Consider the following 56,854-nt stretch of genomic DNA (forward strand, 5'->3'; position numbering starts at 1 on the left):
AATACTTAAAGAATTTGTCGGACCCGATCTTGAACGATCCTCAGGCTCTTGCCAATATGGATATTCTCGGAACCCACCTGTACGGGACTCAGGTCAGTCAATTCCCTTATCCTCTTTTTAAACAAAAAGGAGCGGGGAAAGACCTTTGGATGACGGAAGTATACTATCCGAACAGTGATAACAACTCGGCGGATCGATGGCCCGAGGCCTTGGATGTTTCGCAACATATTCACAGTTCGATGGTAGAAGGGGATTTTCAAGCTTATGTTTGGTGGTACATCCGAAGATCATATGGTCCTATGAAAGAAGATGGCACGATCAGCAAACGAGGCTACAATATGGCTCATTTCTCAAAGTTTGTGCGCCCTGGATATGTAAGGATTGATGCAACGAAAAACCCTAATCCGAATGTTTACGTGTCAGCCTATAAAGGTGACAACAAAGTCGTGATTGTCGCCATTAACAAAACCAATACAGGGGTCAACCAAAACTTTGTGTTGCAGAACGGATCTGCTTCTGGGGTGTCCAGATGGATCACGAGCAGCAGCAGCAATCTTCAGCCTGGAACGGATCTCAAAGTAACGGACAATCACTTTTGGGCTCATCTGCCGGCTCAAAGCGTGACAACATTTGTTGTTAAGCGTTAAAAGCATCTGATAGACCATAGCAATAAGCCAATTTTCTGACTCCAAAAAGAAAATTGGCTTATTTTCTGTGGAGAGAGGGAGAAATGTTGATTTTTTTACTATTCACGAAAATCATAAGATTCAATGCCATATTGAGACTCATCACATTTAGCGTATCTACGTTGGAAATAAATTTAATTTTTCGATTCGATTGAAAAATGACGTGTAAAGTCCCGATTCCGTCCAGTTTTCTTTGTTCTATATATGTCAGGTGTATCTTATTCAATAGGGATAGAGCAAATTGACAGGCTTTTAAACCTCCCAAAAACAAGAAATTAGGTTGATAGACAATCATGAGAAAGATTTTTACAATGAGTTCGTGCTCATAAGAAGTGAGAGCCAAAATGATGTGAAGGAGGAAAAGATCAGATATGAAACGGTCAATCTCTATTTTTATTTCGTGTTTATTGATTGCGGTATTGACAATGAGCGGCATGCTGGCTTCGCCGGCATCTGCAGCAGGGACAAAAACGCCAGCAGCCAAGAATGGTCAGCTTAGCATAAAAGGGACACAGCTCGTAAACCGAGACGGCAAAGCGGTACAGCTGAAAGGGATCAGTTCACACGGATTGCAATGGTATGGCGATTTCGTCAATAAAGACAGCTTAAAATGGCTGAGAGACGATTGGGGCATCACCGTTTTCCGCGCGGCGATGTATACGGCAGATGGCGGTTATATTGACAACCCGTCTGTGAAAAATAAAGTGAAAGAAGCGGTTGAAGCGGCAAAAGAGCTTGGGATATATGTCATCATTGACTGGCATATCTTAAATGACGGCAATCCAAACCAAAATAAAGAGAAGGCGAAAGAATTTTTCAAGGAAATGTCAAGTCTTTACGGAAACACGCCAAACGTCATTTATGAAATTGCAAATGAACCAAACGGCGATGTGAACTGGAAGCGGGATATTAAACCGTATGCGGAAGAAGTGATTTCCGTTATCCGCAAAAATGACCCAGACAATCCCATCATTGTAGGTACCGGTACATGGAGCCAGGATGTGAATGATGCAGCCGATGATCAGCTAAAAGATGCAAACGTCATGTACGCGCTTCATTTTTATGCCGGCACACACGGCCAATCTTTACGGGATAAAGCAAACTATGCACTCAGTAAAGGAGCGCCTATTTTCGTGACGGAATGGGGAACAAGCGACGCGTCTGGAAATGGCGGTGTATTCCTTGACCAGTCGCGGGAATGGCTGAATTATCTCGACAGCAAGAACATCAGCTGGGTGAACTGGAATCTTTCTGATAAGCAGGAATCATCCTCAGCGTTAAAGCCGGGAGCATCTAAAACAGGCGGCTGGCCGCTTGCAGATTTAACTCCTTCAGGAACATTCGTAAGAGAAAACATTCGCGGCAACAAAGATTCAACGAAAGAACGCCCTGAAACGCCGGCACAAGATAACCCCGCACAGGAAAACGGCATTTCTGTACAATACAAAGCAGGGGATGGGGGTGTGAACAGCAACCAAATCCGCCCGCAGCTTCACATAAAAAATAACGGCAATACCAAGGTTGATTTAAAAGATGTCACTGCCCGTTACTGGTATAACGCGAAAAACAAAGGCCAAAACTTTGACTGTGACTACGCGCAGATTGGATGCGGCAATCTGACCCACAAGTTTGTGACGCTGCATAAACCTAAGCAAGGTGCAGATACCTATCTGGAACTGGGGTTTAAAAAAGGAACGCTGTCACCGGGAGCAAGCACAGGGAATATTCAGCTTCGTCTTCACAACGATGACTGGAGCAATTATGCACAAAGCGGCGATTATTCCTTTTTCCAATCAAATACGTTTAAAACAACGAAAAAAATCACATTATATCATCAAGGAAAACTGATTTGGGGAACAGAACCCAATTAGTTAGCTTTAGGCGGACATCAGCAACACGATGTCCGCTTTTATGATCTTAAAAACAGCAATACAAAGAAGTTTACGTGGCGGATGAAACTCTGAAACAGTCTATAGGCCTGTACAAATGCACATATGGAGATATGACGAAAAAGGTCGTTGCGGCTGAATTGAAAAGCCCTTGTACATGTATAAGGCCCGTGTGTAACGACACAATTATATGTTCTGAAAATCCTTATTTTATAGGGATTTTTTTATTGTTGGATATACAATTTTCCCTTACTGGCTTATTTGGCAACGTTAATGGCATTGTGACCGAACCGCCGAATGATTTGGAAATCAAACTCACTGAAACAGTTTGCATATATCTGCATGTGTGCCGAAATGAGGGCTGATGGATATCTCCGGCCTGATATTGACGCCTAGGCTATACCATAAGATTAGCAAGTACTTTGCTGACTTTATGTATCATGGGCTGCTTGAATATCATAAATATTCTGAATTTTTAGCAATCTCAAGAAAGCAAAGGAGTAGATATGACTCACTGAACATAGGATGTAGTATTCAAAGTATGTATTTCACATTCGCCACTTTTATTCATTAAGGGGGAACAAGAGAATGAAAACTTATGACACATTTCCAAAACCAATTGGCGGCTATACGGTCGGCCGAACCCAGATGGATTTTGAGTACACGGCATCAGATCACTCAAAAAGAGAACTGACGGCGTTTGTGTACTATCCGTCCGACAGCAGCGAAGGGAAGACTACATCAACGTACATGTTTCCTGAAGTCTGCGAAATGCTTGATGAGCAGCCACTTCTCACTGCGTTGAAGGATGCTTACTCTATAGATATCAAGACCCAATGTTATGACGATCTTGCTCTCTCCGGGAAAGAAAAGCGTTATCCGGTGTTATTCTATGTTTGCGGCGGAGGCGGTTCTCCGGAATGGGGCACAGTGATCTGTACAGACTTGGCCAGCATGGGATATGTGGCGGTAAGCATCGGCCATCAGAATAGCACAATGTATAAGCGTAAAGATGGGTGCCTGTTTAATGTATCAAAGGATTTTTCGGATGTCATTTTGGCGTTTTCTGAAGATCCGGAAATGCTGGCGTTGGCTGGTAAGATGGAGATGCGGCCAGACGATGAAACAGCCATTGAAATGTGCCATAACGTGCTTTCACTGCCGATACTTGACAAGTTAACAGTGTATAGTGAATTACAGGCGGAAGATGTAAGGTATGCAGCCGATTATCTTTACAAACTGGACTCTGGAGAGCTGAATTCCATCTTTAAGGACAGATTGCTGCTTGACATCGGCATGGGCATAGTCGGACATTCTTACGGAGGGCCTGCGACGGCGATTGTTTGCCGGGACGACGACCGGTTCACCTGCGGGATTGGTCTGGATAGCGGTGCGTTCGGCCTTCTCGACAGCGACCTTAAAAAACCCTTTTTGCTGCTGTTTTGTGAACCGAACTATAACATGAATGCGATAATTGGCGCTAACAATAGCATGGAAACCTATTATTTCTCAGTTGACCGTGCTGCGCATTTAGATTACTGCGACATCGTGTTTACCAGTGTGAATGCGGAACTCAGAGGCGAACGGGATGCTAAGGACGTAGAGGTTTTTTAATAGTACACTGCAAAAAGGGAGTGCTGTTAGAATGGATCGATTATATTCTCTTCATAATTTCTAGTTTACATAATATATATTCTAGGAAGTTAAATAAGGAAATGAATTATCTATCTCGTAAACTAAGTATACTTTAGTCAATGAGACGGAAAAGAAATGTATAGCAAAATAACCGCATATTCCGTTTGCGCTTATTATTATTCATCTGTCACGCACAAATTTAATTCCGGTTGATACAGCTGAATCAAACCTAACACTGCAAACGTCGCAAAAGCAATTTTTATAATGACAAAACCAAACCTTAACAAAAGATTTGCTGTTTTTCTTCATTTTATTTATTCAATGAACATACAAATGAAAAATTCATGTCTGATAATACTTTTCTTGCTCATTTCCGAAGATTTTTTGCACCGGCTCCCCACATAGTGAAAGTATAACAGTTGTCAGCCTGAGCGCTGTTGCGAAATATAATCCGGCTCTGAGCCCCAGCTCCAAATATATTGAACCCCAAAATGTTGAGTAGAACACAATTACGACAGCGCTTCCATTTCATAATTTCAGGATGTTTCTATATTTACATGATAAATAAGCCGTCTTGAACAGACGGCTTTACAGTTTGTTATTCGCTTTGCTTACCTGCGGAAGTGTGAGTGATCCGATACTGCACAGTTAAAAACTTCAGGCCGAACAGCCACATATGATGAATGGCCTTCAAGCTTGTTTCGCTCTGGGCCGCAATAAGAAATGTCTCTGCCAGAGGAAGATGGCATGCCCCCCATTTCGTCTGCAGATAAATCCCTTCATCACCCGCTCCGCTTTTTCGGCGTCTGCTCGTCAAAACAAGATTCTGCTTATGTGTATAAGGTTTTAAAATGCCCGTCATTTGGCCATACGGCAGCGGGAGAGAAATATTCATGTATCCCTCCCCTTTTGACCTGTACGCTGAATACAGCGCAGTAAAAACGGTTTCCTGCTTGTCATTTGTTCTGATCCACGCCCGGACATTTTTTCTGCCGTCTCTGTCAGAATCGACTCCTTTCATACTAGAGTGCATGGTATACCAATCCGGATTCATTGACAGGTGGATCTGCCCCGCTCTTCTGCTGAACGGCTCGTACATGCGCGCGAACGGACGAAACCATCCGCTCCACGTCACTTTTGCCTTGATGTCATAATCGATTGTCTCTTCATAAAAGGAAATAACAGCCGGAGCCAGTTTTTCAGTTGAAAAGTCTTCAGAATGCAGTTCTCTCATCTGATCCTGAAGGCCGGTATAATGGATTTCATTTGCTGCATGAATGTCAGTCAAAAAATCTTTGCCTATCGTTCCCTTCCCGTAAATTCGGCTGAACGTTCTTTCACTGTTCTCATCGAACGGTCTCGGATTTTCCAACCTCCACCCCGCCAAAGCCGGCAGAATAACACCGAATGCATTGACTGCTCCGTGAATCCAAATCATCTGACTGATCGTGAGCGTTGCCTCCCCGCGGTAGACACCGAACGAATATATTAAAGAAAAAGCAATTGTAATCATTAACACAGCCGAAGAACTCCTGATCAAGAACCTGCCTGTTTTCACAGCAAACGGCGCCTTAAAGATGAGATACGCATTAACATACAGACCCGTCAGATACAGAGCGACAGCAATCACATCAAGTGTCTTTGAAAATGTAATCCCCAGGGCGATAAGGATCGGCGAAATCAGGAGGATGACCGTGCTCAGCCTGTAAAGAACGCGGTTCTCCCGCAGGATTCTGCCGAGCAATCCGTTAAAGATCGGAATGAGAAAAGCCGAATAGTGAAAGTGCACCGCCGTCATCAGCACGATAAGCGGACCGAAATCCATGATAGGAATCTTAAGGATATATGCAAAAAACCAAAATCCGCCGCCGGCCAAATAAATGAAACCCATCATAACAGACATCTCTTCCGTTCTGTGGATATTTGTTTTCATCAGCCGCCATACAGCATACAGTGCAAGTCCAAGCGTATAAATGAGCCAGACAAAGGCAAAAAAGCTGAAGTCTGTAATCAGCGCAAGCACTGCACATAAAGCGGCAATGGGATAACACCGTAATAGCACATTCTCTAAGGTCTTTGACGGCCGAAACGCAAAGCGGAATACAGCAGGAACGAAAAATAGTACGGATAATAAAACAAACGTCTCAGCAGCTGATATATGCGGTGCTTCAGCCGCCGCAAAACCCAAAAAGCAAAATGCGCCTACCATGAGATGACGCTTCAGCATGTTTCTCCCTCTGTTTCCCGGAAAGTCCCCCGGTAAGAGAAAATTGTGCCGAGTATCCTGTTTTTCACATGAACCTTTATGCTGAAGCAATTCATTTCCTCATCATAAGCCTCATAAACGGTTGAACTGCCGCACAGCCAAGCCGGAAGCGGGATTTTCTTTCCGCCTATCAGGAGCCACTGCTTTCCGGATGTAATAACAAGCCCTCCGTCTGAAGACGCTTCTAAATGCAGTTCAGACAGCAGGATGTGAGGTTTGCCGAAGTAATCAAGAATTCTGTTTTCCCGCTCATCATATTCCATGACCGCATCAAAAAAACGTGTTTTGCCTTTAAAGAAAAAGGTGCGGTTCCACTCCACACCATTTTGCCTGTTTTTGTTCTCAATGGTAAAAGGGATATCTGTTCCCCTCTCTGAGAAAAAACATCTGAAAAAAACGCCTGTCTTTAAAAGCATTCTGACAAACAACGAGCCTCCCTTAATTTCTGACATAACCCCTTCTCCGCAAAACGTGCGTAATCCGGCAAGCTCGTACCGTTTCTGCAGCATCGGATGCAGGAATTGATAATGAATAATCGCTTTTTCATACATTGAATCCGTCATTTCACTTCTCTCTCTTTCGTTTTGTATGCGCGGCGCTCGGCAGCAGGAATGTAAGAATCATACCCGCTACCGTAAGTAATCCTAATGGAATGGCGAATCCGCCGCCGGAATACAGCATTGCCGTTATACAAAAGAAGGCTGACTGTCCGGCGTGGATCAGCCGCTTTCTCCGCATAGGCAGCAGCCATAATATCCCTAATCCTGTCTTCAGCGCTCCCTTCACGATCTCTGCATCGGCACAGCTATCATGAAAGCCTTGAAAAAACCAATACAAACTGAATACGAGACACATCAGGACATAGACAAACCCGAAACGGACGGATATCTTCGGATGTCGGTTTTGTTCTATCCAAAGCCGCAACGCATCAAAGCTCCATGCGGTAGCCCAGCCGAGCAGCGGACGAAATAAAAACCGGTCTATCCATCTTCCCGGCAGACCCCAGGCCGTTTCATATTGATATTGAGTCAAAAATGTGATGTCCCCGTTATCCCGCTCTATATACCTCCAGTAGCCCCGGCCGTCTTTTATCAGAGACAGCGGATGATCAGATGCAAAAGCAAGCGCCGACACCCTTTCTGACGATTGAGGCCTTATGTCACCCATTGATTCACCCGTGCCGGACACCTTCAGCCCAAAACCGATTCGCGTTTCATATAGGAATCTCTGCGGTTCATCCGGTAACTTATGAAGATATGTAATGTGAGAAAAGCGCAGGTCCCATTCCTTATGAAGAACCGGGTTTTGCGTATATTCCCAAAGCGTTTCTATATCAGACGCCATATTGATTTCGACATATATCGGCTTCTGTTTCATGCTCCCTCCTATCCCCTTCTTTTGTAAACAATTCCTATATTATCATAGGGATGTAAGAAATTCCGCAATAAGATTTCAGGAATATGAAGCCGGTTTTTGACATAAAAAAACCCTTCACATTAAACGTGAAGGGTTTCGTAAATGATATGCATATTCCTCAGTTGGCAGCCTTGTGTTCAGGGCTTGTACTTTCTTCTTCCGCCCATGTTTCAATATGCTTGAGTTCCGGAGTATTCTCAGCTTTAAATACGGGATCAAGTCCTTTTTTGCGCTGAGCGGCATAATCTTTATAGATCTTATAGGCTACATTACTCAGCAGCAAGATTGCCACTAAGTTAATGAGAGCTAAGAGACCCATGAACAAGTTTGCCATGTCCCAGACAATCTTGAAGTCAGCCAAACATCCGTATACCACCATCACTACGACGAATACGCGGTAAATATTAAGCCATGTTTTGCTTGTTTTAATAAATTCGATATTCGTTTCACCATAGTAGTAGTTGCCGACGACTGAGCTGAATGCGAATAAGAACATCGCAATTGCAATAAACGTCGGGGCCCAGCCTCCGAGATGGTGCTGCAGTGCGGCTTGTGTCACTTGGATGCCGTCGCCTTTAGGCGTAAAGCTGTACAATAAAATGATAAAAGCAGTCGATGTACAAACGATAAATGTATCAAAAAACACGCCTAACGTCTGGATTAATCCCTGCTTAGCCGGATGCGATACGTGTGCAGCTGCTGCGGCATTCGGCGCGCTCCCCATACCCGCTTCGTTTGAAAACAGGCCGCGCTGCGCACCGATAATAATGATGCTTCCTAAGCTTCCGCCGACGATCTGCTCAAGACCAAACGCATTTTTCACAATCGTCATAAGCAATTCAGGTACCGCGGTAATATTCACAATTACAACATACAACGCGATCAGAATATACATACCCGCCATGACCGGAACGATAAATTGCGAAACGGATACAACACGTTTCAGCCCGCCGAATATAATGAAAGCCGTTAATACAGCTAAGATGATGGCGATAACTGTTTTATTCACATGGAAAGCCTCATCAAACGCGACAGAAATCGTATTTGACTGCACGGCATTAAAGATAAGTCCGAAAGAAACGGTAATCAATACGGCAAATAAAATACCGAGCCACCGGGCGCCGAGACCCTTCGCCATGTAATATGCCGGACCGCCGCGGAATTCATCGCCGGAGCGCACTTTATACAGCTGCGCCAAGGTACTTTCCACAAAGCTTGAAGCCATACCGACAATCGCTACGATCCACATCCAAAATACTGCGCCGGGACCGCCTGTTGCAATCGCCAGCGCGACACCGGTCAAGTTTCCGGTACCGACACGCGAAGCGGCCGAGATAAAGAATGCCTGCATTGAAGACACTCCTTTATTTCCTTGCGGCTTCTCCCCGACGATTCTAAACATTTCAATAAAGTATTCGAATTGAATGAAGCGAAAACGGAATGTGAAATACAATCCGATTCCTACTAAAATATAAACAAGATACTTCCAAATAAAATCATTTGGAACATTTATGATTTCACTGATGAAAGCCTCCATGTTTAACCTCCCTTTTACATATCTTTTACTGTCATTTTTGCTGCATATGTTAGATCTTTTAACACAACGGGTATTATTATATCACAACAACAGATGTTGAGAAGTTTTTTTAAGAAAATGTTTCGGTTTCTTCATCATGCTTATTGCTGGTATGCCCCGTTTCTTTATCCTGTAACCAGAAAAATGTTGTCACATCAGAAGGGTTTCGTGCATATCATAACAAATAGGCCTTTAAGAAAAAAAGAGATGAAAAGACAGACGGAATGGTATATACTTAACCAGCATAATAATTTTTTAAATTTAATAAATATGTTTACTTTCAATTTGAATTAGGGTATTATAATAAAAATATTCAGACTTATGAAGGGGGGGAGAACATTTGAAAAAAATCTTGTTTTTAAAAGCTTCTATTTTATTTTTAGCGATTGCAAGCTTTCATTTGCTCTCCATTCCCCATGCGTTTGATACTGCTCACCATTTTAAAGCCGTAGCCGATCAGCAGGAAATGCACGAAATGAAGGCCGGCCAAAATGCTGACGATGAGAAAAAATCGCTGACGGGCTCATTTATTTTGACGGCGCTTTTTGCCGCTTCTGTCTCATTGATCGTGATATCAGACAGAAAACGCCCCGCTTCCCGGAGAAGACAGCGAAAGAAAAGCTTTCTAATCGCTAAATTTTATCAGTCCTCGTATTTCGATGAGCTTCATGTTCAACATCGCCTATCTATGTAACATAAAATGAGGAGGTTGTTCAACATGTTGTTTATCTTACGAATGGTGATTTTAGGCTTATTTTCATTCACTGCATTAAATTTATTTGTGTGGCAGGGAATTGAAGTCGTTCACGCTATCACGGACTTATTCGGCAGCCACGAGAGCTAATAAATAGCAAAACCTCCGCTTTAGGACCAATTGAGCGGAGGTTTTTTTTTCACTTATTTTATTTTTACTCTTAAACATCAGATGCGGGGATACGCCATACATCTGTGACCGGTCCTGTCTCATCTTCATCTGTAAAGAAGGAGCCGTTGCTGTATCGGTCATTAGCCCGCAAGGATTTCACGGAGGCTTCAATTCTCTCGCCTTTTTCGGTTTCCGCAGCGATCATGTCGGCTAAAGCGCACGCGAATACTCCGACAACACGATGCGGGTTCTTTTTAAGCTCACGCAGCATGATGACGCCGCGCTTAGCCCTTGATGTTCTTTCGAATTCAGAGAGATTCATCCGTTTGATGGCTCCCCGCTGTGTGACGAGAACAAGCGAATCTGTTTCATGCAGGATTTGTCCTGATACGACGGTATCGCCGTCTTTTAAATTAATGCCCTTTACGCCGGCCGCACGGGCTCCGACTACATTTACTTCATCTTCACCGAACCATAAGCCGTACCCGAGACGGGTGGCGATAAACAGCTGGCAGCCGCCGTCTGTGACATGAACATCAATCAGCTCATCGTCCCCTTTAAGGTTAAGAGCAACAAGCGCTTTTGAGTAACGCTGCGCTTTGTAATGCGTCATTTCAGTTCTTTTCACCATACCGTTTTTCGTCATAAACAATAAATATGAAGATGGATCAAATTCTTTTACCGGTATAGCTTTCACGATGGTTTCGTCACGGTCCATCGTGGTGATGTTCGTGACGTGCTGCCCCATGTCTTTCCACCTGATATCAGGAAGCTGGTGAACCGGACAATATATATAGCTTCCCTTATTGGTAAAGAGCAGGAGCACATCCGTTGTATTCATTTCAAATTGGTGAATCAGCCTGTCCGTGTCCTTCATCCCGAAATCCTGGCCGTTGGAAGCGGCAAATGACCGCTGGCTTGTTCGTTTTACATAGCCGTCTTTCGTGACTGTCACATAGACGTCCTCCGAGGCAACCATAACTTCGAGATTGATTTTAATTTCTTCAATCTTCTCTTCAATGACCGACCGTCTGCTGTCAGCATAAGTCTTTTTTACTTTTTTCAGGCTGCTGGTAATGACTTTTAACAGCTTTTTATCATGACTTAAAATGGCTTCAAGCTCCTCAATTTTCTTGCTGAGCTCTTCCGCTTCCTCTTTTAATGCCGTAATATCCGTATTTGTCAGACGATACAGCTGCAAAGATACGATCGCTTCCGCCTGAGGCTCCGTAAATGCGAATTTAGACATTAAGTTTTGTTTCGCATCTTTCTTGTCGCTGCTTGCCCGGATGACGGCAATGACCTCATCCAGCACAGACAGTGCCTTCATCAGTCCTTCAACGATATGGTGCCGCTCTTTTGCTTTTTGTAATTCAAAGACGGAGCGGTTTGTCACAACTTCCTTCTGGTGGGAAATATACGCATCCAGAATGCCCGTAAGACTCATCAGCATCGGCCGGCGGTTATGTATGGCGACCATATTAAAGTTATACGTTGTCTGCAGGTCAGTGTTTTTATATAAGAAATTCAAGATACCTTTTGCATCGGCTTCTTTCTTTAACTCAACGACCACCCGCAGTCCCGTGCGGTCCGTTTCATCCCGGACTTCAGAAATACCTTCAACTTTTTTGTCAATGCGGTATTCATCCATTTTCTTCACGAGATTGGCTTTGTTTACTTCAAACGGGATTTCTGTAATGACGATCTGCTCCCGTCCGCCTCTTACGGCTTCCACTTCAGCCTTGCCGCGGATAATAATTTTGCCTTTACCGGTTTCATAGGCCTTCCGAATGCCGTCGACACCTTGGATGATGCCTCCTGTCGGAAAGTCAGGCCCTTTAATCACCTGCATCAAGTCATCGACGGTGCAATCGGGCGATTCAATCCGCTTAATGACAGCATCAATGACCTCACCCAGATGATGAGGGGGAATATCAGTCGCATAGCCCGCGGAAATCCCGGTAGATCCATTGACCAGCAAGTTAGGAAACATAGCGGGCAAAACAACCGGTTCTTTACTTGTGTCATCAAAGTTCGGAACGAATTCAACCGTATTTTTATCGATGTCCCGTAAAAGCTCTGATGCGATAGAAGATAATCTCGCTTCCGTATAACGCATAGCAGCAGGCGGATCACCGTCAATGCTTCCGTTGTTGCCGTGCATCTCAATCAGCACATTCCGCACTTTCCAATTCTGGCTCATCCGCACCATCGCTTCATAAACGGAGCTGTCTCCGTGCGGATGATAATTACCGATAACGTTCCCGACCGTTTTTGCCGCTTTCCGGAAATTTTTATCGAATGTATTTCCGTCTGCGTGCATGGCGTATAAAATTCTCCGCTGCACCGGCTTTAACCCGTCACGTGCATCGGGCAGCGCCCTGTCCTGGATAATATATTTACTGTAGCGTCCGAAACGGTCGCCGATTACTTCTTCTAACGGTAAATCATGAAATAACTCTGGCTGTGCCACTATTAAACCTCCTCAGCGACCGACAAGTTTTCATTTTCCAAAATATTGCTCTCCTCGTCTAATCCGAAGGCAACATTCTTTTCAATCCATTTTCTTCTCGGTTCTACTTTGTCTCCCATTAATGTCGTTACGCGGCGCTCTACGCGTGCCGCATCGTCAATCTTGACTCTGACGAGCGTTCGCGACTCGGGATTCATCGTCGTTTCCCAGAGCTGGTCTGCGTTCATCTCTCCCAGACCTTTATAACGCTGAATGGTATAGCCTTTGCCGACTTTCTTTAAAACGCCGTCCATTTCTTCGTCGGACCAAGCATATTCAATAATCTCTTTCTTGCCGCTTCCTTTGCTGACTTTGTAAAGAGGCGGAAGCGCGATGAAGACTTTTCCGTGCTCAATTAAAGGTTTCATATAGCGGTAGAAAAATGTTAACAGCAAGACTTGAATATGCGCGCCGTCGGTATCCGCATCGGTCATGATGACGATCTTGTCATAGTTAATGTCGTCGATCTCAAAATCTGCGCCGACTCCCCCGCCGATCGCATGAATAATTGTATTGATCTCTTCATTTTTGAAAATGTCTGCAAGCTTTGCTTTCTCTGTGTTGATGACCTTTCCGCGAAGGGGCAGCACGGCTTGGAATTTCCGGTCTCTTCCCTGTTTTGCAGAACCTCCGGCAGAGTCACCCTCCACGAGATACAATTCATTCTTCGCCGGATTTCTGGAACCGGCCGGTGTGAGTTTTCCGCTCAGCGTCGCTTCTGATTTTTTTCGTTTTTTACCGCTTCTCGCTTCTTCTCTCGCTTTACGGGCAGCTTCACGGGCCTGGCTTGCTTTAATCGCTTTTTTGACGAGCAAGGTCGCTGTATCGCGGTTTTCTTCCAAGAAATAAGCAAGATTCTCAGAAATGACTGCGTCCGTGGCGGATCTCGCCTCACTTGTGCCAAGTTTCCCTTTTGTCTGGCCTTCAAATTGCAGCAGTTCCTCCGGGATACGCACGGAAATGATTGCGGACAGCCCTTCTCTGATATCGGCGCCTTCAAGGTTTTTGTCTTTCTCTTTTAAAAGCGCGACCTTTCGCGCATATTCATTAAACGCTCTTGTCATTGCCGTTTTGGCTCCTGATTCGTGGGTGCCGCCGTCCTTTGTTCTGACGTTATTAACGAATGACAACATATTTTCTGAGTATCCGTCATTAAATTGGAAAGCAAAATCGACTTCAATGTCGTGGTGCTCGCCTTCAAAGGAAACCACTTCGCATAAAGCGTCTTTTTCTTCGTTTAAATAGGCGACAAATGCTTCAATTCCGTTCTCATAATAAAATACTTCTTTTACGTTGTTCCGCTCATCAATTAATTCTATTTTTAAGCCTTTTAATAAGAAGGCGGATTCGCGCAGACGTTCCGACAGCGTGTCAAAATTATAAACGGTTGCGCTGAACATTGACGGATCAGGTTTAAAATGGGTAAGCGTTCCCGTTTTCTTGGTCGTACCGATTTTTTCAAGTGAAGTCACAGGCTTGCCGCCGTTTTCAAACCGCTGTTTATAAACATAGCCGTCACGCTCAATGGTAACTGTCAGCCACTCTGATAAAGCGTTTACGACAGATGCGCCGACACCGTGCAGACCGCCGCTTGTTTTATAGCCGCCCTGGCCGAATTTCCCTCCCGCATGCAGCACGGTGAAAATAACTTCCGGTGTCGGCTTTCCGAGCTTATGCATTCCGGTCGGCATTCCGCGCCCTCTGTCCTGCACGGAGATGCTGTTGTCCTTATGTATCGTTACGATAATATGATCTCCGTAGCCGGCAAGTACTTCATCGACGGAATTGTCGACGATCTCATATACCAGATGGTGCAGGCCGCGTGCGTCCGTCGAACCGATATACATTCCCGGTCTTTTTCTGACGGCTTCCAGGCCTTCAAGCACCTGTATGGCATCTTCGTTGTAATCAAATTGCTGTTTTCTAGCCAAACGTACAAACCCCTTTCAAAAAACCTGCTCTTAATCATTCTCTTTTTAAATGTTTTCATGTCTTTGTTTTTCAGTATGCGCAAGCTTCGGTCCAATTCTCCTCGGACTCACAATTATAACCAATATGCTTGATTTCGCAACATATTTAAGCGAATGGCTCGTTTTTTAGGCCGCAAGACATACATTCGAACGGCTTTTCATCTTTTTGGTGCTCTTTTCTGGAGACGAGAACTTATGTTCGCTTTCTATTATATAGATTTATGCCGTCCATCGCAAACAGACTGCAGCCCCCTTTCATGCAGGGGTTTCTAAAAAAGCTGTTCATGCTTTATTGTATCTGTTTCAACATCATACGCAAAGAGTATTCTTTCAATAAAAAAACAAAAACCCCTGATTTGCCAAGGATTTTTGCCTTTTTTGTTCCTATTTTATAACAGCGCGGGCGACTTTTATACATAAATCCATAATGGCCGTCCGCCCTTTCTCTGTAATCATGCGGTACGCTTCTTCATTTGCCAGGCCCTGCTGCGCCCAAAAAACGGGAGCATCCGTCTGTAAAAACTCTTCAGCGACGCCGGGAAGCTGCTCAGAGCGTCTGAACACATTGACGATATCAATCGGTCCCTCAACGTCTTTTAATGAAGCGACGGCTTTAACGCCAAGCGCTTCATCAATCGTCGGATTAACAGGAATAATCTCGTACCCTTCATCCTGCATCGCTTTGGAAACCATGTAAGAAGTCCGGTCGGGACGGTCTGACAGCCCGACGACGGCGATCCGTTTGCTTCGGTCAAGAATGTCTTTAATCTCTGACTTTGAAGGATTTTGCATCTTTACCATCTCCTTTTGTATTATTGTACACGACAGCTTCACCGGATTCAAAAAAAGCGGTTTGTCAGCTTAATTCTCAAAAAACTTGTCATCAGACGATAACAACTCGTGTTAAAATAAAGTGAAGGGACATTGAAAAGGAGAAATGTAGATGTTGATTGCTTTATTGATTATTTTGGCCTATGTAATAGGCAGCATCCCGTCAGGTTTAGTCGTAGGCAAACTTGCGAAAGGGATTGATATTAGAGAACATGGAAGCGGTAATTTGGGTGCCACAAATGCTTTTCGCACGCTTGGCGTGAAAGCGGGATCTGTCGTCGTTGCAGCCGATATTTTAAAAGGCACCTTGGCCGCGGCGCTGCCGTATTTATTGCACGTTCCCATTCATCCTCTTCTCGCAGGAGTGGCAGCAGTGATCGGTCATGTATTCCCTGTGTTCGCAAAATTCAAGGGCGGAAAAGCCGTAGCCACTTCAGGAGGCGTCCTGCTGTTTTATGCTCCGCTGTTATTCGTAACGATGGTTGCAGTGTTTTTCGTATTTTTATTCCTTACGAAATTTGTTTCTCTGTCTTCAATGTTAACAGGGATTTATACGATTATTTACTGTCTGTTTGTAAAAGATCCTTATTTATTAATCGTAGTGACGCTCTTGACCGCGTTTGTTATCTACAGACACAGGGCAAACATCAAACGGATTATGAACAAAACAGAACCGAAAATCAAATGGTTTTGATGAAACTTCAATTTTGACATCAAAATGCCATATGCGTTTATAATAGAGATAATTTCTTTATGAGAAACAAAAAGGGAGTGTTCCGGATGAACATGAAAGTAACGAAAGGCGCGCTGGATTGGTACAAAGAAGAGCTTGAACTGGAAACAGGCGATCAGGTCCGTTTCTTTGTCCGTTACGGAGGATGCAGCAGCGTCCAGAAAGGCTTTTCTCTCGGTATTTCAAAAGACCAGCCGATGAACGTCGGAATCAGCACGGAAGTTGAAGGCATTACCTTTTTTATTGAAGAAAGCGACTTATGGTACTTTGATAATCATGATCTGTCCGTCACATATTCAGATCAGTCAGAAGAGCCGGTATTTGATTACGTGTAAGAAAAAAGAACGCAGCAGATGCGTTCTTTTTTTACAGTTTGAACCTTCTGATATGATCAGTCAGATGTTCTTTTTCTAAAATGCGTTTCTGCGTTTCACCGAGCAGGTCAAAGTGGGGAAATTGATTTTTATGATGAATCCACTCAGGCTTCAGCCCGTATTCCGATCCCCATCGAATCAGCTTATTGAGATCACTTGAACCGGCCTTCGTCACGGTCTTAGCCTCCGGAAAGCGGTCGTCCAGCCAAAAATGCGTTAAAAAAGCGATTTTTCCTTCCGATACATCCCGCTTCCATCTTTCCAGTTCTCTGCGTGTAATTCCAAATGCCATAACTTGAGCCGCTCCTTATTTTTTTGCCTTTTCGTAAGCGGCATGCCAATCAGGAAAGGCCTTGCGGAACTGAATCGGTTTGAAGCTCTGTTTATCGACGCATATGTGAGTGGATGACGCTTCGATCGCAAGTTCTTGATCCGGATTATAGATGCGGTAGCCGTAAATGGTTTTAAATCCGTTATATTCTTCAATCCACGTATGTACTTCGGCTGTTTCTCCGTAGCGGAGCGGCTTTTTATAAGAAATGCTGATATCCACTACAGGTGACAGCACCCCTCTTTCTTCCATGTCCTTGTACAGAAATCCGAGGTCCTTAATGAGCGCCGTTCTCCCGACCTCCATCCAGACTAAGTAATTGGCATGGTAGACGATACCCATTTGATCTGTTTCCGCATAACGCACTTCTATTTCTTTTTTTGACACATGCAACGTTCTCTGCTCCCTTATTATCAGATTAGCCCTATTTTATCACAACGTGGCGGAAAGAGAAAAAACCAGGTTTCCCTGGTTTTTATTACGATTGATAGCCGTTTTCTCTCGCAGCCGATTCATCCTGAATTTCACTTCGGAATGATTCAATGCTTTCATTGCGTCTGGCATTCTTCTCTTGAATGTGCTGTTTTTCCTCATCTGTGGCAAACTCCATTGATTCTTTCGCTTCTTCTATATTTTCGATTGTATTCTGCACCATATCCTGAAGCTTTTCAACGTTATCAGAACGGTCGTCCGGATTCGGTTTTTGATAATTGTTTGTCATCATGTCAGCTCTCCTTTAATGATATTATTCGCCTTTCGTCTGCATGACAATCGGATGTCCGTTTGACTTGTCATGAAACTTTTCCCCTTTGTTTCGTTTATATTTAACGGGTTTTGTCCCTAAGTGGCTCGGAGCGTACTGCGGCTGGCCGTCTTTCTTGTTTGTGCCCATGTTCATCCCTCCTTAAGAGTATATTTCGCAAAAGGAGGCGCAAACATGACTGCAAATTAAAGGTTATTTTTGTTTAAACCGCTGCTCCAGCTTTTCTTCAAGCTGATTCAAATATTCCGTATTGGTCATCAGCTCACGTTTATTCTCCATAACCAATTCATGAAAAGAACGTTTTCTCATTTTTTTCAATCTTCTCACCTCCATGTTTTCATTCATTTTTTCCAATTTTTTAAAAGATAAGCCTTTCGCATAAAAAAAACTGAACCTCTACTTGAGATCCAGTTTTTCTTTCATTTCTTTTTTTGTCATCGTGCCTACTCGGATGTACTGAATGGTTCCTTTTTCGTCTAATATGTATGATGTCGGATAAGAAAGCACGTTGAAATCTCCGTTAATCCCGCTTTTGTCAATCAAAATTGGAAATGTCAGCTGATAAGTATCAGCGAATGATTTCACAGCCTGTATATTTTTTTCAGAGGACGTAAAATTAACGGCTACTACCGCAATATCCGGATATTCCTTCTGCAGCTCCTGCATATCGGGCATTTCCATCCGGCATGGCTTGCACCACGTCGCCCAAAAATTAAGGAGTACTTTTTTACCTTTATAATCAGAAAGGGAGCTGCTTTTTCCTGACAGTGTGTCGAGTGTAAAGTCAGGAGCCTTCATCCCTTCTTCTGTCCCTTCTTTCGGACTTGTTTGTGAAGAATAAATGTTCCAGCCCGCATACACTAACAACCCGATAAGTAACAATACGCCCAGCCATTTAGCAAGCATCTCAAGGCCTCCCGTATAAAAAGAGAGAAAGCAGTCCGCTTTCTCTCTTTTGTCTTTCTGCTACTGTTTCATTTTATCGCGAAGCACCATTTGTAAAATGCCGCCGTGACGATAGTAATCAATTTCCACTTCACTGTCGAAACGGACAACGACTTCAAATGTTTTTACCGTACCGTCTTCACTGATGGCTCTGACAGTCAGCAAGTCGCGTGGACGTACAGTTTCATCAACATCCACCTCGATAACTTCCTTACCGGTTAAACCGAGTGTATCCGCGTTTTCACCCTGTTTGAACTGGAGCGGCAGCACACCCATGAAGACGAGGTTACTTCTGTGAATTCTTTCAAAGCTTTCCGCAATAACTGTTCTGATGCCTAGCAGGTTTGTTCCTTTTGCAGCCCAGTCACGTGAAGAGCCCATTCCGTAATCTTTGCCCGCCAGGACGACAAGACCCGTTTTATCTTCTTTATACCGCATGCATGCATCATAAATAGATGTCACGTCACCGGTAGGCCAGTGTGTAGTGTATCCGCCTTCTGTGCCAGGCGCGATTTGGTTTTTAATGCGGATATTGGCGAATGTTCCTCTCATCATGACTTCATGGTTTCCGCGGCGTGAGCCGTAAGAGTTAAAGTCCCGAGGAGAAACGCCTTTTTCCTGCAGGTATTTGCCCGCCGGCGTGTCTTTTCCGATCGCTCCGGCCGGAGAAATATGGTCAGTCGTCACGGAATCTCCGAATTTGCCGACAACGCGAAGCCCTCTTAGTGGCTCAACTTTTCCCGGTTCTACAGACATTTCTTCAAAGAACGGCGGGTTTTGGATGTAAGTAGAATCCTTATCCCACTTGTACAGTGCTTCATCCGTCGTTTCGATTGCATTCCAGCGCTGGTTGTCGTCAAATACCGTTTCATATTCTTTACGGAATAATTCCGGCGTCACAGTCTGTTTGACGAGGGAGTTGATTTCATCCATTGACGGCCAGATGTCATCGAAGTAAACGTTTTGTCCGTCTTTTCCGACACCGATCGGGTCAGATTTCAAGTTAATATTCACAGTGCCTGCCAATGCGTACGCGACGACAAGCGGCGGCGAAGCAAGGTAGTTTCCTTTGACAAGCGGATGGATCCGGCCTTCAAAGTTTCTGTTGCCTGACAGGACAGAAGTGATCAGGAGATCATTTTTAGCAACCGCTTCTTCAATCTCTGGAGAAAGCGGTCCGGAGTTTCCGATACATGTCGTACAGCCGTAACCGACAAGATTAAAGCCGAGCTCCTTCATATATGGAAGAAGGCCTGAATTGACTAAGTATCCAGTAACAACCTTAGATCCCGGTGCAAGTGATGTTTTCACATAATTCGGCACTTTCAATCCTAATTCTACCGCTTTTTTAGCTACCAATCCGGCACCGATTAATACATAAGGATTAGATGTGTTTGTGCAGCTTGTAATGGCGGCAATTGCAATTGCCCCTGTTTTCATGACCGCATCTTCGCCGCTGTTAAGTTTAAATGAGATTTCTTTGTTCTCTTCAGCAGCATCCATTCCGAATCCTTGGTTGCCGGCCGGGCTGACGAGATGTTTTTTAAACGTTTCCTGCATGACAGAAAGCGGGATTAAATCCTGCGGACGTTTCGGGCCTGAAAGGTTCGCTTCAATTTTTGACAGGTCAATTTCTACAATGTCTGTAAAAATCGGCTCTTCTGCGTCAGGCGTATAGAATAAACCGTTGTTGCGGCAGTATGCTTCCACGACATCGATCTGCTCTTCTTCACGGCCGGTCAGACGCATGTAAGAAAGTGCTTCCTCGTCAACCGGGAAGAATCCGCAAGTCGCTCCGTATTCCGGCGCCATATTGGCAATAGTCGCCCGATCCGCAAGCGGAAGCTCAGCAACACCAGGGCCGAAGAATTCAACAAATTTATTGACTACGCCTTTTTCTCGCAGCACTTGAGTGACTTTCAGCGCTAAGTCAGTTGCCGTCGTTCCGTTAGGCAATTTTCCGACAAGTTTCGCGCCGATGACCTCAGGAACAGGGAAATATGAAGGCTGGCCGAGCATTCCCGCTTCCGCCTCAATACCGCCGACACCCCAGCCGAGAACGCCGATTCCGTTAATCATCGTGGTATGGGAATCTGTTCCCACCAAAGTATCAGGATATGTCACAAGCTCTCCGTCTTCATCTTTCGTATGAACGACACTTGCCAAAAACTCAAGGTTTACCTGATGGACGATACCTGTTGCAGGCGGAACGGCCTGATAGTTGTTAAACGCTTTCTTTGCCCAACTTAAAAATTTATAACGTTCTGCATTTCTTTTGAATTCTAAGTCCATATTAATGGCTAACGCGTCTTCCGTACCCGCTTTGTCGACTTGTACGGAGTGGTCAATGACCAGGTCAACCGGAATTTCAGGATTGATTTTATCAGGGTCTCCGCCGACAGAAGCCATGGCTTTTCTTAAAGATGCCAGGTCAACTACGGCCGGAACGCCGGTAAAGTCCTGAAGGATAACCCGTGACGGTTTAAACGGCACATCGATATCTTTTAATTCAGCAGTACCCCATCTTGCTAAATTTTCAACATGTTCTTTCGTAATGACGCGTCCGTCTACCTGACGCAAAACAGATTCCAAAAGAACCTTAATAGAATAAGGAAGTTTTGAAACATTGCCGACCCCTGCGTCTTCCAATGCTTTTAATGAATAGTAGTGGTATGTTTTCCCGTTTGAAGAAAATGTTTTTCTTGCTTGGAAAACGTCTTGTGTTGCGACTTTTTGCTGATTTGTCATTCTCCAAAATCCCCCTTCAAAGATCAAGATCGTTCTTTAGATGAATGTTCACATTCCATCACAATTTTCTCACAATTCCATCTTAGTATAAAATCATACATAAGTAAATATCAATGTTTTTATTAAATACAATAAGATCGTCTTATCAGCATAATTTCCGGTAAATTTTGTCCTGTTTTATGTCTCATACAACGGGCTGTAAAGAGCCATATTAAAGGTGAGGTGATGATCATGGTAAAACGAAAAGCCAATCATGTTATAAACGGCATGAATGATGCGAAAAGCCAAGGCAAAGGCGCGGGTTATATTGAAAATGACCAGCTTGTCCTGACCGAAGCAGAACGGCAGAACAATAAAAAAAGAAAAACAAACCAATAGCCGTCACCCCTTAAAAAAGGAGGCTTTAACATGACAAATAAAAATACGAGCAAAGATATGCATAAAAATGCTCCGAAGGGCCATAATCCCGGCCAGCCGGAACCGTTAAGCGGAAGCAAAAAAGTGAAAAACCGCAACCATACAAGACAAAAACATAATACAAGCCACGATATGTAAAACAGACCTCGGTGTCTGTTTTTTTGTGCCTTTCACCCATTTAAAGCTTCTGCATACGTTATAGCAAGGCTTTTTTAATATGGAGGGATGCTTCCATGAATCATTCAAATCACGCTGAAGAATTTGATGATATCGAAGAATGGCTGCGGCAGTTTTACGAGGACCCGTATGCTTGGTATGACGAGGCGCTTCCGATCGATCTATATGAAACAAGCCGTCAATACATCATTGAAGCTGACCTGACGGCGCTGAAGCCGGTGCAGGCGATGACCGTCACTCTTTCGGGAAATGAGTTCATGCTCTCTGTTAAAACGCTTGAACAGACGTTAAACAAACAAATGATGCTGCCTTTTTATCTGAACGACAAACATATTTTCACTGATTTCACAAACCATATTCTGACCGTCTCCATGAACAAGGAGCCAAATGAGACCCCTGCCTCTTTTTCCTTTCAATTTCCTCTATAACATAAAAAAGCCGTTTTCATCCCTCAATGAAAGCGGCTTTTTTGTCCGGTCATATCAGTCATATACCCTCGAAGTGAATCTCCCATGGCCAAATAGCAGAATCACTATACGATAGAATATGTTCTAGCAATCGGATTGACTGGACATCTATCATTTTTTCTATTCTTTTTTCATGTGTTCTTCTATTCTGTCTTCGTTTACAATATGGTTAAAGTAAGGAGGAGATAAAACAATGCTTGAAGGCTGGTTTATGTGGTTTATTTTATTTTGGGTCATCGTAATGATCGGATTGCTGTCCATCGGGGGGTTTTTTATGTTCCGAAAATTTTTAAAACGCTTACCGAAAGAAGACGGCCGGTCAGAACTGGATTGGCAGGATTATTATATTGAAAAAAGCAGACACCTATGGAATGAAGTCGACAAGGCGTTTTTGGATGAACTGGTCGCCCCCGTGCCAGAGCTCTTTCGGGATGTAGCCAAAGCTAAAATCGCCGGAAAAATCGGTGAAATCTCTTTACAAGAGGAAGCAGAACAAATAAACCGGGATTTAATCATCAGGGGTTACATACTGGCCACCCCTAAGCGGGATCACCAGTTTTTGAAAAAACATCTCCGCGAAAAACAGATTGACCTTACTCCTTATCAAACCCTGCTCAAATAAAAAACCTTTCCGGCGGACGGAAAGGTTTTAATTCATCTGAATATCAGCGGTCTTCAGTTCATTGGCAAGTTTGCGGTACGACATAAACATCGCGATGCGCCACGGGACAATCATTCCGAAAGCCAGAATCCAAAACATTCCGCTTAAAGCTCCGTAATCAATCGTCGTGCTCAAAATGGATTTCATAGCGATTCTGATAACCAGCAAACCAATTAGGATAAACACAAATGCTTTTGACCGTTTTAAATAGATTTCATTATTTTTAATCTCAAATTTAGATGTTTTTATCAGAAAAATAGAGAAGATCACGCCCAGCGTAATGGCCTCCAAAAATTCTTCGCCCGTCACTCTGAAAATCGGAAAAAGAAACATCAGCGCTCCCGTACTCATGAAAATCGGCGGGAGAATTATTTTTTTTGGTGAAGCGGGCTTATCGGAGGATTTAATCCTCACGATCATTACAGAGATTGCCATGGCCGCTGCAATAACGGATGAAATTATAATCATCATCTTTATCATTCCTTTGCTTGCACGGAGTTTGATACTATATACTATACTCCAAAAACATAAAAAAACCAATGTGAAAAGAAAATACGTTTATGTTCCCGTTACCCTGCCTACGGCCTCCAGCACTTTAGACCCTTCAAACGGTTTAACGATAAAATCTTTAGCGCCCAGTTCAATCGCTTCCAGAACGATCCGCTGCTGCCGCATGGCGGTGCACATAATGACATGGGCTTTCGGGTCAAAAGCTAAAATCTCCTGCAGCGCCTGTATTCCGTTTTTAACCGGCATGGTAATATCCATTGTCACCAGATCGGGACGGATTTTTTGATAAACGGCCAGAGCTTCCTCGCCGTCAGCCGCTTCTCCGGCCACTGTATAGTTCGCCGATTCCAGAATCTCTCTGATTTTCACTCTCATGAACTTGGCGTCATCTACAACTAAAACTCGTGTCATATTCCCCTCCACATATTTAACATTAACTAGTCTTATTGTACCAAAAAAGAAAGGGTATATAATAGTTCAAAAGTTATCAATCTCTTACAGCCCCTTGAACCCTCCGAAAAGATTTGACAGAACGATCAGAATATAACTCATCCAGTTAAAAAACAGCATAATTCCGATGACAATCATAACAATGCCGCCGGTTCTCATGATAAGCAGCTGGTGCTTTCGAATCCAACTCATTCTGGTAATAAAAAATGAAAGAACTAAAAAAGGAATGGCGAATCCCAAAACATATAAAAACATATACGGCACCGCTGAAGAAGGATTTGTACCGGCCAGTGAAAACACGGCGCCTAAAATAGGCCCGCTGCACGGCGACCAGCCGGCTGCAAACGCCAGACCGATCAGAACGGAGCCGATAAACCCCTCAGGCCGGTGCTTAAAATGAATGCGCCGCTCTTTCATCATGATTTTCGGCTGAAACACACCCGCCGTAATGAGCCCGAAAAGCACCAGCATGATAGCGCCAAACTGGCGGATCGCTTCATGATAACGGGTAAAAAAACTGCCGATGAACGAGGTTCCGTATCCAAGTGCAATAAAAATCACGGAGAAACCAAGCAAAAAACAAAGTGTATGCACGAGCCCCCGTTTTTGCAGCATCACCTTTTCCGTTTTCACCTCGTCCATGCTGACACCGGTTATGTATGACAAAAAAGCGGGGTACAGCGGCAGACAGCAGGGAGAAATGAAAGACAGAAACCCGGCCCCGAACGTCAGAAAGTAATTAAAACTCACCATGACACACTCCTTTCGAGTTATGACAAAATCATTTCATTTTTTTAACACTTTCCCATGAAGGATTACTTTTTATAGAAAAAGCTTATATAATTTAATTTGACATCAAGATATTATACTCCTTCTTATTTGAAAAACAGTATAAATGTGGATATAATAATAGCGATTCAGTGAAAGATTTATGTATGAAAGGATATATCCCTGTGATTAGAGAGCATCTATTAAATGAAATTGAAAAAAAACGGGCAGAGCTGCTTAAAATCGTCATGACAAACGGAATGACATCAAACATTACGATAGAACTCAGCCAGGAGCTTGACCACCTTCTCATACAATATCAAAAGGAACTGCACACCGGCAGTTGGGGTGAAACATGACGCAAAAATAAAAAACCCTCACCGGGTTTTTTATTTTTATAACCATGTATCTCTATATCATAATCTTTACGTATTATTTCGCTTGATTATTCATGGCTTTCATCATTTGATTAATTTTCTTTTGAGAAGGTTTCATTCCCATTTGCATCATCATCATGCGTAACATTTGTTCATTAATAGGCGGATTCTTTTTCAAATAGCTCATCATATATTTACGAGCAATAAAAAACCCGAGTGCAACACCTATGAGCAATGCGACAACGCCCACTAGGATGCCAACCCATAAAGTCATTTTATTTCCTCCTTCATGTTGTCTAGTTTAAAGTGTACTAAACCAAAGGCTATTATACAACATTTACATCTCTTTTTGCTCGTTTTTAGACAAAATTTCTTTCTCTGACCGGATTTAACCACCCATAACGCCTTGTCTTAAAATCCATCGCAAGAAAACAGGGGCTGATTTTACGGAGAATCTCAAAGAAAATCGTTTCCGCCTCATAATCTCCCGAAGCTGCAATCTCAATCAAGCTGTCTTTCATCATGAAGGTGGCGCGGCCCTTTTCTCCGGGCAGTGTAAGCTGATAAATTGAATCTAAACGGCTGTAACTCATTCGGTTTAAATGAAGCTGGAGACGCTGATGCATATGTATTACCGGAATCGGTTCTGTTATATAGTGAACTTGCTTTTTTGTCAGTTGATATTCTTGGGGTGTCAGATTTGTCCAATGATAGTCTCGAAACAATTCAAACATAGCGGTTTCCCGCCCGAAGTAGTGGTTCGCAAACTCATCCTTAATCAGGTGCGTATAGTAATGACGTTCCATTTCCTCATCCCCTTTTACAGCGCTGCGTATTGCTTTCTATTATACAAAAGGAGAAAAGAAAGAATTGTCTATTACTGTTACGGCGCCCCTTCTATTTTTGTCGTATATACAGGAAAAAGAGGATGATTTGACTCATCCTCTTTTGTTTCTTTATTTGTTTAGCAGTTTCTTCACGCGGTCAGCCACGTTTTCTGCAGTAAACCCGTATTCTTTCATAATTGTTTCTCCCGGAGCTGAAGCACCGAAACGGTCAATTGCGAGAACGTCTCCTTCAAGACCGGTAAATTTGCCCCATCCGAAGCTTGATCCCATTTCAATCGCAAGACGTTTCGTCACATTCGGAGGAAGTACGCTGTTTTTGTACTCGGCCGATTGTTTTTCGAAACGGTCCCAGCTCGGCATGCTGACTACAGATACATGAATGTTTTCGTCAGCCAGCTTCGCCTGTGCTTCAATCGCAAGTCCGACTTCAGAACCTGTCGCTAAAAGAAGGGCGTCCGGTGAATCGGTTTTTGCTTTGGAAACGGTATAAGCCCCTTTTTCTACTCCGGCATACGCTTCTTCAGCCTGCTGATCAATTGTCGGCAGGTTTTGGCGTGTCAACACAAGAGCTGTCGGATGATCCTGGCTTTGAACGGCTAGCTTCCACGCAGCTGCGGTTTCATTGCCGTCAGCAGGTCTGATCACAGAAAGGTTAGGAAGCGCGCGTAAAGATGCAAGCTGCTCAATCGGTTCGTGAGTCGGTCCGTCTTCTCCTACGGCAATACTGTCATGCGTAAATACATAAGTGACAGGAAGCCCCATTAATGACGCCAGACGAATAGCAGGTCTTAAATAATCTGAGAACACAAAGAATGTGCCGCCGAATACGCGGAGGCCGCCGTGAAGCGCCATTCCGTTTAAAGCAGCGCCCATAGCAAATTCACGGACACCGAACCAGAAGTTTTTCCCGGCGTAGTCTTTGGCCGTGAAGTCCCCTGCGTTTTTGATTGTCGTTTTGTTTGAACCCGCAAGGTCAGCAGATCCCCCGACAAAGAAAGGAATTTTCTTGGCGATGCCGTTCAGCACCTCACCTGAAGATGCGCGGGAAGCAAGGCTGCTGCCTTTTTCATAGACAGGAACTTCCTGATCCCAGTCTTTCGGCAGTTCGCCTTTCATTCCGAGTGACAGCTGTTCAGCAAGCTCAGGATATTTTTCCTTATAAGCCGCGAACTGTTCATTCCATTCCTGTTCTTTTTTCGCGCCGGCTTCTTTTACAGCTTCGTTGAAATGCGCGTATACTTCTTCTGGAACATAAAAATCTTCTTCAAACGTCCAAGCGTACGCTTCTTTAGTCAGCTTGCTCTCTTCTAGTCCTAGCGGAGCGCCGTGAACACCGGATGTGCCCGCGCGGTTTGGAGAACCGAAACCGATTGTCGTTTTCACTTCAATTAATGTCGGTTTTTTATCATTCTGGCGCGCTTTTTCAATTGCAGCCGTCAATTCAGCGATGTTATTTCCGTCCTCAACATAAAGGACTTCCCAGTTCATGGCTTCAAAACGCTGTTTTACATTTTCAGAGAAAGAGCGATTTAAATCGCCGTCTAAAGAAATATCATTAGAATCGTATAATACGATCAGGCGGCCTAATTCCAGATGGCCTGCTAGAGAAGCGGCTTCAGAAGAAATGCCTTCCATCAAATCGCCGTCTCCGCAAATACTATATGTATAATGATCAACTACGTTGAATGAATCACGGTTATATGTTTCAGCCAGATGGCGTTCTGCAATTGCCATTCCCACTGCCATAGCGATACCCTGTCCCAAAGGCCCGGTCGTTGCGTCGACTCCGGCTGTATGCCCGAACTCCGGATGTCCCGGTGTTTTGCTTCCCCATTGACGGAACTGTTTCAGATCTTCAATGCTGAGGTCATACCCGCTTAAATGCAGCATGCTGTACAAAAGCATTGAACCGTGTCCTGCTGATAAAACAAAGCGGTCTCGGTTAAACCATCCCGGATTCTGCGGATTTACATTCATAAACTTCGTCCACAGCGTGTAAGCCATCGGAGCAGCTCCCATCGGCATGCCCGGGTGTCCGGAATTAGCTTTTTCAATTGCGTCTATAGATAGTGTACGTATGGTGGCAACTGATTTCTTTTCAATTGTATCCATTATAATCCCCTTCCTTATTGTTGTACCTTTTCATCATAAAGCGATGCTGACTTTTTCTCAACTCTTTCAGCTTAAATTTGAGATAAACTTGTTGAAAATTGTCGCAAATCACAGCCTGATATTAGTATATACAAAAAAGAATACGTATTGCCGTATTCTTTCTGTTTAATGAAGATTATTTTTCTGTTGTTCCCTTTTTAATTTTTCAGGAGTGACATCATTACCCTCTGGATCAATAACTTTTACGCTCTTTAACGTATTTTTCATTGAGGAGCGGAACCCTTTCAAATACTCCTGGCGAAGCTTTTGCTGTTCGGCTTTTTCCTCATCTGTTATCGTGTTTGATTTAGCTTTTTGAGCCAATTCGTTAATTCTTGCGATTTTTTCTTTAGAAATCATAATAAGCTCCTTTGGTGCGTGTTGATTATATACTACTAAAACATCATCTTTTTTACAACTGAAGCATGTCAGCTGCCTTCGCTGTCTGCGATATATTCCTGAAAACGCCGGTGAACCGTGGCTTTGGATACATCATAGCCGAATCCTCTTAAGGTGGCGGCGATTTCTGCAAAGGTAAGCTTGTTAGCTCTCAGCCTGATAATTTCCGAAACAGGAACCTCTTTTTTTTCTTTTCCGCTGTTTTCATGTCTGTTTTTCAGATTCCGTTCAGGCTTATAGCCATTTTTTACGGCTCTTTTCATTCCCCGCCGGATTTTCATATTGTGAATTTTCCTTTGATATTCCTCCACAATACTGACGATTTCGAGTACCATCGTATCAGCTTCGGAAAGCTCCAGCTCGCCTTTATGAGCCGTCGTATATATTTTTACGTTCTCCCTGTAAATACAATGCAAAAGCGCGATCTTGGCGTTTCCTCTTCCCAGTCTTGTTTCATCCTGCACCAATATCGCGTCAATATGTGACTTTTTAATTTCATCAAGCATTTCAAATACTCCGTCGCGGTCCATTTCGTAACCGCTGGCTTTCTCTGAAATGACTTTTACGACTTCCATGCCGTTTGCCGCAGCGATCTCACTGAGCTCCTCTTCCTGTCTTTTTAAAGACGTCTGCTGCTGTTCTTTGTTTGTGCTTACCCGGGCATAAATGAGCGCCTTCATTTCTCTCTTTCCTCTCTAATTGACAATGGCCAGCTGATATACGGCCGGATTCTCCTTCTTAACCGGAAGAATAAGTTCGTCTCCGGGCTTTATATCAGCAGTTTGGAGATGATTATTCTCCGTCACCCACTCAATGAAATCTTCTTTGTTAATATTTTTCTTCTCTGCTACTTGATCCGCAAGTGACCACAGAGTATCTCCGTCCTGAACCTTTATTTTAACATATTGGCTGAGCGCCTGATCATTTCCCGCACATGAAACAAGTAAAATAACGGCACTTAAAATCGCAGTAAACAGTCCGACAAATATGATAGATTCCTTCGCCATTTAAACAACCTCCAGAATGTTTGTTCGCTTTTTATACCTTTCAGTATATACGAACAAATGTTTCTGTCAATCGTTTTTTTCGAACCTATGTTTGTACTGTCAGGAAAATCATGCTATAATCTACTTAAAATCGACGTTTTGAGGTGCGAAATATGACGAAGCTATCAAAAAGGCAGCTTGATATCCTGCGTTTTATTAAAGAAGAGGTAAAAACGAAAGGATATCCGCCTTCTGTAAGAGAGATAGGAGAAGCAGTAGGACTGGCTTCCAGTTCAACCGTGCACGGACATTTGGCGCGGCTGGAGACAAAAGGCCTGATCAGACGGGACCCTACTAAACCGAGAGCGATTGAGGTATTGGATGAAGAAGAAGTCCAAATTCCGAAAAGCCAGGTTGTCAATGTTCCGGTCATCGGAAAAGTGACGGCAGGTATCCCGATTACAGCTGTTGAAAATATCGACGAGTATTTTCCGCTTCCTGACCGGATGGTTCCTCCGGGAGAACACGTATTCATGTTAGAAATCATGGGAGAGAGTATGATTGACGCCGGCATTTTTGACAAAGATTACGTCATTGTCAAACAGCAGAACACGGCCAATAACGGGGAAATCGTGGTGGCTATGACCGAAGATGATGAAGCCACGGTCAAGCGCTTCTATAAAGAAGACAATTATGTGCGGCTGCAGCCGGAAAATCCGACGATGGAACCGATTATCCTGCAAAACGTAAGTATTTTAGGGAAAGTGATCGGCGTATTCAGAGCCGTTCATTAATTCTATTAAACTTTATTTATCGTAAAACCCCTCTGAAAGGGGTTTTTCTTTTGCAAAAAAAGAGCAGATTCGCCCTGGCTTAAGAAACGAACCTGCTAAGGAGGAAAAACTTACATCTTTATTATCAGGCATCTCACTTTTGAAGTCAATAAATAATGTTTCTCTAAGGAAACTTTTTATCCGTTTTTCAACTTTTGTATTTGTGCGGGCTGATTTTGATATATAACTATCTTTACTTGGAGCGGACGGATTACATTTTATTCATGAATATTTAGTGCATAGTACAATAAGTTTTGACGAGATGTAAAAAAACCCGCTTCCTTTGCGGGTATCTATTTTCAATCAAAATGATAATATTCCACGCCGTATAACCCTTTAATATGAACAGGTGCACAGACGTTTGAAGAGCTTTCAATCAGAATCCTGTATTTGTGATGCGGATCAATTGATTTTTTGTCCTGGGCACTTAGGTTTAACCAGCTGCCGCTGTAGCTTTTAGAACTTAATGTATAAAAATTTCCGTTCAGCGCCATCCGCTGGAGTTTCACGTTTAAATTGCATGAAGAATTGTTCACAATGGTGAACTTGTATCCTAATAGGTAATCATCAGCTGATACAGCCCCCGGATTTTCAATAAAAAACTCTTTGACATCTCCCTCCATAATGAAGCTTGTTTTTGATCCGAATTCAGTGGTAGCCGCTTCAGCTGAGTGTACTCCGCAAAAACATAATAAAAAAACAGCAATACATATCCACCATTTTTTCAATTTTGCATCCCCCTTTTTTTACATATTTTAACTTTTGAATATGGTGATGTCTATTTACATTTTATTAAAACGCACACTTTATAACCACTATATACCAGTTTAAAAATTTGCTGATTGCCTACAATGAAGACTAAACGAAATAACGAAGGTGGTTCAAATGAAACATGTAATTGCTTTCGCTTCTAAAACGGCGCTCACACTTGCTTTGCTGTACATTGTTCTGGATCTGATGTACCAAGTAACTTTTTTAAACGTTCTGTTTATTACCTTGATCTTAAGTTTGATCACTTACTTTTTGGGTGATTGCATGATTCTGCCGAGAACAAGCAATTTTACAGCCGTTGCAGCTGATTTCGGAATTTCATTCATTATATTATGGATATTTCTAATGAACATTGGCGGGTTTAATGTCTCTCCTGCCGCGGCATCGGTTATCTCTGCACTTTGCATTTCTGTTTTTGAGGCATTTTTTCACCGATATTTGCAGCAATATGTGCTTCCCGAAGATTATCAGGACACAACAGAGACAGATAGCACGCTATGGAGCTATCAAACCGAGGCGTCTGAAGAATTGGTGCCGGAAAAAGATTCTGAAGAAAAAACATAAAAAGGAGGCATCCGCCTCCTCAGGCTGTCGAGAAAATCTCGACAGCCTTTATTTTTCCTTAAAATATCCATTCTCCTGTATTAAAATAAAAGAAAGACTAAAAAGGACGGTGTCTTTCTCATGTTCCACACAAGAAACTCTTCTCAAAACACAGCCGAATTTGTTTTGCTTGACCAACTCGTCGAAGAAGATCATCTGCTTCGAAAAATTGATAAACACATAGACTTCTCTTTTATCATTGAAAAGGTTAAGCCTTACTACAGCGAAAACAAAGGCCGCCCTTCACTCGATCCGCTGATTTTATTCAAAATGATGTTTATCGGCTACCTCTACGGTATCCGTTCAGAAAGACAGCTCGAAAAAGAAATTTACTACAATATGGCATACAGATGGTTTCTCGGATTGAACATAAATGATCCAGTTCCGCATCACTCCACCATCAGCTGGAACAGACGCACACGCTTTAAAGATACAACCATCTTCCAAGACATCTTTGATGAGATCGTTCTTCAGGCCATCAATCATGACATGGTGGGCGGACGTGTCCTATTCACTGATTCAACTCATCTGAAAGCCAATGCCAACAAGCATAAATACACAAGAAAAACAATTGCGCAGGATACCCAAAACTATATCAAGGATTTAAATGAAGCCATACAAGAGGATCGGGAGGAACACGGAAAAAAGCCGTTAAAAGTCAAAGAGGAGGTGAAAGCTGAAAAAGAGATCCGCCACAGTACAACTGATCCGGAAAGTGGATATATGTATCGTGAAAATAAACCGGAGGGTTTCTTTTATTTAGATCACCGAACAACGGATATGAAACATAACATTATCACCGACGCCTATGTCACGCCCGGAAATGTCCATGATTCTGTACCTTATCTTGACCGATTGGATCACCAAATCGCACGATTTGATTTTGATGTAGAAGCCGTCGCTCTTGATTCTGGTTATTTAACGACCCCGATCTGTAAAGGATTAGCTGACCGCCATATTTTTGGCGTTATTGCCTATAGACGATATCACCCTGCCAGAGGCTTGTTTCCAAAATGGAAATTTCATTATGACAGTGAACAAGATAGATACATTTGTCCAAATCACCAAACACTTACATACTCAACAACTGACCGAAAAGGCTACCGGTCATATAAATCAAATCCTGAAATCTGTTCCGCATGCCCATTGCTTGCACAATGCACAAAATCAAAGAACCGCCAAAAGGTCATCACCCGGCATGTATGGGAGGACCATAAAGAAAGGGTCAGACAAAATCGCTTGTCTGTTTCAGGAAAAAACCTCTACAAAAAAAGAAAAGAAAAAATAGAGCGAAGCTTTGCAGATTCAAAACAGCTGCATGGGCTTCGCTATTGCAGGTTGAGGGGAAAGCGGAATGTGAGCGAGCAAGTCCTCCTCACAGCCGCATGCCAGAATATGAAGAAGATTGCCACATACCTAGCCAAACAAGGCTAGGCATGTGGGAGCTCTTTTTCTGCATCTGAAACCTGATGAATATCTAAAGAAACTGTATAAAACAAAAAAGCTTGTAGAAAAAACATCGTTTTCTCTACAAGCTGAGGAGGCATCCGCCTCCTTTCTTTTTATTTTTGCTTCTGATCGTCCAGCGGCAGCTGGAGCAGTGAGTCTGTGCCTGTCGCTTTCGGTGTTTTTCCGTCCCATTTTTCAATCCATTTATATTTGATCATTTCATCAGACATTGATTTTTTTATGATTTGGTTATAATCAGCGATCCCTTCCGCTTCAATTTTTTTCTTTTTCGCTTCAGCTTCAGCTATTTTAATTTCAGTCTGCGTCCGTTCAAGCTCCTGTGAAGACTTCACTCTTGCATCAATAGCTTCCTGTGTGGCTTTATCCGGCTTCGGGACGCCAAGCGTCAGATCATCAATTAAAAATCCAAGGTTCTTCATATCCTCAGCAAACCTTTTTTGAACATCGGCAGCGGCTTCTGCAGATTTTTGCCCGTATGTGTCAATAACCGAGTATTTGCTGATTGATTTTCGCGCCGCGTCCCACAGTCTTGTTTTTAAATATGTATTTTCAATCGTTTCAACGTCTACCGCCCCGAATTTGTTAAACAGATCGACTACTTTATCAGGCTGAACAACATAGTTGTAAGCGATATCCATTTCAATATTTTTACCGTCTGAGGTTGCCACTTTTATATTTTCATTATTTACGGTCTGCATACGCACCGGATATTCCGTTACTTTATTAAACAAACCGACTAAGTGCCAGCCTTGATCCAAAGTTTCGGATTTTACCCCGCCGTTCGGTGAGTATACGACTCCGACATAACCATTCGGTATTTTTTCAATAAATAATGACGCCGTAACGCCCGCAATTAAAAGGGCTGCGCCTATAATCACACCGCCGAGTATTTTTTTTGTGTTTCTCCGCTTATTTTCGCTCATGCTGATCTTTTTCCTCCCATGACTTTTTAAATTTTTTGGCTCCGCTTCCCACTTGTTTAAAGATTGGACTAAGCATCAGCCATAAACCGAATCCGATGATGACAAGAAGAATGATAGACCCGATCATCACTTTCATTTGCCCACCTCTTTTCTTTCATCCTGTCAGTTATGTATACGATCTTAAGAACTTAAAGTTTCATAAATTTCAAAAGAAAAAGCTCCGCCGGCAAAAAGCGGCGTGCTTATTTATAATTGTCATTGATAAAATCAGAAATCGTTTTTGTGAATCGGAGAAAGGTATCGTTTTGTGTGGACGCTCTGCTTTTAAGCGTAAAAGTATCAAACAGTGATTTTCTAAAACCGGTGCTCATTTCGATTTGAATACTTAATCCGGATGAAGATTGATTGGCAAGATTGTTCGGACTGACACCTGCGTATTTATCATTTATGCCAAGAAGAACGGCAGGATACCCGTTCCGTTTCAGCACATCTGTCAAAAGTTCGGCCCGTTCTCTGTCTGTACCGCCGATTTTTATCTTTTTATCGTCGCTGCCGTAACCGTGCAATGAAATGACATTTGAGTGCTCTTTCACCATTTGAACGGCTTTAGGTTCGTCGAAATGCGAACTGGTCAAATGCAGCTCAGCATTGCCGGCTGATTTTAACCCTTCAAATAAATACAGGCTCCGGTTTTCGGCAATTTTTCTGGCCAACTCACTGGTCCCCGGCTCTATGCCTCCGCCGTGTATAGCTAATATGAGAACAGAAGGGTCATGTTCTTTCGATGAAATAGAAAAAACGGAGGGGGCCTCATGCAGTTTTAATTCCTCGAAACTGCCGTAAGTATCTGAAGCGGCATCAGCCCGTAAAAACGGCAGAAGCAAAAACGATAAAATCAAAACTAAAATTCCTTTTTTGGTTATTGATGGCAATTGTATGTTTATGTTACAATACAAATGCTTCAGCCTTTGAAGCGAACGGCAGAACAGGGTGACTTTGGACGGTTTCTTCTGCTCTGCCTCTTTGCCAGCAGCTTTACGGTCTTCTCTTCTAACCCTTTTTTTCATAACATCATCCTTTCTTTTGTTTACACTTTTGTCACAATATTATATACGTTGGACAAGACCTCCGTTCATCTTAAAGAATAAAAACATCAGAGCATCTTCTAGAAAAACGGAATGCTGAAGAAGGAATATCGGGAAATCCTTCATCAATATGCTAGCGCGGCTGGCGCTTCGAAATCAATAAAAAGACTGCTTAACAGCAGTCTTTAATCGTTTTATTTTGTGCCTGTTGATCCCAGACCGCCGCGGTCATTGTTTCCGAGCTTGTCCACTTCGATCAATTCCACTTGAGGCATTTTCTTCATGATTCTGAATTGGCAGATCCGCTCCCCCTTGGAAATATCGGTATCCCCGAAGTGCATATGCCGGGAAAAACCAGAAATCATTGTCACCTTTATAAGATTCATCGATGACACCCATTGAATTTGTCTGAATAATACCGAAATGCTTATATGTACTTGAACGCGGAACGACATGGGCCTCATATCCTTCCGGCAGTTCCATCGCAACTCCGAGCGGGATAAGTTTGAATTCACCTTTTTTGATTGTTATATCCTCTGCAGCCCGCAGATCGATCCAATCGCCCTGTTCAATTTTACTGATTCTCGTTTGTGTATCATCTGAATATTTAATTTTAATTTGTAAAGTCATGTTCGCCGCTCCTTTTGATTCCCTATTTTAGTCGTATTAATGACCAATCCGTGCACCATTATACCATTTTAACTGAGCAGCTGAGGAAAGGATTTAATGCGAAGAAAAGAAAATGCTGAATTGAGAAGAAACTGATAAGCGGGATATCCCACTCAGGCTTTTAATTACTGTTGGTCGTAATAATCATTATACTTTTGATCAAATGCTTCTTCGCTTCAGCAGAGATAAATATGAGGGAATTGAAGTTCAGCAAAACAAAAGATAGAGAACCCCTTGTACGACTCTTCCTCAATAAAACTTATGAATGCAGAAACCGCCTAGAAAAAATGCTAATATTGCAGCCTTATCATAACGTCCTCCCAACAATCTTTTTCTATCGTTTTCACAGGACAGCTCCGCTTATAATACACACTCTTATAAAGGTGAATTTTATACTCGTTTTCAAAAACTTTCTTAGTTTTGATCTTTCACCTGAAATATTGGCGTTTTTTTGAAATTCAATCTGATTTTAAAAGGGATTTCGTTCTCAACAAAGAATTTGATGAATAAGCGCATAAGGCGCGCGGCTTTTTTGTTCTCCCCTGCGTCAAGCGCTCATATCAAAAGAAAGAGGTGTCTTTAGAATGGTTCAATTTAAAAACTTTCCTGATCCGTCTTTAAACGCCGCATTGCAGTCTCACCCTTCGCATTCCTCTGAATTGGAACATCTCAAAGCAAGGATGCAGAATTTTATTAAGCATTCCGCAACAGATGATAATCTTGAGATCGCAGATGCCCGGGTGACGGCGGAAGGAATGGTCACCTCACTTTTAAAAGAACGGCTTGATACAGAATACGAAATGCTTATGAATAAAATCACCCGGGAAGTGAATGTGGAGGATTACGGAGCGGTCCCTGACGGCCGGGACAATACGGAAGCCTTTCGGAAAGCGATCGGGAACGGCCGCGTCAAAGTAAATGTTCCCGCAGGAGAATTTTTGGTTCAAGGAATAAAACTTCCGTCGTGGACTACCATCTCCGGTGAGGGACAAGGGATTACCGTGATTAAACTCCATGAGGACACTCCCGCATATGAATGGGTTATTACCAATGATGATTACGAAAATGGAAACCGTAATATTTTTGTCCAGGGCATGACTCTAGACTGGAATCCGGATCGTCAATGCGGAGTCCGAAACCCCGGGGGACAATTTTCCAGCTGTTTAACGTTTGCCAATGTGCAATACGGCTGGATCAAGAATGTTGAAGCGGTTAACGCAGGTCTGCATGGTATCGATATCACATCCCCGGCTTATGATCATTTGCCTGAAACAGAATGGACGAAAGACGGCTGCCGTTATATATGGATAGATAACTGTGTGGCGTACGGCGCCGGAGACGACGGCATTACCACCCATTACAGCGAATATATTTTCATTTCCAACTGTCATTCAGGGAACCCGCGCGGAACAGAGCATGCCGAGGGCAGCGCAAATTCGAATGGCATTGAAATTGATGACGGCTCTAAACATGTGTGGCTTTTGAATAACTATACGAGTGGAAATATCCGCGGAATTGAAGTAAAGGCGCACAGCCTGTGGCCGGCTTCCCAAAATGTTCATATTATCGGCCATGTTTCGTATCGTGATGTACGTTCGTTTGATATTCGTCATATCGGACACCATCAGGCCTCAGACCCCGAAAGCACGACGGCTTATGATGTTACTTTAACCGACTGCACCGCGATTGAACCGGTCTTCAACGCTCTCTATGACAGCGTGACTCCAAGGGCGCTGGTTATCTCTGCCTATAAAAACGTAAATGTAAACGGATTCACAGCTATTGGTGATCCTTCATATGACTATGGCGGGAATCCTGTCGTAGCCCTTCAATACCGCAGTCAAAATATTACGATCAGCGGCATTAAAATACGCGGTTTTACACAAGCCGGTGTTGACATCAATATATCCGGCGGATCAAATAAAACCGATTATGTTAAAATTTCAAATTTTGATATTTACAAGTCTTCTCCCAAAGGCATCTCAATTGGCGGAGGCCAATATAACGTAAATATTATGAATGGAACGATGATCGGAGATGGCGGTGCTGTCGGCATTACGTCCCCTAACAGCCAGGCTGTCATTCTCGGCGTACAGGCGGAAGGCTACAGCGCTGCCGCTTCTATAAAAGGACAGACTTACGAGCAGATCCCCGTCAATTTAAAAGGCGGCGCACAGCTTGCGACAAGCTCGGGTTTTGCATTTAACCCGACAAGCGCCGTTATTGCGGGCACAGGCGATATTACGGCAAGAGGTGACAGAAATGCGATCATCAGCTCTTCCGGAGGTTCAAGTTCTGAAGGTTCAAGGGCATTTATCGCTGCTTCAAACAATGTCCATGTTACGGGCAGCAAAGTCTCCAGAACCATTCTGTCATCAGAAAGCATTACATTGGAAGAACCGTACACCGTTGCCGGAGGGCATCAGTCCATTAAGTGGAAACTGGACTCAGCGGGCGGCCACGGAACTTTCGCCGGAGCCGTCACCTCTTCCCTGTCAGGGTACGGAGAATATTTTGAAAGTGTAAACGGCCAGACGATTCCCGCCGGGACAATCGTCACAGTGAGGGGAGAAAAAATCGAGCCGGCTCACGTTGGTGATTATATGCTCGGCGTCATTTCAGAAACAGCCGCTTTTATATCAGGAGCCGCAAGCTTCGGATGGCAAAGCAGTTTTTTGACAAACGAGTTCGGCGGTTTCATATATGAAAATGTGACTGACGAAGAAACAGGAGAAACGATACGCGTGCCGAAACAAAACCCAGACTGCAGTCCGGCTCTTGAAGCTGACTATGAAGCGCGCGCCGCCAGAGACGAATGGCATATTGTCGGACTCAGCGGCCGGCACTACGTACGGGTCGACAGTACGGTAAACCCGGGAGATTATATCACGGCCCATAACGGAATCGGTACAAAAGCCGCAGAAGGCTGGAAGGTATTGAAACTGACGGCCTTATACAATCCGGAAAAAGGGTACGGCATTGCAATAGCGGTTATCAAATAGTGTTTTCATATCAGGATCATTTCCTCTCCTATCTATCGGACGGGTATGATCCTGTTTTTTTATAGCAGATGAGACGCCTCTTTTGCAGCATATCGTTTCATTTGTCCAAGCCATCTGTTCCTTCTGTCATAGAATACTACCGTCAGATGAAAAAAGGAGGAAGATGAGTATGGATATGGATATGGACATGGATATGAATATGGAAATGAATATGGAAATGGACATGGACATGGACGGACATTATGATCACGGTGAAAAGGAAGAAAAGCAGCCTAAACAAAAAAAGAAAAAGAAACAAGACAAAAAGCATCTTGATTATGATTACATCGTTGTCTATAAAAGAAAATGCAAAAAACATTGCTGACATGATATATTAAAGCTTTTTACACCCGGTGAACTCCGGGTGTTTTTGTTAATTTGTATTTCTAAATAAGATTTTGATCGTAATAATCAGCATATTGAATGCCACAGACCTTAATGCGAAAAAACTTGCGGCAGCGCACCGCAAGTTTTTTTATTTTTGCACCGAGATACTGCTCATTTTTCTCCTTTATAAGGAATATACTTGAAATGGTCTTCGATCACAGATCCGGTAAAGTCTTTCAAAGTGAGGGTATGTCATGTCAAAATGTTTAAAAATAACTCTGTGGAGCATATTTGTGTTGATTATCTTGTTAGTGATTATTGGAATCGTTTCTTACAATCAAACTCCTTCTGCAGGAGACGCAGCTGAAAGATTGCTTTATAGCGTCTCATCAATGTCCTCATTCAGTATAGAATATACACGTGTATCATGGGGCTGTCCGTTTTGATACATATACCCTCTCAAAATTCCTTCTGATTGAAACGCTGCATTCTCAATGAAAACAACAGCGCCTACCTGTTCCATTGAATCAAAAGGTTCCAAACCATAATAGCGTGTTACGATTGCATCCTGAAAAACAAGAAAATATTTGCTTTGCATCTTTCTTTTCAACTTCTCTAAGAATAAGTCTGTCCGTTTCTATTACAGGAAGCATTTATGATTCCCCCTTTAGAAGATGGAAATGTGAGAAGAAAATATATGCAGACGAACTTTTTTTCAAAAATAAACTAGCATCCCTATCAAACTTTTACATTCAGCATAATATGTATTAATCCTCTTAAGGGAGGTGAGATCATATGGGCGATTATGGTAGCTCCTTTGCGTTAATCGTGGTGCTATTCATTTTATTAGTCATCGTCGGTGCTTCTTTCCTCGGCGGTTATTAAGAGTCCCCCTTACCTCCGCATCCATGTCAGCATTACCTCTATGATCGTAAGGCGCCATAATGAATTCATTATGGCGCTTTGCTGTTTCCTCATTTAACTAACTCTTTCAAACGAAAAAGATCGGCGATGCATGAATGCAGCCGATCAGTCATTTCATAGATTACTGTGTAAGGTTTACGTCAATAACGTTATAGAAGGCATTGGAAGTATCCGCGACATCCCATACCCCTAAAATGATATGATAACCGCTTCGATCAGTCGGCACAAAAATCCTATGAGTCAGATTCGTATCTGCCTTGGAGCCATCGTGGTTTACCGTTCCGATTAATTCGAATTCATCCCTCGACAATGGTTTATTCGGATTCCAATTTTTCTTGGTGATATAATAGTGCCACTTTGATGTCGCATGGGGTGCAGTGTAGTGCCAAGTAAAAGAATTAAAGCCGCCGCGTATATTCTGTTTTACCCAATAATCTGCAGTCTGCTTGTCCAGACCGAAATCAATTTGTCCCGATCCTCCGTTTGCAGATGCAATTCTTCCATCCGGCGGACCTGCAGCCGGAAATCCTTTCGGCCCTTCAACAGACTGAGGATTATCAATGACGGAGCCATATTTCTGAGCAGCCGCCGTCCAGCCCATTGTTTGTTTCTCTAATGCTCCCATGTACGCTCTGCTGACGGGATCTTTTATATACCCGTGTGCAGATGCATCACTTGAATAGAAAGCGCCTCCAATACCGAGAGTAACAGTTAAAACTGCAGCTTTGACCAAACCCTTCATCTCTACATCATCCTCCCTCTTTTGTAAATAAAAACCTTTCAGTATATACACTTCACGATGGAGGATGAAATGACCTTCCTTTTCTTGATAGGAAAAAGCAATGAGGTTCTCGCTCTTCCCTTTGTTTTTTATAATCATAAAAAAAGCCGGACCGTTTCTGATGTCGAGTCCGCGATGTTCAAAAACCGGCCCGCTCCGCCTGACTCCATTTAATCTTTGCCGGTTTCTCTTCGGATCACCGGTGCTACTTCTGATGCTAATCGTTCGATGTTTTCCGCAGCTTTTTTAAACGGCATACCGCCTATATCGATTTGCGCGAGAAACCGCTGATGGCCAAAGAGCTCATATTGGCGCATGATTTTTTCAATGATCTGCTGTGAGCTTCCGACAAATAAGGCTGTTTCTTTACCGGACGCCCGCTCAAAATCTTCCCTCGTTAAAGGTTCATGAATCCCGTGGTATGAATGAACATGAGACCAATAATTAGAATGATACGGGTAAAATTCTTGTATTGCCTGTTCATTCGTTTTTGAAATGAACGTATGCCCGGTTACGGCAACTTTCACATGTTCCGGCGGATGACCGGCTTTAGAAGCCGCTTCTCGGTATTTGTCAACAAGCGGTTTAGATGATTTCGGATCACCGCTCAATACAGCTAATGCCAGACCGGCACCTGCTCTTCCGGCCCGCTCCGCACTTTCCGGAGTTCCTGAAACACCTAACCACAGCGGAATGCTTCCGTGAAAAGGCTGAGGGGAAATTTCTGCGTCATTCAGCGGCGGCCGGTAACGTCCTTTCCAGGTGACCGATTCTTCCCCCGAATTTAATTTCAAAAAAAGCTCAACGTGTTCTTCAAACAGTTCTTTATAATAACCCACATCATAACCGAAAAGAGGAAACGAGTCTAAAAATGCACCGCGTCCCGCAATGATCTCCGCCCTTCCGTTTGATATCAGATCAAGCGTTGCAAAATCCTCAAATAAACGGACGGGATCTGCGGTGGATAATACAGTCGTGGCACTCGTAAGCTTAATGTTTTCGGTGAGCTGTGAAATCGCTGATAAGATGACCGGCGGCGACGACACTGCATAATCAAGACGATGATGCTCGCCTACGCCGAATACATCAAGCCCTGCGTCGTCAGCCAATTTCGCCAGCTTTATCAATTCCTCTACCCGCTGCTTTGCGCTGACTGTTTTCCCTGTCAGAGGATCGGGGTATAATTCTGCAAATGAATAAATTCCAATTTCCATACCATCATGATGTTCAGCCCTCACGTTTCTCTCCTCCTGCACTGTGTAAAAAAACTTTTATGCTGTTATTCTATTCAGCCGTTTTACAAAATGGAATTCATCCAAATAAATACAGCATCTTAGCATCCAGAAGTTCCGTTACATTCCTCACGTACAAATGCAAAACCGCATAAGTAAGAACCCACCTCGAAAAAGCTAATTCGAATGCATGCGTTCACTTTCAATCCAATCGTGATATTGGTCATAAAGCGCACGTATTCTTTCGGCATCAAGGGCGATAACTTCACACCCTCTGTCATCATATATAAAGAAAATAATGTCTTTTGCAATATTCACAAAGAAAACATCGGGATCATCAACGGTGCAACCCCCGAATCTTGGCTTCAGCGGAAAATCTTCGTGAGCAGCTGCCTTAAGTAATGGGGTAATACGCAAATCCTTCCGTTTACATAATAAAGAAAACTGCTGCATCTCGTATTCTTCTGCATCATCTTCTTCGAACGGATACGGACAGGTCTCCACCTGAATCCGATATAAATCATCCTTGCACTTCAGAAACGGCTGATAAATTTTTAATTTTCTGGCGTTATTACCTTGAGTTTTGTGCTTATATATGTTTGCAACAAGGAATAAGTCATCGTTTTGTTCAAACAGCTCATTAAAAATTTCGGTCATTTGATGATGGACACACTGAAAATACTCAAGATTCAGCTCACCGTTTTCATTAAGTTGATATATATGACGGCCAAGAGAAAAGTGAATTCCAACGTCCCATTGATGATAAATGCTCGGCATTAATTTTAAAGCCGGAAACCTTTCCTTCAGATAATCCTTTATTTTCATTCAAAACATTCTCACTTTCTGTTAATGATCGACCCACTTTTTATTTTTCTGTCTTGTAATATTATTCCGATTGGAATACAATGAAATAGAACACTGTGAACCCCATTGATCAGGGTGGATGCTGGTCACATCCATCCTGATCCTTTTTTCACAAGCTCACCTCCACTGATCGTTCCATTTCCAAAGCTGTTCATTGATTTTACACACCATGGTATTACTTTCTTATACATAAGCAGCAAGAAGCTCTTTTATCGATCCAGATCAATTTAGAAAATCGAGAAAAAGCTGATTCGAACGACTTCCTGCACCTTAAAACGCTAAAAACTGCTGAATCTCATTTGATCGTTACTAAACTAAGCATTTTTTTCAAATCCGTAATCCATTGGTAATATCGGTAATTTGATTGAAGGATTTAACTTAAACACAAAAAAACCTGCCCCCGGCAAGGTTTTTTCCGTTAACTATGTTTTTGTTTTAACCATTCTTTCTTTAGCAGTGCGTATTGGAAAGTGTTTTCATATTTAGGTGTTCCATCCTCATATTTTGTAAACGAAATAAATTCAAGAAAATAACCTTCTTTACGCATGCCTAATCTTTCACATAATTTTTGTGACTTGCCGTTATCATCTTCAACGTATGCATAAAGCCTTCTTGCGTCTTTTTGCATAAAGAGATACTCAAAGAAAGCCTTTGCACTTTCACTGGCGTATCCCATCCCTTCAAATCGAGCATTGAAATTCCAACAAATGGAATATGTATCAGACTCTTCTTTTAAATAAAATAGTTCTCCGATCAGATCATTACTGTCTTTTAAACAAACTGCAATATAAGAATCATCTCTGCTTCTTTTTTGAACGTTTAAGACGGCTTCTTCTATCGTAGAAATTTTGTCATCAAGAAAGCAGTTCACTCTCGGATGTGCCGAATACTCCAAAAGGCCGTGCGAATCTTCCTCGGTAAAATTTCTTAAAACTAAGCGAGGGGTTTCAATTTTTTTCATTTGTTAGTCTCCTATTTTTGAAATGATTCTTCAACAGGCCTCGCCCGTTTGTTAAAGAACGATCTCAATCTATTTGTACTATATATGTTATCTTTTTTGTCCGAATCAATAATGTTTAATGCTGACGTTTTTTTAAATGATCTTCATTAAAGCTTATTGATTAACTTTTCAAACTTATTCACGCTCATAATTTCATGAGTGAGAAATTCTCCATTATAAAACACGCTGAAAGTTGTCCAGATGGCCGGTGATGTTTGGGCCTTATCTTTGGAGGATAATCGATGAGCCTGAAAATGAAGCCCTTTCTTTTCAGTCAGTTCCTTCAAATCCCCTAACACTCCGACTGCGAATGGACATTGAGCTGTATAAAATATTGTGATCCCCTCATCATTAACGGAATAACGTTTAACCTGTTTTTTAAATACAGGAGGAGCCGCATGTTCATTCCAGGTCAATGACATTAACTGAAAATAGGGTTTTGCTTCATCTTGCAAAGTAAATCCCATATGCTCGAAGAAATGCTTATCACTTAAATAGGGAAGTTTTTTCTTACCAACTATATGAACAATTCCATCCATACCGCGGGATTTGGCATCTTCCGCACATTTATCTAACAAGTGTTTCGCATGTCCGCTGTTCTTATATCTCCCCGAGACCCAAAGACAATTAATATACATAAAATTAGGAGCGCTTATCGGAACCCACGCTTTTTCTGCAGGTAAATATTCAATAAAAACTTTTGCCCGCTCGTTTAATCGATAGAACACCAAACCATCAGCCATTCGATCTTTAAGCCAGCTTTTCTTTTCCGCTACGGCCTTCTCATATTGTTTCGCACCTAGTGCGCAGCAAATATGATTGTTATCAATATTGTCCTTATTCAATTCAATGTATTCCATTATGATCTCCCCATTCCAAGATCAGCGTTTAACCCGAAATTGTTAAGCTCATGATTTTTCTATAAAAAACTGCTTTCTCAGAAATATAGAGTCCCAAAACCAATAGATTAACGCAGCAGTAATGCTCATCATGTAATAAATGAAATTCTCGAAAACTCTAACATTAATGGACTGACTCCCCATGCACCAGAACAAGAACACAGCTAAAAAAGCGACTGCTGTATAAATGAAAAGATGAATCAAACTACACTTTTTCGGCTTCTTTCTTAACCAAAATTGCACAGGAATAGCAAATAAAAAGTAAGTGACGAAAGCGTAACAAGCAATGATAACCACAGTGACTAATGCGAGTGGCACAAAGCCTGAGTATACAAACATATACAATCCAAAAACCAGACCAAATGATAAACTTGAAAACGCCAATGTGAAAGCATAACATTTTAAGCTGCTCCGCGCCGCTCCTTCCATTTATTTCACCTGCTTTTTTCTAATTTTTCATTTTCTTCCTGTTATTTAAATCAGTATATATTGATCACTTTAAAAGATCTATATTTTTTGAAATCTTTTTTTTGCCCATAAAAAAGGTCAAGGAGATACCTTGACTATAATCTTCACCCGGTTCATCATGTTCAAATCCAAAGGCCGGTAAGTATCAATATAACGGAACTGACTTCTGCAAGAAAGTTCCGTTACATGACTAATCCAAATTTTGATCAATCGTTCCTTCAAAATAGTCATCGCTGACCTGTTCATGTGTTTCAGCCAATCCTTTTTCCAGTTGTGTATTTCCCTCATAATCTGATGTGTCAAAATATTTCCCTGCCGTATTTGTTGTTTCAGTTTCTTTATGATGAGTTTGTGTTTCCGTGTCTGCCTCGTTTGTTTTGGTATCGCCGGCTAAAGATTGCTGCTGAGAATCATAGTCCTTGTCCAAAGAAGAAAATCTTTTGTAATCGTCCGGTCTGTCTGCGCCATGTTGTTCAGCCATGTTATTCACTCCATCTTGATCAATTTTGTTTGACGGGTGTAACTAAGTGTTTTCATTTGTTTTTGTTTTGAACTTTTTTGGGATCATCTGCTTTAAAAGCGGTTTCGGTCTCATGGTCTTTTTTTAATTGTTCAATGCTTGAATTTTGGATTCCTTTTTTGCTCACTGGTTCTCACTCCCTTTCCAATAGAATATAGACTGTTCTTATTGTGTCTATGGGAATCATATTCATACGCTATTCGGTGGATTTTCTTAAAAAGAAGCTTCAGACAATCGCTTTGTATTAAGGCTTTCAAGGATAACCTTTGACTGTAAATTCTCCTTATCAATCAGCCCATCACACCCAATGACCGCACTTCATAAAAAAAATCCCCTCCTTCTGAGATGGGGAGTTATCTGTTTTTCTCCTAATGTAAGGGTTTTCAAAAGAAGGGTATTGTGCTAAATTGTAAGATAAGTACCAATTTTCTGCAAACATTCGAAAGGGGTGTATGTTGTGAAAGCAGTAGTAGCAACCAAGGACAAAAATATAGCGATCGTACAAAAAGAATTGCGTCCTTTGCGACACGGTGAAGCCAAAGTTAAGATGGAATACTGCGGTGTATGTCATACTGACTTGCATGTTAAAAATGCTGATTTCGGGGATGTGACAGGCGTCACTTTAGGTCATGAAGGAGTAGGCATTGTAACCGAGATTGGTGAAGGCGTAACAAACCTGAAAAAAGGAGACCGCGTCTCCATTGCGTGGATGTTTGAAAGCTGCGGCCGCTGTGAATATTGCTTAACAGGCCGTGAAACCTTGTGCCGAGATGTGAAAAATGCCGGCTATACAGTTGATGGCGCAATGGCTGAAGAAGCAATCGTGGCGGTTGATTATGCAGTGAAAGTGCCTGAACATTTAGATCCGGCAGCCGCAAGCAGCATTACCTGCGCAGGTGTCACAACTTATAAAGCAGTAAAAGTCAGTGAAATTAAACCTGGTCAGTGGATCGGTGTATTTGGAGTCGGCGGTTTGGGCAACTTGGCTGTTCAATATGCAAAAAATGTCTTTAACGCTAAAGTAATTGCTTTCGACATTAGCGATGAAAAATTGAACTTTGCTAAGAGCTTAGGAGCTGACGCGGTTGTAAACAGTTTAAACGAAGACCCCGTCAAGGTGGCTAAAGAAGTGACCAGCGATTTAGGTCTGGATGCCGCGGTCATTACTGCTGTCTCAAAAATCCCTTTCAATCAAGCGATTGATGTTGTAAAAGCCGGTGCGCGTGTAGTGGCTGTCGGTTTACCGGTCGACAAGATGGAATTAGATATTCCCCGTCTTGTGTTAGATGGTATTCAAGTAGTAGGTTCATTAGTAGGAACCAGAGAAGACCTGAGGGAAGCTTTTCAATTTGCTGCAGACGGTAAAGTTGTACCTAAAGTGACAAAACGCCCGATTGAAGACGTGAATGATATATTTGAAGAAATGGAGCAAGGGAAAGTGACCGGCCGTATGGTTATCGATTTTACTTCCTAATGATTTAGGCTGCCGAATGATACGGCAGCCTTTGATCTCTATTCTTGCGCAGCGCCCTGGCCTTTGTCATTTTAGTTCTGACCAATCGGCGGGCATTTTGCAAGTACTGAACTAACCCTGATACCAATATAATACAAGGTCACTCATTGCTGAAGCGTAACCCTGCTGTCTTAACATAGTTGTTATGCTGCCTCGATGATAAGTGCCATGATTGGCAACATGGAATAAAATTTCTGAGTAAGCCGTTTCTCTGGAACCTAACCAAGGATTATTTATGTTCATTTTTTGTTCTAAATCTGTTTGGTTATTCATCCATTCTTCAAACTGTGAAGCCAGTTCATCATAGGACGCCGCAAATTCATCTGCTGAATATAAATGAGTCCTTTCTGCATAAGCCGCAGAACCTTCCACTGCTTCCTGCATGTCTATTCCTTTAAGTACTTGCAGCCACATAGCATCCACCGCGCAGATGTGACTGAACGTTTGAGCAATTGTAGGATATGAACTGCGAACTTCTTCATAAAGAACATTACTTGGTAATTCCTTTATTCTTTCTAATAACGCTATATTCGCCCAAACATGGTACTGATACATATTTTTCGCATGGTTCATTTAACATCTTCTCCTTTAAAGTTGATACTTATGATTATAAAAAAAGATATATGACAGCAGATTGTCATACATCTTGATAAACTTTCATTATTTTTTTGGCTTCAGCGATTAATTTTGATTGCAGCTGCATCGGTTTTATTATTTTAGCTCCGCTGCCAAAGCTTAAGAGAATTGATATAAGCCATCCGGCATGCAGAGGCTGATAAACAGAAATGGTAAACGTCATACTTCCATCACTGTGCATAACTTTAGACGCGTTCTGAAATTGATCTAAAGCTTTCGCCAAAGAATTGGGATCAACCCAAATGACAACATCCTCAAACCCTTCCGCATTGGAGTCTGAATAAGATGAATCATCTTTCACTTTGTGACTGTGCATAAACTCTTCTTGAGTCAGCGTTATATTCATCATACGTGACACTTTAAATTCTCTGACATCTTGACGTTCTCTGCAATAACCATATACATACCAATTACGGAACTTATAATGGAGATGGATTGGTTCTGCTTCACGTGAGGTCAATTCATTTTTATTGCTGACATAATCAAAGCGTACTACCTTTTTTTCATGTATAGCTTTTCGCAGCTGCCTTAAGGAATTCGGATCTGTTCTAAGGCTTTCCAAGTCAACATACAACGTCCTGTTGTTGCCGCTTGTATCCAGAGGTTTTAATCTATCTATCGTATGTTCAACTTCCTTATCTTCAAAAAGACTCGATAAACTGCTTAATACAGTGATTAGATTTAATACATCGTGAGATCCGATTAAACTTTTATCAAATTTGTATCCTTTCATCATCCCGAAACCGCCGTTAGCACCTTGATATGAAACGATCGGTATTCCAGCAGCACAAATCGCTTCGATATCTCTATAAATTGTCCGCGATGATACTTGAAATTCATCAGCTAAACTGGAAGCAGATAAAATTTCATTATGTAAGAGCTTGAATATGATTGATAATAAACGTTCTAATTTCAACTCTCAATTCCTTTCCTCATCATTGATTAAGATCAGCGGTAATCGTTGTTAAGATCTTGTTTTGTTCATTTCATCGACATTTCCGCCTTATAGATGGTAAAATTTCTTAAAACAAGCAAAGGAGCACTGTTATATATGAGTCTTATCATTCTAGCATCCATGCTTTTATGGGGTGCAGTGATCCACGAACTAAGCAAACCTTCCAAAAAGCAAAGTAAACGAAAAATGATCTCTTTGGTATCCTTGGGTTCTTTGTCTACTATAGTCATTACAATTTCGCTTTTTTCCAATTTGAATTGACCGTCATATATCATGAGGAAACCCGCCAGAGTTTCCTCATGACACTGACGATCTACTCACTACACTTTTTACAGTAAACCTTATCAGCGAATTTACTTATCACTCTGTCCATTCTCCCCACAGGCATCATCTTCTCACTTGGAAGGGTAATATGAGCTGTCAGCCCATCACCAGATTTTAATGTTTTCCCGCAGATGGAGCATTTTAACTCTATATTAAAGAAATGTTTTAATCCCATTCAGTAGCCCCCTTATTTATTTATAAAAGTAATACGTTACTGCTTTATAAAAGTTTCAGGATAAAGCTCTACTCATGACCGGGGAAGTTACTTCGCTCCGGTTGATCTGTGCCCGCCCCACAGGCATCACCTTCCCCTGTGTCCAATCTTGTTCGTTCACTTTAATGCGTCCCCTTCCAAAACGAAAAAAGGAGAATACTTGTTATTTGTCGTATACTGCGCTTGCCCGGGAAATGATGAATGATTCTTTCTTGGATTATTGCTCATTATCTAATTCATTTCGTGCGAGGATAACTCTGCTTCCATCGTGAAGTAAAACGGCATATCCTAAAGGTTCTTACTCTCAACTAAACATGCCATAGCCTAAGGAGAACCGAAAATGAAACCTCATTCATCAGCCCTTCATTTTAGACAAAAACTTCATTTTTTCTCCTTTAGACTAAAATCCATGTCGAAATTTAACGTTCGGCATAGTATATACTATCCTAACAAGAGGAGGTGGCAATATGGGATACTACGGTGGAAATTATGGCGGAAGCACTTTCGTCTTGATCGTTGTGCTTTTCATTTTGTTAATCATTGTAGGTGCTGCTTTCCTTTAATAGCACATTGACGAACCATATTCGTCTCCCAAGAAAATTGCATCTCACAGTTCGGACAGACGCCATAAGATCTTTTTATGGCGTTTTCACTTTTGGAAAGAAGACCATAAAGTAAATATTTCATTTTTTTATAGAATGCGGATTTCACATAATAATTCATTTTTACATAAAAAAGCCGGACTCCTCCTTTAGAGGTTCCGGCTTTTCTTATTGTTTGACCTTTGTTATTGTCATTGGTACAAAAGCGGGAAATACTTGATGTCCCGCTGCACACACCCGCTATGATAATATTTCAATACAGCCTTCTGTTCCATGAACGCGGATTCGTTGCCCATCTTTTATCAATTGGGTTGCATTTTCAACTCCAACAACTGCAGGTAAACCGTATTCACGCGCTATAACCGCTCCATGGGTCATCAGTCCGCCAACTTCCGTAACCAGGCCTTTTATGGATACAAACAATGGTGTCCAGCTGGGATCGGTAAAGGAGGTAACTAGTATATCTCCCTCTTCCAAATTGGCATCTTCCATGTTTAAAATAACACGTGCCCGCCCCTCTGTGACTCCCGATGAAACAGGAAGCCCTGCAATCGCGCCGGCCGGGAGATTGTCTCGTTTGTACTCGCCTGTAACGATTTCGCCGTCAGACGTGATAACACGCGGCGGAGATAGTTTTTCATATACTTTGTACTCATCTTTTCGTGTGCTGATGATTTGGTAATCCAATATATTTGTGCGTACGACTTCTTGAAGTTCTTCAAAAGTAAGATAGTATATGTCTTCTTTTTCTTGAATAATACCCGCTTCGGCGAGTTGTTCGGCTTCTTTCAGTAAAGCCTGCTTATAAACAAAATAGCGACTGACCATGCCGTATTTTGGATATTCCCTGAACCCGCTGAAGTTCCGGATGATGCGGATCATTCGTTCGGTTTCTTTGGCTTTTTGTTCACCATCCGGTAATTGCTTCAAACGATCTAATAACTCTTGTTCTTTCTTCAACGCCTCCTGCCGCCCTTGCTCAAATTTCCGCTTGCTGGCATTTGGCTCAAAGTTTTTGAGATTATTAAGAATCATAGGGACAAGTGCAGTTGGTTTTTCGCTCCATCGAGTTCTTGTCATATCAATTTCTCCAGTACATCGCATTCCGTACTTGTTGAGGAAAGCATAGATGGCGTCATGGATTTCCTGTCCGCCTTCAAACTTCACCAGCTCATCCAAAAAGGAATCATCTTTTACATCCTCTAAATAAGCAATTACTTCTGGATAAGGACGGATCACATCGGCGACGTCTAATAGCGCAAGCCCCATTTCTGAAGTAATATTATGGGGTACAGATTGAGAAAGCGTGTCTGCTGCGTTTTTTTCACCTAACCACTCGTTCATTTTTTCGTTAATCCATGATGAAGCATCCATTGCAGTTCGAATCAATACCGAACTTTTTGGGTTAAATAAAATCTTCTTTAATTCCTGGATATCATCCAAAATAAAACGAAATAAATCAGATCCTGATTTCGTCTGGATGTTTTGTTTTAAAGCTTCTATCGATGTTTCACTGCTCTTAATCAAATCAGAAACAATTGCCGGATCGTTTTCAGTTTGATCCGGCATATCGGCATTGCCTTTTCCGGGAATCGGTGCCGTTTTATCAGGTATCGGCTTAATAAAATCACGTCGCTCTATTATGGTCATAAGTGCGTCTTTTAAGAGCGGATCGTGCTGCCCCATGCCTTTTAAGAAAACTTCTCTGACTTTAGGGGATGCCAGATGATGTGTGACATCAACAAATAGCCTACCGCCGGCTTTACGCATGGGTGCAGAAGTCGTCAATAGAAAAAAAGATAATCCAAGGGGTTTTATGGGATCCGTCATCATTTGTTGATGACCAACAGAGATATAGACGTGATTTTCTTGATCGTTCGCTTCAGGAACGGGGTATAACGTTGTGATCGGACGACTTTGGACAATATAAAAAGTATCGCGATCCAAACACCATTCGATATCTTGCGGCTGGCCGAAATGAGCTTCGATCTGTCTCCCGATACGTGCCAGCTGTAAAATTTGTTCATCAGTCAGTGTTTGAATCTTTTGCTGATCAAGATTGATCTCTTGTGTTTCCGTTCCGCCTTCTTTTCGTCGATAGACAGCCTTTTTTTTAGTTTCTATTCTCTTATCGACGATTTTCCCGTCCTGTACTTTATAACAATCGGCGGATACTAAGCCGGAGACCAGTGCTTCACCAAGTCCAAAACCGGCATCGATGGACAGCAGCTTTCGGTTTCCGGTCATCGGATCAGCGGTAAATAAAATCCCCGAAGCCTGAGGGAAGACCATCCTTTGGATGATAACGGATAAATAAACTTGGCTGTGATCAAATCCATTTTGCATACGGTAAATGACTGCGCGATCAGTAAATAGGGACGCCCAACATTTACTGATATGCTGCAAGATTGCATCGACACCGGTAATATTTAAATAGGTGTCTTGCTGACCGGCAAAAGAGGCATGCGGTAAATCTTCAGCAGTTGCACTAGAACGCACGGCATAGGCATGTTCTTCGCCATACCGGGAGAGATAGCAAGCAACTGCTTTAACTACATCGGAAGGAATTTCTGCTTCCATAATGGTTTGCCGAATTTCCCTGCTGATTTTACCGATTTGATCCCGATTCTCCACTTTCAGCATGGTCAGTTGATCAAACAGCGCTTGTAACGCTTCATTTTGTTCAATGGCTTTTTGATATCCTGCTGTTGTGACACAAAATCCTTCTGGTACTTGTATTCCTTGAATTTTTGATAATTCCCCTAAATGCAACCCTTTTCCTCCAACGAGCAAAGGCTGTGTTTTTTCAATTTCGTGGATACCGAGAACCAAAGAACTCATTCTATATCTCCCCTTCAAAAAAAAATTGACAAGAGCTTTCCAGCATGATATAATCATAATATAAGATGGATAACTATGACCTTTCACACAGAAAGCACGCGTGATCTGATTATATCACCGTGTCTGTTTTTGTGCAATATAAAAAGAACCTGGCCAAATTGGCGGGGTTCTTTTTTAATTTTCTAAGGAACTCCTGAAGTTGAATGATATCTGTGAATCCATTGCAGAAAGGTATCCCCACGGAGTCAGAATGATTATCTGTTTCCTCCGACAAATGACATTATTTATAAGCAGCTTTGCCATCAAAGCTTTTTAGCATTTAATTGTTCTGTCATTGATCTCCCGACAAAAAACACTCTCTTGACGAACCGCACTCATCATTCATTTTCCCGAAAACTCTTCAAAGCTGTACTGAGATCCTTTGTGTGAGTGTAAATGTTCTTATACAAATCGAATAGTGTTTTATATTTTTGAACATTTTGTTCTTTCGGATAGAATACAGCAGTCTCACGTATAAATTGCTCTGCACACTCTTCAAGAGATTCAAACCACCCGCTCCCGAAAGCAGCTAACATAGCAGCTCCCATGGCCGGACCTTGTTCATTTTCTAACTTAATCACCCGCGTATTGAAAATATCAGCTTGCATTTGAAGCCACGTTTCATTTTTAGCTCCCCCGCCAATAGAGACAACAGAATCAACTGATTTTCCCGCTTCGCGGAATAGCTCAATTGATTCATTCAAAGAGAATGTGATGCCTTCCATTACCGCCCTCATAAAATGCTCTCTTTTATGGGCCGCATCCATTCCGATCAAGCTTCCCCGAATAGATGAATCAGCATGCGGCGTTCTTTCACCAACCAAATAAGGAGTATACAGCAGTCCATTTGCTCCTACCGGAATAGCTTCCACCCCATCCAATAATTGTTCAAACGATTCGTTTGGCGCAAACGTTCTTTTGAACCAGTCTAAGCTGTATCCAGCAGCGAGCGTGACTCCCATCGTATAAAAAGAATCCTTTTTTCCATGATTAAAAAAGTGCACTTTCCCTTTAAAGTCTCTTTCTTTGTCTTCTTCACAGGAAAGTATGACCCCTGACGTCCCAATACTGCATAATGTTTTTCCGGATGAAAGAATACCGGCTCCAATTGCACCGCAAGCATTATCCGCTCCCCCGGCGTACACTTTTGTTTTTTCCATCAGCCCTGTCTCCGCCGCGACGTTCGGAAGCAGCGATCCTACACAATCATGTGATTCAACAAGCGGAGGACAAATATCTGCAGAAATACCAAATTGATTGCAAATCTCATCGCTCCACTCCTTGCGGATAATATGCAAAAGTAACGTTCCCGCCGCATCGGAGTATTCAGTGTGAATGGCACCGGTCATACGGAATCTCACATAGTCTTTCGGAAGCAAAAAAACAGCAGTTTTTTTAAAAAGTTCAGGCTCATGTTCCTTCACCCATAACATTTTAGGCAATGTAAACCCTTCCAGGACACGGTTTTTTGTGATATCAAGCAGATGATCGCCAAATGTCTCGGTCATTCTCATACATTGAGGAGTCGTTCGGGTATCATTCCAAAGAATCGCATGACGCAGCACCTGTTGATCTTGGTCAAGCAGGACTAACCCATGCATTTGTCCTGAATAGCTTATCCCGTCTATATCTTCGGCTTGAACGCCGGATTCAGAAACCAAATCAGCCAATGCATCAATTGTTTGTTGCACCCAGTCTTCGGGATTTTGCTCACTATACCCCGCCTTCTCTTGAATAAGCGGATATCTTTTAGACGTTTCTGCACAAACCTTGCCGTTTTGATTGACTAAAATGGTTTTAACGGCGCTCGTTCCAAGATCTATTCCAATGACATACTTCATTTTTTCACTCCTTTCCCTCTCAATAGATCCCCATTGAAACTTCCCGCCAGAACGGGAAGTTCCGGGGCAACTCGGATTTCCCTGCTAAAACTTTTTAGCGGATCAAGCTTCTTTGTTATACCTCTAAAATGTATTGGTTCAATATCGCTCTTAACCGCTCCTGTCTCCCTGATTCATTTTTAATTGGCTGATTGTTTAGCGCATATTGCTCAAGTGTCTTAAAATCAGCTCTTCCTTCTGCAATGTCAAGACCGATCCCTTCGGTAAAGCTGCGATAACGATGCTGAATCACATCTTCAAACACACGGTCTTCGATTAATTTGTGAGCGACTTTCAATCCCCTTGCAAATGCATCCATCCCTGCAACATGGGCATAAAGTAAATCATCAGGCTCAAAAGAAGATCTTCTGACCTTTGCGTCAAAGTTTAATCCGCCGCTTCCAAGGCCGCCATTTTGCAGGATTTCGTACATGGCTAATGTCGCAGAATATAAATCTGTCGGAAATTCATCTGTGTCCCAGCCTAAAAGCGGATCACCTTGGTTCGCATCAACAGATCCAAGAAGGCCATGCACTCTCGCCATACGTAATTCATGTTCGAATGTATGCCCGGCTAATGTGGCATGATTGGCTTCGAGATTTAATTTAAAATGGCTGTCTAAGCCATATTGCTTCAAAAAGGCAATGGTTGTTGCCGCATCTGTATCGTATTGATGAGTGGTCGGCTCTTTCGGTTTTGGTTCAATCAAAAATTGCCCCGTATACCCGATTTCCTTCGCATAATCCACTGCCATATGCATGAATCTGGCCAAATTATCAAGCTCAAATTTTAAATCCGTATTTAACAATGTTTCGTATCCTTCACGTCCGCCCCAAAACACATAGTTTTCGGCGCCAAGCTCTTTTGCTGTCTCCAGCCCTTTTTTTACTTGTGCTGCTGCATACGCAAACACATCTGCATTGCAAGAAGTCGCGGCACCATGGACGAAACGGGGATTCGTGAACATGTTTGCAGTATTCCATAATAGCTTCACGCCGCTCGTTCTCATGTACTCTTTCATCATGCTCACGATAATATCTAAATTTTGATTTGTCTCTTTTAACGTACTTCCTTCCGGTGCGATATCCCGGTCATGGAAAGCAAAAAATGGCGCATCCAGTTTTTCAAACATCTCAAATGCTGCTTCTACCCTCGCTCTCGCCAGATCCATGCCTTTATAACGATCCCACGGTCTTTGCATCGTAGCTGCTCCAAACATGTCTGTACCGTCAGCGGTAAATGTATGCCAATAAGCAATAGAAAACCGCAGATGCTCTTTCATTGTCTTTCCGCCGATTACTTCTTGAGGATTATAATATTTAAATGCTAAAGGATTCGTGGAATCTTTCCCTTCATAAATCACTTTGTTTACGCTTTCAAAATAGCCGGCTGTACCGGAATGAGACTGAGCCATGACATTTCCCCCTTAAAAATAAATTCAAGCGCATTTTAAGTCACATTGCATATTAGTTTGTTGCCTAAACAAACTAACTTATTTTCATCTTATATAACCTCATCAGTATTTTCAATATTTTTTTAGTTTTTAACGAATACATTAGATATAATAAGGTTGGATTCGCTATGTGTGACGCTTCGCATGATAACACAGAAAACTCAACTTAATTTAAAGATTATACAAATGGAGTGGATGAAGTGGATATCGCTGATCAAGCCTTTGTCAAAAAAGTA

General features: G+C 42.4%; 61 protein-coding genes and 3 pseudogenes (2 of these 64 running past the window's edge). 21 read left to right on the forward strand and 43 right to left on the reverse strand.

Annotation, left to right across the window (positions count from 1 at the left end; genetic code table 11):
• The 3 genes and pseudogenes from xynC to ACXN9U_RS05470 form a co-directional block, all read left to right on the forward strand.
• Positions 1–647: the 3' portion of a glucuronoarabinoxylan endo-1,4-beta-xylanase XynC gene (xynC, locus tag ACXN9U_RS05460; protein ID WP_060962668.1), read on the forward strand. 625 nt of this gene lie to the left of the window's left edge; the window shows 647 of its 1,272 coding nt (coding positions 626–1,272); the start codon falls outside the window, past its left edge; the stop codon is at positions 645–647.
• 410 nt (positions 648–1,057) lie between these two features.
• Positions 1,058–2,557, forward strand: a complete 1,500-nt coding sequence (locus ACXN9U_RS05465; RefSeq protein WP_060962670.1) for a cellulase family glycosylhydrolase — start codon at positions 1,058–1,060, stop codon at positions 2,555–2,557.
• 606 nt (positions 2,558–3,163) lie between these two features.
• Positions 3,164–4,177, forward strand: a pseudogene (locus tag ACXN9U_RS05470) (alpha/beta hydrolase); the annotation flags it as partial.
• A gap of 631 nt (positions 4,178–4,808) precedes the next feature.
• Here ACXN9U_RS05470 and ACXN9U_RS05475 read toward each other — a convergent pair.
• From ACXN9U_RS05475 to ACXN9U_RS05490, 4 genes are all read right to left on the reverse strand, one after another.
• Positions 4,809–6,437, reverse strand: a complete 1,629-nt coding sequence (locus ACXN9U_RS05475; RefSeq protein WP_489202280.1) for a YndJ family protein — start codon at positions 6,435–6,437, stop codon at positions 4,809–4,811.
• The gene (locus ACXN9U_RS05480) at positions 6,431–7,039 is read right to left on the reverse strand and encodes a DUF4166 domain-containing protein (RefSeq protein ID WP_489202281.1); all 609 of its coding nucleotides are present in this window, start codon (positions 7,037–7,039) and stop codon (positions 6,431–6,433) included. The genes ACXN9U_RS05475 and ACXN9U_RS05480 overlap by 7 nt, the downstream gene beginning before the upstream one ends.
• Position 7,040: 1 nt before the next feature.
• Positions 7,041–7,853, reverse strand: a complete 813-nt coding sequence (locus tag ACXN9U_RS05485; RefSeq protein WP_489202282.1) for a hypothetical protein — start codon at positions 7,851–7,853, stop codon at positions 7,041–7,043.
• A 157-nt stretch (positions 7,854–8,010) separates the two neighbouring features.
• Positions 8,011–9,429 (reverse strand): alanine/glycine:cation symporter family protein, encoded by a 1,419-nt coding sequence (locus ACXN9U_RS05490; RefSeq protein ID WP_060962674.1) that lies wholly within the window; start codon positions 9,427–9,429, stop codon positions 8,011–8,013.
• 379 nt (positions 9,430–9,808) lie between these two features.
• On the opposite strand from ACXN9U_RS05490, the gene ACXN9U_RS05495 reads away from it, so the two are divergent.
• Positions 9,809–10,162 carry a hypothetical protein gene (locus ACXN9U_RS05495; RefSeq protein ID WP_016935961.1) on the forward strand — a complete coding sequence of 118 codons (354 nt, stop codon included), beginning with the start codon at positions 9,809–9,811 and terminating at the stop codon, positions 10,160–10,162.
• A 24-nt stretch (positions 10,163–10,186) separates the two neighbouring features.
• Complete coding sequence (locus ACXN9U_RS05500; RefSeq protein ID WP_013352436.1) at positions 10,187–10,312, forward strand: hypothetical protein; 126 nt, start codon at positions 10,187–10,189, stop codon at positions 10,310–10,312.
• A gap of 70 nt (positions 10,313–10,382) precedes the next feature.
• On the opposite strand, the gene parC is transcribed toward ACXN9U_RS05500, so the two are convergent.
• From parC to ACXN9U_RS05515, 3 genes are all read right to left on the reverse strand, one after another.
• Positions 10,383–12,806, reverse strand: coding sequence for a DNA topoisomerase IV subunit A (gene parC / locus ACXN9U_RS05505; protein ID WP_489202283.1), 2,424 nt, complete (start codon positions 12,804–12,806; stop codon positions 10,383–10,385).
• A 2-nt stretch (positions 12,807–12,808) separates the two neighbouring features.
• Complete coding sequence (parE, locus tag ACXN9U_RS05510) at positions 12,809–14,776, reverse strand: DNA topoisomerase IV subunit B (protein ID WP_060962677.1); 1,968 nt, start codon at positions 14,774–14,776, stop codon at positions 12,809–12,811.
• Between the two features lie 423 nt (positions 14,777–15,199).
• Positions 15,200–15,607, reverse strand: a complete 408-nt coding sequence (locus ACXN9U_RS05515) for a CoA-binding protein (protein ID WP_060962678.1) — start codon at positions 15,605–15,607, stop codon at positions 15,200–15,202.
• A 151-nt stretch (positions 15,608–15,758) separates the two neighbouring features.
• Here ACXN9U_RS05515 and plsY point away from each other — a divergent pair, with 151 nt between their 5' ends.
• Together plsY and ACXN9U_RS05525 are read left to right on the forward strand one after the other, a co-directional pair.
• Positions 15,759–16,340 carry a glycerol-3-phosphate 1-O-acyltransferase PlsY gene (gene plsY / locus ACXN9U_RS05520; protein WP_016935965.1) on the forward strand — a complete coding sequence of 194 codons (582 nt, stop codon included), beginning with the start codon at positions 15,759–15,761 and terminating at the stop codon, positions 16,338–16,340.
• Between the two features lie 86 nt (positions 16,341–16,426).
• A complete protein-coding gene (locus ACXN9U_RS05525) occupies positions 16,427–16,714 on the forward strand; it encodes a HesB/YadR/YfhF family protein (RefSeq protein ID WP_060962679.1) in 288 nt (95 codons plus the stop codon).
• A 31-nt stretch (positions 16,715–16,745) separates the two neighbouring features.
• On the opposite strand, the gene ACXN9U_RS05530 is transcribed toward ACXN9U_RS05525, so the two are convergent.
• The 7 genes from ACXN9U_RS05530 to acnA form a co-directional block, all read right to left on the reverse strand.
• The gene (locus tag ACXN9U_RS05530; protein WP_060962680.1) at positions 16,746–17,045 is read right to left on the reverse strand and encodes a hypothetical protein; all 300 of its coding nucleotides are present in this window, start codon (positions 17,043–17,045) and stop codon (positions 16,746–16,748) included.
• Between the two features lie 15 nt (positions 17,046–17,060).
• A complete protein-coding gene (locus ACXN9U_RS05535) occupies positions 17,061–17,477 on the reverse strand; it encodes a YbgC/FadM family acyl-CoA thioesterase (protein WP_060962681.1) in 417 nt (138 codons plus the stop codon).
• A gap of 85 nt (positions 17,478–17,562) precedes the next feature.
• Positions 17,563–17,805, reverse strand: coding sequence for a small acid-soluble spore protein Tlp (gene tlp, locus ACXN9U_RS05540; RefSeq protein ID WP_060965037.1), 243 nt, complete (start codon positions 17,803–17,805; stop codon positions 17,563–17,565).
• Between the two features lie 24 nt (positions 17,806–17,829).
• On the reverse strand, positions 17,830–17,976 hold the full coding sequence (locus ACXN9U_RS05545) for an acid-soluble spore protein N (RefSeq protein WP_013352427.1): 147 nt from the start codon (positions 17,974–17,976) through the stop codon (positions 17,830–17,832).
• A gap of 63 nt (positions 17,977–18,039) precedes the next feature.
• Positions 18,040–18,165: an FbpB family small basic protein gene (locus tag ACXN9U_RS05550; protein WP_012117651.1), complete on the reverse strand. Its 126-nt coding sequence runs from the start codon at positions 18,163–18,165 to the stop codon at positions 18,040–18,042.
• Between the two features lie 78 nt (positions 18,166–18,243).
• The gene (locus ACXN9U_RS05555; protein WP_060962682.1) at positions 18,244–18,753 is read right to left on the reverse strand and encodes a TlpA family protein disulfide reductase; all 510 of its coding nucleotides are present in this window, start codon (positions 18,751–18,753) and stop codon (positions 18,244–18,246) included.
• A 60-nt stretch (positions 18,754–18,813) separates the two neighbouring features.
• A complete protein-coding gene (gene acnA, locus ACXN9U_RS05560; protein WP_060962683.1) occupies positions 18,814–21,540 on the reverse strand; it encodes an aconitate hydratase AcnA in 2,727 nt (908 codons plus the stop codon).
• 231 nt (positions 21,541–21,771) lie between these two features.
• On the opposite strand from acnA, the gene sspO reads away from it, so the two are divergent.
• From sspO to ACXN9U_RS05580, 4 genes are all read left to right on the forward strand, one after another.
• Complete coding sequence (gene sspO, locus ACXN9U_RS05565) at positions 21,772–21,918, forward strand: small acid-soluble spore protein SspO (protein ID WP_003244839.1); 147 nt, start codon at positions 21,772–21,774, stop codon at positions 21,916–21,918.
• A gap of 30 nt (positions 21,919–21,948) precedes the next feature.
• The gene (locus ACXN9U_RS05570; RefSeq protein WP_003153984.1) at positions 21,949–22,095 is read left to right on the forward strand and encodes a small acid-soluble spore protein P; all 147 of its coding nucleotides are present in this window, start codon (positions 21,949–21,951) and stop codon (positions 22,093–22,095) included.
• 95 nt (positions 22,096–22,190) lie between these two features.
• Complete coding sequence (locus ACXN9U_RS05575; RefSeq protein ID WP_060962684.1) at positions 22,191–22,562, forward strand: Hsp20/alpha crystallin family protein; 372 nt, start codon at positions 22,191–22,193, stop codon at positions 22,560–22,562.
• Between the two features lie 232 nt (positions 22,563–22,794).
• Positions 22,795–23,223 (forward strand): DUF2621 domain-containing protein, encoded by a 429-nt coding sequence (locus ACXN9U_RS05580; protein WP_060962685.1) that lies wholly within the window; start codon positions 22,795–22,797, stop codon positions 23,221–23,223.
• A gap of 27 nt (positions 23,224–23,250) precedes the next feature.
• On the opposite strand, the gene ACXN9U_RS05585 is transcribed toward ACXN9U_RS05580, so the two are convergent.
• From ACXN9U_RS05585 to ACXN9U_RS05595, 3 genes are all read right to left on the reverse strand, one after another.
• Positions 23,251–23,742, reverse strand: a complete 492-nt coding sequence (locus ACXN9U_RS05585) for a CcdC family protein (protein WP_095240656.1) — start codon at positions 23,740–23,742, stop codon at positions 23,251–23,253.
• A 78-nt stretch (positions 23,743–23,820) separates the two neighbouring features.
• Positions 23,821–24,183, reverse strand: coding sequence for a response regulator (locus ACXN9U_RS05590; protein WP_016935975.1), 363 nt, complete (start codon positions 24,181–24,183; stop codon positions 23,821–23,823).
• 84 nt (positions 24,184–24,267) lie between these two features.
• On the reverse strand, positions 24,268–24,975 hold the full coding sequence (locus ACXN9U_RS05595) for a cytochrome c biogenesis protein CcdA (protein WP_060962686.1): 708 nt from the start codon (positions 24,973–24,975) through the stop codon (positions 24,268–24,270).
• Between the two features lie 200 nt (positions 24,976–25,175).
• Here ACXN9U_RS05595 and ACXN9U_RS05600 point away from each other — a divergent pair, with 200 nt between their 5' ends.
• Positions 25,176–25,349, forward strand: coding sequence for an aspartyl-phosphate phosphatase Spo0E family protein (locus ACXN9U_RS05600; protein WP_012117647.1), 174 nt, complete (start codon positions 25,176–25,178; stop codon positions 25,347–25,349).
• Positions 25,350–25,422: 73 nt separating this feature from the next.
• Here the strand turns inward: ACXN9U_RS05600 and ACXN9U_RS05605 are convergent, their stop codons facing one another.
• The 6 genes from ACXN9U_RS05605 to yneA all read right to left on the reverse strand — a co-directional run bounded on the left by ACXN9U_RS05605 (position 25,423) and on the right by yneA (position 29,772).
• Positions 25,423–25,641 carry a YneF family protein gene (locus ACXN9U_RS05605; RefSeq protein ID WP_003153994.1) on the reverse strand — a complete coding sequence of 73 codons (219 nt, stop codon included), beginning with the start codon at positions 25,639–25,641 and terminating at the stop codon, positions 25,423–25,425.
• Between the two features lie 85 nt (positions 25,642–25,726).
• Positions 25,727–26,173: a sporulation inhibitor of replication protein SirA gene (gene sirA / locus ACXN9U_RS05610; protein ID WP_047474793.1), complete on the reverse strand. Its 447-nt coding sequence runs from the start codon at positions 26,171–26,173 to the stop codon at positions 25,727–25,729.
• A 150-nt stretch (positions 26,174–26,323) separates the two neighbouring features.
• Entirely contained in the window at positions 26,324–28,327 is a 2,004-nt protein-coding gene (gene tkt, locus ACXN9U_RS05615; protein ID WP_060962687.1) for a transketolase, read from the reverse strand.
• 165 nt (positions 28,328–28,492) lie between these two features.
• On the reverse strand, positions 28,493–28,726 hold the full coding sequence (locus ACXN9U_RS05620) for a DUF896 domain-containing protein (RefSeq protein WP_003153997.1): 234 nt from the start codon (positions 28,724–28,726) through the stop codon (positions 28,493–28,495).
• A gap of 68 nt (positions 28,727–28,794) precedes the next feature.
• Complete coding sequence (locus tag ACXN9U_RS05625) at positions 28,795–29,445, reverse strand: YneB family resolvase-like protein (RefSeq protein WP_016935979.1); 651 nt, start codon at positions 29,443–29,445, stop codon at positions 28,795–28,797.
• Positions 29,446–29,460: 15 nt separating this feature from the next.
• Positions 29,461–29,772 (reverse strand): cell division suppressor protein YneA, encoded by a 312-nt coding sequence (yneA, locus tag ACXN9U_RS05630; RefSeq protein ID WP_224988139.1) that lies wholly within the window; start codon positions 29,770–29,772, stop codon positions 29,461–29,463.
• A gap of 152 nt (positions 29,773–29,924) precedes the next feature.
• Between yneA and lexA the strand changes: the two genes are divergently transcribed.
• A complete protein-coding gene (lexA, locus tag ACXN9U_RS05635; RefSeq protein ID WP_007611720.1) occupies positions 29,925–30,545 on the forward strand; it encodes a transcriptional repressor LexA in 621 nt (206 codons plus the stop codon).
• A gap of 338 nt (positions 30,546–30,883) precedes the next feature.
• Here the strand turns inward: lexA and ACXN9U_RS05640 are convergent, their stop codons facing one another.
• Positions 30,884–31,312 carry a hypothetical protein gene (locus tag ACXN9U_RS05640; RefSeq protein ID WP_489202284.1) on the reverse strand — a complete coding sequence of 143 codons (429 nt, stop codon included), beginning with the start codon at positions 31,310–31,312 and terminating at the stop codon, positions 30,884–30,886.
• A 157-nt stretch (positions 31,313–31,469) separates the two neighbouring features.
• On the opposite strand from ACXN9U_RS05640, the gene ACXN9U_RS05645 reads away from it, so the two are divergent.
• Together ACXN9U_RS05645 and ACXN9U_RS05650 are read left to right on the forward strand one after the other, a co-directional pair.
• Positions 31,470–31,919 carry a YndM family protein gene (locus ACXN9U_RS05645; RefSeq protein ID WP_489202285.1) on the forward strand — a complete coding sequence of 150 codons (450 nt, stop codon included), beginning with the start codon at positions 31,470–31,472 and terminating at the stop codon, positions 31,917–31,919.
• A gap of 120 nt (positions 31,920–32,039) precedes the next feature.
• A complete protein-coding gene (locus ACXN9U_RS05650) occupies positions 32,040–33,392 on the forward strand; it encodes an IS1182 family transposase (RefSeq protein ID WP_060963187.1) in 1,353 nt (450 codons plus the stop codon).
• A 128-nt stretch (positions 33,393–33,520) separates the two neighbouring features.
• Here the strand turns inward: ACXN9U_RS05650 and ACXN9U_RS05655 are convergent, their stop codons facing one another.
• The 4 genes and pseudogenes from ACXN9U_RS05655 to ACXN9U_RS05670 all read right to left on the reverse strand — a co-directional run bounded on the left by ACXN9U_RS05655 (position 33,521) and on the right by ACXN9U_RS05670 (position 36,066).
• A complete protein-coding gene (locus ACXN9U_RS05655) occupies positions 33,521–34,351 on the reverse strand; it encodes a prohibitin family protein (RefSeq protein ID WP_016935983.1) in 831 nt (276 codons plus the stop codon).
• Positions 34,338–34,487, reverse strand: coding sequence for a DUF8570 family protein (locus ACXN9U_RS05660; protein WP_167388673.1), 150 nt, complete (start codon positions 34,485–34,487; stop codon positions 34,338–34,340). Before ACXN9U_RS05660 ends, ACXN9U_RS05655 begins: the two co-directional genes overlap by 14 nt.
• A 106-nt stretch (positions 34,488–34,593) precedes the next feature.
• A complete protein-coding gene (locus ACXN9U_RS05665; RefSeq protein ID WP_489202286.1) occupies positions 34,594–35,418 on the reverse strand; it encodes a poly-gamma-glutamate hydrolase family protein in 825 nt (274 codons plus the stop codon).
• A gap of 212 nt (positions 35,419–35,630) precedes the next feature.
• A pseudogene (locus ACXN9U_RS05670) lies at positions 35,631–36,066 on the reverse strand (dUTP diphosphatase).
• Positions 36,067–36,689: 623 nt separating this feature from the next.
• Here ACXN9U_RS05670 and ACXN9U_RS05675 point away from each other — a divergent pair.
• Together ACXN9U_RS05675 and ACXN9U_RS05680 are read left to right on the forward strand one after the other, a co-directional pair.
• Positions 36,690–39,107, forward strand: a complete 2,418-nt coding sequence (locus ACXN9U_RS05675) for a peptidase G2 autoproteolytic cleavage domain-containing protein (protein ID WP_060962693.1) — start codon at positions 36,690–36,692, stop codon at positions 39,105–39,107.
• A 175-nt stretch (positions 39,108–39,282) separates the two neighbouring features.
• Positions 39,283–39,471, forward strand: a complete 189-nt coding sequence (locus ACXN9U_RS05680; protein ID WP_235588409.1) for a hypothetical protein — start codon at positions 39,283–39,285, stop codon at positions 39,469–39,471.
• Between the two features lie 378 nt (positions 39,472–39,849).
• Here the strand turns inward: ACXN9U_RS05680 and ACXN9U_RS05685 are convergent.
• Positions 39,850–40,126, reverse strand: a pseudogene (locus ACXN9U_RS05685) (GNAT family N-acetyltransferase).
• A gap of 142 nt (positions 40,127–40,268) precedes the next feature.
• On the opposite strand from ACXN9U_RS05685, the gene ACXN9U_RS05690 reads away from it, so the two are divergent.
• Positions 40,269–40,358, forward strand: coding sequence for a YjcZ family sporulation protein (locus tag ACXN9U_RS05690; protein WP_082761591.1), 90 nt, complete (start codon positions 40,269–40,271; stop codon positions 40,356–40,358).
• Positions 40,359–40,518: 160 nt separating this feature from the next.
• Here ACXN9U_RS05690 and ACXN9U_RS05695 read toward each other — a convergent pair whose 3' ends face one another.
• The 8 genes from ACXN9U_RS05695 to ACXN9U_RS05730 form a co-directional block, all read right to left on the reverse strand.
• Positions 40,519–41,139 carry a lytic polysaccharide monooxygenase auxiliary activity family 9 protein gene (locus ACXN9U_RS05695; protein WP_438422031.1) on the reverse strand — a complete coding sequence of 207 codons (621 nt, stop codon included), beginning with the start codon at positions 41,137–41,139 and terminating at the stop codon, positions 40,519–40,521.
• Positions 41,140–41,348: 209 nt separating this feature from the next.
• On the reverse strand, positions 41,349–42,416 hold the full coding sequence (locus tag ACXN9U_RS05700) for an LLM class flavin-dependent oxidoreductase (protein WP_060962697.1): 1,068 nt from the start codon (positions 42,414–42,416) through the stop codon (positions 41,349–41,351).
• A 171-nt stretch (positions 42,417–42,587) separates the two neighbouring features.
• Complete coding sequence (locus ACXN9U_RS05705; protein WP_489202287.1) at positions 42,588–43,235, reverse strand: DUF3885 domain-containing protein; 648 nt, start codon at positions 43,233–43,235, stop codon at positions 42,588–42,590.
• A 457-nt stretch (positions 43,236–43,692) separates the two neighbouring features.
• Positions 43,693–44,235: a GNAT family N-acetyltransferase gene (locus tag ACXN9U_RS05710; RefSeq protein ID WP_489202288.1), complete on the reverse strand. Its 543-nt coding sequence runs from the start codon at positions 44,233–44,235 to the stop codon at positions 43,693–43,695.
• A gap of 146 nt (positions 44,236–44,381) precedes the next feature.
• On the reverse strand, positions 44,382–45,134 hold the full coding sequence (locus ACXN9U_RS05715; protein WP_489202289.1) for a GNAT family N-acetyltransferase: 753 nt from the start codon (positions 45,132–45,134) through the stop codon (positions 44,382–44,384).
• Positions 45,135–45,182: 48 nt separating this feature from the next.
• On the reverse strand, positions 45,183–45,602 hold the full coding sequence (locus ACXN9U_RS05720) for a UPF0715 family protein (RefSeq protein WP_489202290.1): 420 nt from the start codon (positions 45,600–45,602) through the stop codon (positions 45,183–45,185).
• A 229-nt stretch (positions 45,603–45,831) separates the two neighbouring features.
• Positions 45,832–46,122: a YozQ family protein gene (locus ACXN9U_RS05725; RefSeq protein WP_060962702.1), complete on the reverse strand. Its 291-nt coding sequence runs from the start codon at positions 46,120–46,122 to the stop codon at positions 45,832–45,834.
• A gap of 52 nt (positions 46,123–46,174) precedes the next feature.
• Positions 46,175–46,288: a biofilm-forming protein gene (locus ACXN9U_RS05730; protein WP_269775035.1), complete on the reverse strand. Its 114-nt coding sequence runs from the start codon at positions 46,286–46,288 to the stop codon at positions 46,175–46,177.
• Positions 46,289–46,618: 330 nt separating this feature from the next.
• On the opposite strand from ACXN9U_RS05730, the gene adhP reads away from it, so the two are divergent.
• Positions 46,619–47,635 (forward strand): alcohol dehydrogenase AdhP, encoded by a 1,017-nt coding sequence (gene adhP / locus ACXN9U_RS05735; protein ID WP_060962704.1) that lies wholly within the window; start codon positions 46,619–46,621, stop codon positions 47,633–47,635.
• A 111-nt stretch (positions 47,636–47,746) separates the two neighbouring features.
• Here adhP and ACXN9U_RS05740 read toward each other — a convergent pair whose 3' ends face one another.
• From ACXN9U_RS05740 to ACXN9U_RS05750, 3 genes are all read right to left on the reverse strand, one after another.
• Positions 47,747–48,247 (reverse strand): DinB family protein, encoded by a 501-nt coding sequence (locus ACXN9U_RS05740; RefSeq protein ID WP_489202291.1) that lies wholly within the window; start codon positions 48,245–48,247, stop codon positions 47,747–47,749.
• Between the two features lie 64 nt (positions 48,248–48,311).
• Positions 48,312–49,226: a helix-turn-helix transcriptional regulator gene (locus tag ACXN9U_RS05745; protein WP_489202292.1), complete on the reverse strand. Its 915-nt coding sequence runs from the start codon at positions 49,224–49,226 to the stop codon at positions 48,312–48,314.
• Positions 49,227–49,578: 352 nt separating this feature from the next.
• Positions 49,579–49,764, reverse strand: coding sequence for a hypothetical protein (locus tag ACXN9U_RS05750; protein WP_489202293.1), 186 nt, complete (start codon positions 49,762–49,764; stop codon positions 49,579–49,581).
• 506 nt (positions 49,765–50,270) lie between these two features.
• Here ACXN9U_RS05750 and ACXN9U_RS05755 point away from each other — a divergent pair.
• Positions 50,271–50,366, forward strand: coding sequence for a YjcZ family sporulation protein (locus ACXN9U_RS05755; protein WP_016936006.1), 96 nt, complete (start codon positions 50,271–50,273; stop codon positions 50,364–50,366).
• Positions 50,367–50,645: 279 nt separating this feature from the next.
• Here ACXN9U_RS05755 and ppsA read toward each other — a convergent pair whose 3' ends face one another.
• The 3 genes from ppsA to xylA form a co-directional block, all read right to left on the reverse strand.
• Entirely contained in the window at positions 50,646–53,246 is a 2,601-nt protein-coding gene (gene ppsA, locus ACXN9U_RS05760; RefSeq protein WP_489202294.1) for a phosphoenolpyruvate synthase, read from the reverse strand.
• Between the two features lie 377 nt (positions 53,247–53,623).
• Positions 53,624–55,126 (reverse strand): xylulokinase, encoded by a 1,503-nt coding sequence (xylB, locus tag ACXN9U_RS05765; protein ID WP_489202295.1) that lies wholly within the window; start codon positions 55,124–55,126, stop codon positions 53,624–53,626.
• 115 nt (positions 55,127–55,241) lie between these two features.
• A complete protein-coding gene (gene xylA, locus ACXN9U_RS05770) occupies positions 55,242–56,579 on the reverse strand; it encodes a xylose isomerase (RefSeq protein ID WP_489202296.1) in 1,338 nt (445 codons plus the stop codon).
• Positions 56,580–56,818: 239 nt separating this feature from the next.
• Between xylA and xylR the strand changes: the two genes are divergently transcribed.
• Positions 56,819–56,854, forward strand: partial view of a transcriptional repressor XylR gene (gene xylR, locus ACXN9U_RS05775; protein ID WP_489202297.1) — the start only. It continues 1,119 nt past the right edge of the window; only the first 36 of its 1,155 coding nucleotides appear in the window; its start codon is at positions 56,819–56,821; its stop codon lies off the right edge, out of view.

The organism is Bacillus sp. BACIII (assembly GCF_057836745.1).

What these genes read in the sequence shown, in the direction of transcription:
- ACXN9U_RS05655 (WP_016935983.1), bottom strand. Translation starts at nt 34,351, where the DNA reads ATGAGCGAAAATAAGCGGAGAAACACAAAAAAAATACTCGGCGGTGTG.
- ACXN9U_RS05500 (WP_013352436.1), top strand. Translation starts at nt 10,187, where the DNA reads ATGTTGTTTATCTTACGAATGGTGATTTTAGGCTTATTTTCATTCACT.
- ACXN9U_RS05690 (WP_082761591.1), top strand. Translation starts at nt 40,269, where the DNA reads ATGGGCGATTATGGTAGCTCCTTTGCGTTAATCGTGGTGCTATTCATT.
- ACXN9U_RS05590 (WP_016935975.1), bottom strand. Translation starts at nt 24,183, where the DNA reads ATGACACGAGTTTTAGTTGTAGATGACGCCAAGTTCATGAGAGTGAAA.
- ACXN9U_RS05645 (WP_489202285.1), top strand. Translation starts at nt 31,470, where the DNA reads ATGAAACATGTAATTGCTTTCGCTTCTAAAACGGCGCTCACACTTGCT.
- ACXN9U_RS05515 (WP_060962678.1), bottom strand. Translation starts at nt 15,607, where the DNA reads ATGCAAAATCCTTCAAAGTCAGAGATTAAAGACATTCTTGACCGAAGC.
- yneA (WP_224988139.1), bottom strand. Translation starts at nt 29,772, where the DNA reads ATGGCGAAGGAATCTATCATATTTGTCGGACTGTTTACTGCGATTTTA.
- ACXN9U_RS05485 (WP_489202282.1), bottom strand. Translation starts at nt 7,853, where the DNA reads ATGAAACAGAAGCCGATATATGTCGAAATCAATATGGCGTCTGATATA.
- ACXN9U_RS05480 (WP_489202281.1), bottom strand. Translation starts at nt 7,039, where the DNA reads ATGACGGATTCAATGTATGAAAAAGCGATTATTCATTATCAATTCCTG.
- ACXN9U_RS05605 (WP_003153994.1), bottom strand. Translation starts at nt 25,641, where the DNA reads ATGACTTTATGGGTTGGCATCCTAGTGGGCGTTGTCGCATTGCTCATA.
- ACXN9U_RS05595 (WP_060962686.1), bottom strand. Translation starts at nt 24,975, where the DNA reads ATGGTGAGTTTTAATTACTTTCTGACGTTCGGGGCCGGGTTTCTGTCT.
- lexA (WP_007611720.1), top strand. Translation starts at nt 29,925, where the DNA reads ATGACGAAGCTATCAAAAAGGCAGCTTGATATCCTGCGTTTTATTAAA.
- xylB (WP_489202295.1), bottom strand. Translation starts at nt 55,126, where the DNA reads ATGAAGTATGTCATTGGAATAGATCTTGGAACGAGCGCCGTTAAAACC.
- ACXN9U_RS05575 (WP_060962684.1), top strand. Translation starts at nt 22,191, where the DNA reads ATGAATCATTCAAATCACGCTGAAGAATTTGATGATATCGAAGAATGG.
- sirA (WP_047474793.1), bottom strand. Translation starts at nt 26,173, where the DNA reads ATGGAACGTCATTACTATACGCACCTGATTAAGGATGAGTTTGCGAAC.
- tlp (WP_060965037.1), bottom strand. Translation starts at nt 17,805, where the DNA reads ATGACAAACAATTATCAAAAACCGAATCCGGACGACCGTTCTGATAAC.
- ACXN9U_RS05740 (WP_489202291.1), bottom strand. Translation starts at nt 48,247, where the DNA reads ATGAACCATGCGAAAAATATGTATCAGTACCATGTTTGGGCGAATATA.
- ACXN9U_RS05675 (WP_060962693.1), top strand. Translation starts at nt 36,690, where the DNA reads ATGGTTCAATTTAAAAACTTTCCTGATCCGTCTTTAAACGCCGCATTG.
- ACXN9U_RS05585 (WP_095240656.1), bottom strand. Translation starts at nt 23,742, where the DNA reads ATGATAAAGATGATGATTATAATTTCATCCGTTATTGCAGCGGCCATG.
- ACXN9U_RS05705 (WP_489202287.1), bottom strand. Translation starts at nt 43,235, where the DNA reads ATGAAAATAAAGGATTATCTGAAGGAAAGGTTTCCGGCTTTAAAATTA.
- plsY (WP_016935965.1), top strand. Translation starts at nt 15,759, where the DNA reads ATGTTGATTGCTTTATTGATTATTTTGGCCTATGTAATAGGCAGCATC.
- ACXN9U_RS05475 (WP_489202280.1), bottom strand. Translation starts at nt 6,437, where the DNA reads ATGCTGAAGCGTCATCTCATGGTAGGCGCATTTTGCTTTTTGGGTTTT.
- tkt (WP_060962687.1), bottom strand. Translation starts at nt 28,327, where the DNA reads ATGGATACAATTGAAAAGAAATCAGTTGCCACCATACGTACACTATCT.
- ACXN9U_RS05710 (WP_489202288.1), bottom strand. Translation starts at nt 44,235, where the DNA reads ATGAAAAAAATTGAAACCCCTCGCTTAGTTTTAAGAAATTTTACCGAG.
- ACXN9U_RS05650 (WP_060963187.1), top strand. Translation starts at nt 32,040, where the DNA reads ATGTTCCACACAAGAAACTCTTCTCAAAACACAGCCGAATTTGTTTTG.
- ACXN9U_RS05755 (WP_016936006.1), top strand. Translation starts at nt 50,271, where the DNA reads ATGGGATACTACGGTGGAAATTATGGCGGAAGCACTTTCGTCTTGATC.
- ACXN9U_RS05665 (WP_489202286.1), bottom strand. Translation starts at nt 35,418, where the DNA reads ATGAAAAAAAGGGTTAGAAGAGAAGACCGTAAAGCTGCTGGCAAAGAG.
- ACXN9U_RS05530 (WP_060962680.1), bottom strand. Translation starts at nt 17,045, where the DNA reads ATGGCATTTGGAATTACACGCAGAGAACTGGAAAGATGGAAGCGGGAT.
- sspO (WP_003244839.1), top strand. Translation starts at nt 21,772, where the DNA reads ATGGTAAAACGAAAAGCCAATCATGTTATAAACGGCATGAATGATGCG.
- ACXN9U_RS05695 (WP_438422031.1), bottom strand. Translation starts at nt 41,139, where the DNA reads ATGAAGGGTTTGGTCAAAGCTGCAGTTTTAACTGTTACTCTCGGTATT.
- acnA (WP_060962683.1), bottom strand. Translation starts at nt 21,540, where the DNA reads ATGACAAATCAGCAAAAAGTCGCAACACAAGACGTTTTCCAAGCAAGA.
- ACXN9U_RS05555 (WP_060962682.1), bottom strand. Translation starts at nt 18,753, where the DNA reads ATGCTTGCTAAATGGCTGGGCGTATTGTTACTTATCGGGTTGTTAGTG.
- xylA (WP_489202296.1), bottom strand. Translation starts at nt 56,579, where the DNA reads ATGGCTCAGTCTCATTCCGGTACAGCCGGCTATTTTGAAAGCGTAAAC.
- ACXN9U_RS05720 (WP_489202290.1), bottom strand. Translation starts at nt 45,602, where the DNA reads ATGGAAGGAGCGGCGCGGAGCAGCTTAAAATGTTATGCTTTCACATTG.
- ACXN9U_RS05465 (WP_060962670.1), top strand. Translation starts at nt 1,058, where the DNA reads ATGAAACGGTCAATCTCTATTTTTATTTCGTGTTTATTGATTGCGGTA.
- ACXN9U_RS05545 (WP_013352427.1), bottom strand. Translation starts at nt 17,976, where the DNA reads ATGGGCACAAACAAGAAAGACGGCCAGCCGCAGTACGCTCCGAGCCAC.
- ACXN9U_RS05625 (WP_016935979.1), bottom strand. Translation starts at nt 29,445, where the DNA reads ATGAAGGCGCTCATTTATGCCCGGGTAAGCACAAACAAAGAACAGCAG.
- ACXN9U_RS05525 (WP_060962679.1), top strand. Translation starts at nt 16,427, where the DNA reads ATGAACATGAAAGTAACGAAAGGCGCGCTGGATTGGTACAAAGAAGAG.
- ACXN9U_RS05750 (WP_489202293.1), bottom strand. Translation starts at nt 49,764, where the DNA reads ATGGGATTAAAACATTTCTTTAATATAGAGTTAAAATGCTCCATCTGC.
- ACXN9U_RS05570 (WP_003153984.1), top strand. Translation starts at nt 21,949, where the DNA reads ATGACAAATAAAAATACGAGCAAAGATATGCATAAAAATGCTCCGAAG.
- ACXN9U_RS05715 (WP_489202289.1), bottom strand. Translation starts at nt 45,134, where the DNA reads ATGGAATACATTGAATTGAATAAGGACAATATTGATAACAATCATATT.
- ACXN9U_RS05580 (WP_060962685.1), top strand. Translation starts at nt 22,795, where the DNA reads ATGCTTGAAGGCTGGTTTATGTGGTTTATTTTATTTTGGGTCATCGTA.
- ACXN9U_RS05725 (WP_060962702.1), bottom strand. Translation starts at nt 46,122, where the DNA reads ATGGCTGAACAACATGGCGCAGACAGACCGGACGATTACAAAAGATTT.
- ACXN9U_RS05490 (WP_060962674.1), bottom strand. Translation starts at nt 9,429, where the DNA reads ATGGAGGCTTTCATCAGTGAAATCATAAATGTTCCAAATGATTTTATT.
- ACXN9U_RS05680 (WP_235588409.1), top strand. Translation starts at nt 39,283, where the DNA reads ATGGATATGGACATGGATATGAATATGGAAATGAATATGGAAATGGAC.
- ACXN9U_RS05660 (WP_167388673.1), bottom strand. Translation starts at nt 34,487, where the DNA reads ATGAAAGTGATGATCGGGTCTATCATTCTTCTTGTCATCATCGGATTC.
- ACXN9U_RS05620 (WP_003153997.1), bottom strand. Translation starts at nt 28,726, where the DNA reads ATGATTTCTAAAGAAAAAATCGCAAGAATTAACGAATTGGCTCAAAAA.
- ppsA (WP_489202294.1), bottom strand. Translation starts at nt 53,246, where the DNA reads ATGAGTTCTTTGGTTCTCGGTATCCACGAAATTGAAAAAACACAGCCT.